The following is a 51,129-nucleotide window of genomic DNA, read 5'->3' as shown; positions in this document are numbered from 1 at the left end:
TGTACTTTTGCTCATGGTTAAACTTTTAGTGTGGTGACTCAAAGATAACCAAAATAGGGCTGACTTCCAAAATCGGAGGACGGCCCTATCATTATAATGATGTATGAACTTTTAGCGGACAGTAATAATATATTATAGTGATATTTTCTATATTTTACATAAATATTGGATTATATCACCATAGAATATAACTTTGCAAACGTAACAATAAAGCTATATAGATTATGACAAATACACAGAAACTACATTTCGAGACATTGCAGCTACACGTAGGACAGGAAAACGCAGATAAGGCAACAGGTGCAAGGGCTGTACCTATATACCAGACTACATCATACGTATTCAACAATTCTGAACATGCAGAAGCCTTGTTCGGGCTTCAGGCGAGCGAAGAAATATACGGACGACTGGGAAATCCAACACAGGGAGTTTTAGAACAAAGGATAGCAGCACTTGAAGGTGGAAAGGCTGCTCTTGCTGTGGCCTCAGGAGCAGCAGCCATTACCTATTCTTTCCTTAATATTGCCAAACAAGGCGACCATATAGTAGCGGCAAAAACTATTTACGGAGGAAGCTACAACCTACTGGCACACACACTTCCTACATACGGAATCAACACAAGCTTTGTAGATCCTGACAATATCGAGAACTTTGAAAAGGCTATCCAAGAAAATACAAAAGCCGTATTTATTGAAACACTTGGTAATCCGAATTCAAATATAATAGACATACAGGCAGTTGCCGACATAGCTCACAGACACAACATACCTCTGATAATAGACAATACGTTCGGAACGCCGTATCTTATTCGCCCGATAGAGCATGGCGCAGATATAGTGGTACATTCTGCAACAAAATTCATAGGTGGACACGGAACGTCTCTTGGCGGAGTTATTGTAGATTCAGGGAAATTCAACTGGAAAGCATCCGGAAAGTTCCCTCAACTTACGGAACCTGATGCATCATATCATGGAATAAGGTTTACAGATTTAGCCCCAAACACTGCTTTTGTTACGAGAATAAGAACAACACTGCTTAGAGATACAGGAGCAGCTATAAGCCCGTTCAATGCCTTTTTGCTCCTGCAAGGTCTTGAAACTCTGTCGCTGAGAGTAGAACGCCACGTAGAGAACGCACTTAAAATAGTTTCGTATCTTGCTTCCCACCCAAAGGTGAAGAAAGTGAACCATCCTTCACTCCCATCCCACCCTAATCATGGACTGTATAATAGATACCTGCCTAAAGGCGGAGGTTCAATCTTTACTTTCGAGATAAACGGTGGTAAGGAAGAGGCACATAAATTTATAGACAGTCTGAAAATATTCTCATTGCTTGCAAACGTAGCAGATGCCAAATCGCTGGTGATACATCCTGCCAGCACTACACATTCGCAGTTGAATGAAAGCGAACTTCTGGAACAGGATATCCATCAGGGAACTATCAGGCTATCTATTGGTCTGGAACACATTGACGATTTAAAGAACGATTTGGAACAAGCTTTAAACAGCATTTAAGTAGTATTTAATCGCTGTTTAAATACTACATAAAACAGCTGCGGCTCAAGTTTAATGAAGCAACTTGAGCCGCAGACATATATTCAGAAAACATAGATTACAGTTTAACCTTCTCCGATACCGCTTTAGATTCATTATTCAGTCTGTCAAGGGCTGTCACCACGTAGCGGTACTTAGTTTTTCCATCCTCATAAGGCAGTTTATAGAAAGTATCTCTTGTTATGGCAACTATCTTCGATGCATCATCAAGATTTACCTTTTCCTTATTCTCAAACCTGTAGACTACGTATTGAACAGCCTCATCCATTTCTGTCTTGGCTTTAGGAGCAGTCCAGAAAAGAATATATCCATACTCGGTCCATACATCCTTCAGTTTTTTAACCTTTCCAGGAGCTTTGTCATCAATAAACGGATATAGAGGCTGCAGAGCAGGATATTTATGATAATTCTTAGCCAATATAGTCCTGTAATTTCCCGGATTCTCTATTACAGCAGCAGAATACCACTGACAACTGCCCTGCACTGCAGGCAACGAACGCTGCAAATCATATTTTGCACCCATTTGATGTACAGAAGGATTATCCAAATCTGCTTTCTTGACAGTTCTGTATACATCCTGACCGATATAAAGAGGACGCGCACTGGATTTCTCGGCCCACCACTTAACCAAAGTTTCATAGTCGGCAGCAGGATGACCAATCTCCCAATATACCTGCGGGATGTTATAATCTATCCAACCCTCGTTCACCCACAACAGAACATCAGCATACAAATCATCATAATTCTGCAATCCGCGAGTTTCACTACCTTCAGGAGAAGTACGTTTGTTGCGATATATTCCGAAAGGAGAAATACCGAATTTCACCCAAGGCTTACATTCACGGATTGTCTCATGAAGTTCCTTGATAAGAACATTCACATTGTTTCTTCTCCATTCGTTCCTATCTGTAAATCCACGACCGTATGCAGCGAAACTTACATCGTCAGGAAAGTTCTCCCCGGGATTAGGATAAGGATAGAAATAGTCGTCCATGTGTATGGCATCTACATCATATCGGCTCACTATATCGCGAACAATCTTACATATATACTTTCTGTTGTCAGGAAATCCAGGATCGAAATAAAGCTGTCCTGCATACTTCACGAACAGTTCCGGATGTTTGTGATAAGGATGCAGAGGAGACAATCTTGTAGTTCCCTTTGTACATGCACGGTATGGATTAATCCATGCATGCAGTTCCATTCCGCGCTTATGACATTCGTCAATCATAAACTGCAACGGGTCCCAAGCCGGCGAAGGCTGGACACCCTGAATACCGGTAAGAAAACGGCTCCACGGTTCGTACGATGACTTATATAAAGCATCAGCCTCGGCCCTGACCTGAAATATAATGGCATTAATACCTGCTCCCTGCAAATTATCAAGCTGTTTCAGAAGAGTTTGCTTCATAGTTTCGGCAGGCATACCCTGAAACTGTCCGTTTACACACTGTATCCATGCCCCACGAAACTCACGTTTTGGAGATGCTGTCTGAGCGCTGAAAGCAAAAACATTCAGCAGCAAAACAGCTAGAACAATCAATTTTTTTATTCTATTCATGATTAATATAGTTTTCGAGGGTACAAAGATAGCGCAAACCGAATGAAGTACAAAGTGAAAACAGGGTTTTCAATTTTTAATTCCGAGGTGCAGCCTATCTTAATTAAGAGATAAACAAAAACAGACACATATTCGTTAAAAATATATAGTTTGAACTATCGGTATAAATATGTACATTTGCAAACAAATTTAAAACAATAAAAACAGAATAATATGTTGAACAATTTTTGTTTTCAGAATCCTACAAAACTGATTATGGGCAAAGGCATGATTGCCCAGTTAAGCAAAGAGATACCTACCGACAAGAAAATCATGATTACTTTCGGCGGAGGAAGTGTAAAGAGAAACGGAGTATACGACCAGGTAAAGGAAGCCCTGAAAAATCATAATACTGTTGAATTCTGGGGTATAGAGCCAAATCCGGCCATAGAAACCCTGCGCGAGGCTATTGCACTTGGAAAAGCCGAAAAAGTAGATTTTCTTCTTGCTGTGGGAGGTGGTTCCGTAATCGATGGAACAAAACTAATCTCTGCCGGTCTGCTTTACGATGGAGATGCATGGGATTTGGTAAAAAAAGGAAAAGCCGACAAAACAATTCCTCTTGGAACAGTTCTGACTATACCAGCCACAGGTTCGGAAATGAACGACGGTGCCGTTATTTCATGCAAGGAAACGAAAGAGAAGTATGCCTTCTTCTCAAACTTCCCTAAATTTTCAATCCTAGACCCTGAAGTTACTTACTCACTGCCTGACTACCAGATTGCATGCGGCATTGCAGATACATTCGTACACGTTATGGAACAGTATCTCACTAAATCGGGCGAATCAAGAGTAATGGACCGCTGGGCAGAAAGCATCCTTCAGACACTGGTAGAGATTGCTCCAAAAATCAAGGAAAACAAGCAAGACTACCAGAATATGGCAGACTTCATGATGTGTGCCACAATGGCTCTTAACGGTTTCATCGCAATGGGTGTATCGCAGGACTGGGCTACACACATGATTGGTCACGAAGTAACAGCACTTACCGGACTTACTCACGGACATACTCTTGCTATAATACTTCCAGGCACAATGGATGTACTCCGCCAGCAGAAAGGTGAAAAAATCATGCAGGTAGGTACTAGAGTATTCGGTGTAAATAACGGAACACATGATTTCCGTATAAACGAGATAATCCGCAAGACTCGCGAGTTCTTCAATTCACTTGGTCTTACTACTTCACTTTCTGAAAACAATATTGGCAGGGAAGTGATAGACGAAATTGAACGTCGTTTCAATGAAAGAGGCGTACACTTCGGCGAGGACGGACTGGTAACAGGTACTGTTGCAAAAGAAATCCTTGAAAAGGTATACTAAACTTTATATAAATGAGCAGACAAAAACTGCTGCTGACGATGGTCGACAGCATTGCCGACAATAGTGAGCAGTGCTGCCGACCATCGTCGGCACCAAGATTTGTATGCACATTTCATTAAAAATCCTCTTATCAGAGAACCATTTCTATGATAAGAGGATTTTTCTATTTAAGAGAATTAACATTCTATTTCAATCGTTCTATAGCCTTCTGATAATCAGGCTCTTCAGAAACATTCTTTACGAGTTGCCTATAAATAATCTTTCCCGTTTCATCAATTACTATCACAGCTCTTGTTGTCAATCCCCTCATAGGACCTTCTGCAATAATCAAGCCATAGCTTTTGTCAAAATCCTCACTTCTAAAAACAGACAGAGGTACAACCCTATCCAAACCTTCGGTAGAACAGAATCTTGTTTGGGCAAAAGGCAAATCCTTTGAAATGCAGAGTACAACTGTATTTTCAAAAGAGGCAGCTTCGGTGTTAAACTTTCTCACAGAAAGGGCACAAGTTGGTGTATCCAAGCTAGGAAAAATATTCAAAACTACTTTTTTACCCTTGAACGATGAAAGAGATATTTCATTCATACCCTTATCTGTAGCAGCGAAATCAGGTGCCTTTACACCAACTTCAGGCATATAACCATTGGTAGACACCTCTACTCCGCGTGTAATAACCTTTTCCTGAGCAAATGCTATATCAAAAAACATAATGCCCAGTAAAAACAAAGATACAGAAACGATTTTTTTCATAACTTAAAATGATATTGGTTCTGCAGCAAATATAATTATTATTTTGTAACAATTACAAATCAGTGAAATTGTTTTCCATATTATTGAGGCTTTTTAGTAAATTCAAATAAGTTTAATGTAACGGATATAAAACCTTACCAATAGGTATACCCACAGTGAAACCTGCTCCCGCATACTTGTCGCCTCTGAATGCTGCAGCTACACCAATACTGATTATATCCATGTAGTTATAACGATACTCTATTTCATTAAACACAGGCAGTCCTTTAACAGCCATAGTCCTAAACCCAATGCTTTCTGTATTTAAAGGCTTGTCTAGAAACGGTATAAAGTTCAATAATATTCTGCCGGCTTTATAACTTGCACCGCCACTCACCCACTTGTCAGGTGTGGAGTATTCATAATTCCCAGGCAACATAAAGCAATCTTTATCGCCATAGAATGATAAATAAAAAGGATTTACCGGAGCATGATGGAAATCAGGGAAATATACATTCTTCGAGTCAATAAACATTCCAGCATTTACCCAGTAGTTTAAACCAGACATTACAAAATTGACTTTATGAGATATGCCAAGTTCAATTCTGTTATACACAGAATTACTGCCAGTCTCATTACCCATTTCAAACCCATGAGCATACGATGCAGTAAAGGTAGGGTATTTCGACTTTATGTAAACTTTTCTACCATCAATATATCTATAATAAGACGCAGGAGTATATTTAATAGTCCCTGAAAAATGCAACATAGAGTTGTCCGGCATACTTCTATAATTTTCTGATACAGGAACATTTGGTTCAAACAGATGTTTTCTAAACTTATGTATTGTATTATTTAAAACAGAACGCATAGAATATTCAGCTTCAACCGTAAAATCAAGGCCATTGGCAATATCAACCGAATTATCGAAACTTATAAATTTATTATCATAGAATTTTGCATAATTATCTCCAAATATGAATGTAGAGAACATATTAAAATATCTTCTATATCCTCGTGTACCATTATAGTCAGCTGTTTCATGCCCACCCGAAACAGACATTTTACCGTTTATAGCAGGAGCATAATCAACGTTAAGCTCAGCACCATAGTTTGCATCCTTTCTATGAGTAAGATAATATCCCCAAGGTCTGAGAGATATTTCTCCACCATTATTTAAATCAAGGCCTAATTCTACATCTGCTCCAATGTTAAATCCGTCAACAGCATTAATGTCATACAATATTCTATCCATTCCAGGACTTTTTATCCATAATTTGCGTGTTTTGTTATAGAATTTATGCCCAGCCAATAATTCAAGAACAGAAAGCCTCTTAACTGAATCCTTCAGCAATTCCTCTTCAGATTTCTTGTAACTCAGGGATTCTTCGTCATTAAGGGGAACCATACGGGCTGAAGCCCAGTAAAGAGAATCGCGTGTCATAGCACCTTCAAGCACATTCTGTTTACGGACAGCCCTCAAATCAAGATTATATCGCTCCGCTCCTTTCAAAGTATCTGTTAATTGCAGCTCGGACAACTTTTCATTCAATTTTACTACCTTAATTGCTTTTTTGGTAGTCAGTTCACCATCGGACATTATTTCGGCTATTTCCTCCCCAATCCGTTCTGCACGTACTTTCTTTTTATTGTCCGTAATTCTATTACTCACCTCTGTTTTAAAGTTACTATAATCAGAGTCCATTTCAGCAATATCTATATCAGAATAGTTAGAAGAAGAGAAAAGTCCAAAAGATAATTCCATGCCCATTACTGAAGCATTAGCCTTTATGCTTGATGTTGCAGGCAAAAATACTCCATTCCGCATTTCTTTAGCATTTACAATAAGATTTATGCTATACATGGAATTAGAAATATAAAGGTCGGCATCCGACAAACACCATAAATCCTCTACTATGTATATATGCCCGGTGAATGCTGCAGAACTTTTTCCTTTTGGTATTAACCTGATCTTGTTAATCATACGCCCTTCATCATTCATATAATAGCCTTCCAGTTTAAAACTATATGCAGATAAAGCATTTCTGCCAAGAGGAGAAATACCACCTCCAACATAATCAGAATAAAAATCCAGATCAGAAGGATTCCAAATCTGAACAGGCATTTCAATAGGGAATGACGATTTGAATGCTGTTATTACAGTATTGTAACTATCCGGATATTTATAGTCAATATCGTACACACCTTCCATTACATAAGCAGAGCCACATATTTCGGCACTGTCGCGTGCAAAATCGTCCGACAACCTGAATATTTCCGGTACTTTCGTTATCTGTCCAGTACCTTTTGCATAATTTGTCACAGAATAAGAGTCTACAAGGCGTTTATTCCTTCCTGCGTTTGCCAGTACATTGCGCATGACACGAAAAGCAGGGTCCTCATTACCTCCCGTTACGGTAACTTCTTTCAAACGGTAAACCTGTTCACGCAACATAATTGTACAGTCGTACCCATCCTCATCAATACTCACGTCTATTGTACGGGCCTCAAAACCAAGTGCTGAGACCTCAAATCTGTATTTACCTGCCGGAATATGTGTAGAGAACAATCCGTTTCCATCGGCAGTTATTCCTATACCAGACTCACGACTGTATATTGTTGAATATGAAACTGCAGTGCTGTCTTCTGCCATTATACGACCACTAAAAACCTGTGCAACCGAAAATTGCATGGTTAATATTATGAACAACAATATAAAAAAAGCTACTTTACGAATCATCATCCAATAAACTTTGATTACAAATATTTTTTCAATATTCGTAAAGATAGCAATAATATATAAAAAAACAAGAAACCAAATACAATTATATGATATAGCACACTTGAATTATAATGTTTCCTATCCGACAAAGACGTAGACAGAGACTCATGATACAACTATAGTTCCGGAATGCCACATTCTAGATTTGCACGTATAAAGATAAGCTACAGTAAATATACATATAAAAAGGCCTGGTTCTATTGTGGCGATATCACACAATATGAAACCAGGCCTTTTTTATTATTTGCTTTCAGGCATCATAACCAATACCCTATAATTATTCTGTTTCATAACTTTGCCGACATATTCCGAAAGGTCTTTTGGAGTGACAGACAAAATTACCTCTTCAGCATTAACAAATACTTCAGACGGTTTTAGTTCGTTGCCTGCTATCATTGAACACCAATAACTATTGGTATGTTCGTTTTCTGCGTACTGCTTAACCATAAATTCCTTCACCTTGTCAAGCTCCTCTGTAGGAGTTTCCTTTGCCAGTTTTTCAAACTCACTGCGGATTATTTCCAGTGCACGGTCTTTCTTTTCAGGCTTAACCTGGAATATAGTCTGATATGTAACTGACATTTCAGACAGCCTGTCCTGTGAGCCTTGAGTATATATACTGTAAACAGCACCTTCCTTTTCGCGAACCTCAGTCAAAAGACGAGTAGAGATTATCTGAGCCGACATTGAAGCCATCAGTCTGTTCTTGAATGAGTAAGGCATCTTTCCGCTGATTACAACTGCCGCACTTCCCTGAGGAACTTCCATCTTCATTGTAAAATCTTTTTCTTCACTTCCAGGCTTGATTTCTACAGCACTGTCATATTTAACCTTTTGTTTCTTTCCTTTCACCGATGGTAATGAAGCTATATACTGTTCTACCAGTGTTTTCAGTTCGGCCTCATCAAAGTTACCGCTAAACACGAATGTAAAGTCTGCTGCATTAGCAAGTTGCTCACGTATGATAGAAAGGATATTTTCGCGATTTGCTTTCTCTATATCACTAACTCCTAGAACCTGCTTGTTTGGCGAAGTATAAAGGAACTCCTGTACTTTCTTCTGGAATATAAAGTTAGGGTTCTGTTCCTGATTATGAATCAAACCCTTATAAAGATTCTGCATAGCGGCAAATTCATCCTCTGTTACAGTAAGTCCTGTGAAAGTCATGTATATCATCTCCATATATGTCTTCAAGTCCTTTGGAGTGGTGTTTCCATAAAGATTACGTACATAATCATCGAAAGAGACATTCAGAGAAACCTGTTTACCAGCCATCAGTTTTGTCAAATCAGAATTGGTAAAGTTACCCAAACCATGCTGCTGAAGCACTAATGGCATAAACATCAAATCAGCAGTCTTGTCGTTTCCATAGACTGAAGTACCGCCTTTTGCCACAGCCATCATATTTATCTCATCAGCCTTGAAGTCAGTTTTCTTCAATATGACCTTAGCACCGTTTGAAAGAATCCACTCTTTGGCTCCGAAATCAGAAAGTATGTTTTCCTTCACCACCTTTCCGGCTGCCGGCAATTCGCTTACCAGAGGTTCATCTTTCACGTTGTCCACATAAGGAGCAATGTTTTCGGCTTCCACCTGAGAAAGCAATGCGAGTATTTCTTCATCCTTAGGACAGGACTCACCCTCACGTGCAGGCATCATACCGAGAACAACCAGGTTCTTGTCCGAAACAATCTGCGAGAACACCTGATTTACGGCTTCTACAGGTATCTGGTTCACAATCATACTCATCATCTGATATTCTGTCTCTATACCAGGTATAGGTTTCTTGTCAATGAAGTTGCGCACATACGATTCAGCAAGAGTCTTGTTTTCCTGCTGGTTGCGGTTGTTGTATGCCTTTTCAAGCTGAGAAAGATATTCTGTGCGGCAACGTGCATACTCAGTGGCAGTAAATCCTCCCCTCTTTGCACGGAGAGCCTCACGATAGACAGCCTTCAATCCTTCGTCAAAACTGTTACCTTTAGGTATCATTGCCAGCTGAAAGGCCTGTTTAGTCTTTGCCATAATAAATTCACCGTAAAATGCGGAAGCTACTGCAAACGGAGCATCTGCCTTCTGTCCCTGTTCGTTCAGTCTTATCTGAAGCATCATCTGGGCCATATCAAGCAGATAAGCGGTTGTAATATCAGCCATTGTACCTTTCAATGAATCAGGCAGGGCATCATACTTGAACATAATCTGAGCCACATACTTATCCTGCTCCTTATCCGAGCCGAAAGCTACAATAGGCTTTTCATTGTCCGCCACCGGGTAGTAAACCCTCTCAGCCGGATTTACAGGTTTCTCAATCTTTGAGAACAGTTCCTTGATCTTGCCTTCTATGCGGTCCACATCAATGTCACCCACCACTACTATACCCTGCAGGTCTGGACGGTACCACTTCTCATAATAATCACGCAAAGCCTGATGTGGAAAATTACCCACCACTTCCATTGTTCCTATAGGAAGACGGTGTCCGTATCTGCTGTCAGGATATATCTCAGGAAGCAGTTTCTCCATTATTCTCATATTTGGAGGTAGCTGGCTTCTCCATTCCTCGTGTATAACCGAACGTTCCTCGTCTATCTCCTTACCTTCGAGCAACAGACCGTCAGCCCAGTCGGACAGAATCATCAAGCATGAATCCTGTACCCCGATACGCTCTGTAGGTACACTGGAGATACGATATACAGTTTCGTCAATGCTGGTATAGGCATTCAGATTATAACCGAACTTCACGCCTACAGACTCCAGCCATTTAATCATCGAGTTTCCCGGGAAGTTCTTTGTTCCGTTGAAACACATATGTTCAAGGAAATGCGCCAAACCGCGCTGGTTATCCTCTTCGAGGATACTACCCACCTTCTGGGCGATATAGAAATCTACCTGATTCTTAGGATATTCATTATGACGGATATAGTATGTAAGTCCGTTATCCAGTTTACCTATTCTCACTTCCTTGTCTACCGGTACCGGAGGCATCTGCTGTGCCATGACATCTACCGGCATGCAAGCAAATCCTGCAATGGCTACAAAAGCCAGTTTAATCATTCTTCTCATAATTTTTATATTGTTTAGTTGTTCTTATGCTGCAAAGGTATACGCAAAAAAAAAGATTAGTTTATGTTATCTTTACGTTAATACATCATTCATCCCTGTATTCCAGAATATCTCCTGGCTGGCAGTCCAGTTCCTTACAGATAGCCTCCAATGTAGAGAAACGTATAGCTTTAGCCTTTCCAGTTTTAAGTATAGAAAGGTTTGCCGGAGTAAGGTCTATGCGTTCGGCCAGTTCACCAAGCGAAATCTTCCGTTTCGCCATCATTACGTCCAAGTTTACTATTATAGGCATATATGTCAGTTTTTAATCTATCAAATGGTCAAATCATTTTCTTCCTTAATTTTCTCTGCTTTGGCAAATATTTCGACAAACAATACCAACAACATTATCAACATCCAAGGGCCTTTCAATCCGAAATCGTCAAAAGAATAACCTGTCGGTAAAGTTATTTCGTTCACCACCTGCACATATTCGAGATATCTTACCAATTCCAAAGATGCAAGAAGTAACATAAAAGAATAGATAAAGAAACGCATACGGCGCACATTCTTTCTGGTAAGGACTTGATTACGACATATATCAACCAGCAGTCTAACCAAGCAATAACAACCATATATAAAGAAAAAAACGAACGGCACTACGAAATTAATAAACTTATAGTAAACGTTATTACTGCGAGAAACATATGTTTCAATACCATTCATCTTATAAGAAACATTTCTCTGCAATTCGATATTATAAATACTGTCCGGCACCAACGTCTTATCAGGAACAACTGACAGGGAAACTGGATTGATATCAGACGAAATATCAGGAACTGCATTCCATCCATCCTTAAATCCCTTAAAACCGTCTGTAGAAGCGAAAAATACGATTATCACTATTACTACAAACCCTAAAATACGTACTGTTTTCATAATCCCAATGTTTATTTGTTGCTATTATTTTAATCGTCTATTACTTGTTTTCAATAATTATTTATCGTTTTTCGATATGCAAATATATATACTATTTTTGATTCACAAAAGAAAAACAAGAAAAATTTATCGAATTTCGATATATTTTTAATTTAATGCGATAAAAGAATGAGTTTTTCAATTATAAAACATACGCAAAAGAAAACGTCCTGTCATTTTAACCAAAACGACAAAGCGTTTTAATCAAAATGACAGGACGTTTTTCAAACAAATTATTTCTATCAGAAACTACCGCCTCCGAGTGCTCTGTAAAGCATCGTGTGAACACGACAGTAGGCAATGTTCAATTCTATTCTTTCCAGTTCACAGTCAAGGTAACGTTCGTCGGCTGAAAGAACATCCAGATAGCCGGCAAAACCTGTCTTGAACAGTTCGTTGGCATTGTAAATAGCGCGATGGTGTATACGGCTTTCTTCCTCCTTAAGAGCCTTACGAAGATTCATCTGTTCGGACGAAGTAATCAGATCTACAACTTCAAGATATGAGCGGAGAACAGTCTCGTGATAGTCAAGCAATGCTATGCGCTGACGTCCGTTCGCCTCTTCCCACAAGGCACGTATTTCATTACGCTTGAATATCGGTGCTGATATTCCTGCTGCCAGATTATAAACCATTGATGCAGGCGAAGCAAACCATTTCTCAAGGCTGAAGGCATTGAATCCTGCCCCTCCCCCAATAACAAGCGAAGGGAAAAAAGCCTTTCGTGCCGCAGATGCATCCGACTTGCATGCCAGGAGTTCCAGTTCGGCAGCAACCACATCAGGACGATTACGCAAAATCTGAGCCGGTATGCCTGTCTCTACAGGAAATGTAAAATCACTGATGGTTTCGAATGACGAACGTTTGATTTCGAAAGGCATACGTCCTAACAGTAATGCAAATGCACGTTCTGTTTCAGCTATCTGCTGTTCGGTATCAAGAAGCATTTCTTCAAGTTTCAGGCGACGGGAACGGAACTGGTCGACAGAGAGTCTGGACTCTTCACCTTCGTTCATCAACTCATTGGCAAGAAGATATGAAGCTCCAGTCTTGCGGATAGCTTCCTCAAGTACATATTGTTTCTTGTCAAGGCCTACAAGTCTGTAATACATATCTGCCACTTCACCTACAAGCATGGTCTGCGCAAGGCGTTGGGCCTCAACAGATTTCATCCAGCGCGACACTGCCGAATGTTTCTTGTCGGTGAGTTTTCCCCATATATCGGCCTCCCACTGGAAGTTCAGACCGAGGTTCAGATTCTTATATGGGTCAGGGATATGCTTGTCCTTGGCCAAATCCGGAGTGTTGGTAGTGCTGTTTCCCACACCGTCCATAGTGTACTCGCCGAAACGCTGTATACCTCCGTCAATGCCCAATGATATCTCTGGGAACAACGCACCCTTCCCGGCTTTCATCTGTGCACGGGCTATGGAAACATTCTCTATAGTCTTAAGGAAAGAATGATTGTTGGCCAGTGCAGAGTCTATATACTCAACAAGATATGCATCAGGGAAAAACTCTTTCCATGAAAGGGAAGCCATTGTGGCTGTATCTGTATCTTCTATAAACGCTTCGGGCAGGTCGAACTTCTCCGTCGGCGTAAGGGAAGGTGCCTTACACCCTCCCATTGCCAGTGCCGAAGCCATAAAAGCTATATATGCAAATTTATTCTTCATCATCTTCTTCTAAATAGCTGACTTTATTGCGGTTAAGATAAACCGACAGTGTTTCAAATACCAAATATAATCCCGGCACAAGGAAGATTCCTACGAATGTACCGATAAACATACCTCCTGCAGCGGCTGTACCGATAGAACGGTTACCCAAAGCTCCGGCTCCTGTAGCAAGCACAAGCGGAATAAGACCGCAGATGAATGCGAACGAAGTCATAAGGATAGGACGCAGACGGCTCACGGCTCCCTTGACAGCAGCTTCGAAAGGTGAAGCACCGGCTGCACGGAACTGGTTTGCCATCTCCACAATAAGGATGGCATTCTTACCCAACAGACCGATAAGCATGACGAGCGCCACCTGGGCGTAGATATTGTTTTCAAGTCCTGCTATCTGGAGGAAGAAGTAAGAACCGAAGATACCAGCAGGCAACGACAGGATAACTGAGAACGGCAGAAGCAAACTCTCATACTGTGCCGCTAGAAGCAGATATACGAACAGAAGACAGATACCGAATATCATGAATGTCTGTCCGCCGGAGTCTTTCTCCTCACGTGTAACACCCGACCATTCAACATCGTAACCGCGAGGAAGAACTTCCTTACAGATTTCTTCTACCACCTTGATTACCTCACCGGTACTTACTCCACCCTCACCTTCACCGGTAATAAGTGCGGAAGTAAACATGTTGTAACGTGTAATCTGGCTAGGACCATAGATACGTTCCATAGTCAGGAAGTTGGAATATGGCACCACATTACCATCGTTATTCTTGGCATAAAGTTTATAAATGTCTTCCGGATTCATACGGTACTCAGGAGAAGCCTGAATCATAACCTTATACATCTGTCCGAAACGGATGAAGTTTGAGGAATAGAAACTTCCGATATATGCCTGAAGAGTTTCCATCGACTTGTCAAGGTCTACACCCAACTTGGCAGCCTTTGCCAAATCCACCTTCAGAAGATACTGAGGGAAGTTAGGGTTAAATCCTGAAGTAACACCCTGTATGCGAGGGTCGGCATTCAATCTCTCTACAAGGGTATTTGCCACTCCGGCAAACTCATGGAAATCGCCCACTGTCTTGTCCTGCAGACGAAGTTCGAAACCGCTGGCATTACCGAAACCAGGAACTGAAGGAGGAAGGAAGAACTGAATGTCAGCATCCTTGATATGCGATACGCGGTCGGCGTATGTACGCATAAGTTCGTCCACTGTCTGCTCTCTTTCATCCCACGGCTTAAGGTTTATCATACCCATACCGTAGCTGGCACCTTCTGTCTCGGTCATAAGACTGTAGCCGGCCAGTGTAGAAATACTCTCAATTTCCTCAAGTGGAAGAAGCGCTGCCTGAACCTGACTCAATGCTTTCTCACTTCGTTCAACAGTTGCCCCCGGAGGTGCATCTACGTTGATATATATCATACCCTGGTCTTCGTTAGGGATAAATCCTGTAGGAAGAACGAGGTTGATACCGTATGTAGCCACGAGGAAAAGCAACAGAGTGAGATATGTGAATGAGCTGCGGCCCAGGTACTTCGAAAGTCCGAGGTTATAACGACGTTCAAAACGTCCATATCCGCGGTTGAACGAAACGAAGAAACGGCGCATGAGAGTGGCTTTCTTCTTTCCGTGAGTGGCCGGACGGAGCAGCATGGCACATAGCGCAGGCGACAGAGTCAAGGCATTGACACCCGAAATAACGATAGCCACAGCAAGTGTAAGCGAGAACTGACGGTAGAAGATACCCACTGTACCTTCCATGAAACCTACAGGCACAAACACGGCCGACATTACAAGAGTAATGGCAACGATAGCACCACCTATTTCCTTCATTGCAGCCACAGAGGCCTTATATGGAGAGAGTTTATCTTCGTGCATCTTCACATGCACTGCCTCTACCACGACTATGGCATTATCCACCACAATACCTATGGCAAGCACAAGGGCAAACAGTGTAAGCATGTTTATAGAGAAGCCCAAAGCCTGCATGAAGAAGAATGTTCCGACAAGTGACACCGGAACGGCTATGGCAGGAATAAGCGTAGAACGGAAGTCCTGAAGGAAGATATATACCACGACGAACACCAAGAGGAAGGCCTCGACAAGTGTTTTCAACACTGATGCAATAGAGGCATCGAGGAAGCGCGACACGTCGTACGCAATGTTATATTCCATACCCGGAGCAAAGCTGCTTTCCTTGATTTCTGCCATACGGGTCTTGATGTTCTTGATGACCTCGCTGGCGTTTGAACCCGGACGCTGCTTAATCATGATAGATGCCGAAGGACGACCGTCTGTCATGGAAATCATATTATAGTCCTCAGAGTCGAATTCAATGGTTGCCACATCCTTGAGTCGAAGGAGCGAACCGTCAGGCATTGCCTTCAATACAATCTCTCCATACTCTTCAGGGGTACTGAACTTACCTGTATACTGCAATACGTACTGCAACTGCTGCGGAAGTTTGTCGGAACTGATACCTGTCTTACCCGGTGCAGCCTCGATGTTCTGACGGCGGATGGCTTCTGTTACATCCTGTGGCACCATGTTATATGCAGCCAGACGGCTAGGGTTAAGCCATACACGCATAGCGTAGTCACGGCTACCCATGATTTCAACAAATCCCACACCATCAATACGTTTCAGCTCGCGGAGGATATTGATATCGGCAAAGTTGTATACGAATTTCTCTGTATGAGTGCTATCAGTACTGAAGATGTTGAGGTACATCAACATACTGTTAACCTCTTTCTCCGTAACCACACCGGCACGGATAACTTCTTCTGGCAACTCATCGAGCACTGTAGTCACACGGTTCTGTACGTTCACCGCAGCCACATCAGGGTCTGTTCCTACCTTGAAATAGATAGTGGTGAGCGACATACCGTCGTTGGTACACACTGTAGTCATATAAGTCATGCCCGGCACACCGTTGATGGCACGTTCAAGCGGAGTTGCTACAGTCTTGGTCATAACATCGGCACTGGCACCCGTGTAGCGGGCAGTTACCGTAACAGAAGGCGGCACGATGTCCGGATACTGAGTGATAGGAAGCGACACGATAGCCAGTACTCCCAGACACACAAATATTACGGAAATAACCGCCGAGAGAATCGGACGACGAATAAATAACTTGAACATAGGCTGAAGAGATTATTCGACGTTTTCCAAATGAAGTTCCTTTCTCACGTCGGCAAACGGAATAGTATCAGTCTTGATATGCATACCGTCGCGAATCATCTGTACACCTTCGTAAACGATAGTTGTGTTCGCACCAAGGTCGTCAGTAATATAGTAGTTATGGTAACGCTCTATAGGATTGAAGCTGCGAACCTTTGCTGTACCTGTGCTGTCTACAAGATATACATATGTAAAATCCTGGATTTCGAAAGTCGATTTCTGAGGAACAAGACAAATATCCTCCATCTTTGTCATAAGACGGATTTTACCGGTAACACCATGTTTAAGAAGTCCTTCGGGATTAGGGAAACGTACACGGAAAGCTATAGAACCCGTACCACGTTCGAAATCACCCTCTACTGTTTCTATGACACCCTTATGCTGATAAACAGTTCCGTCGGCAAGGATAAGTTCCACATTATTAGCCTGCTGTACATCAGCTCCCTGAAGCTGTGCACGACGGATGCGAAGGTATTCACTCTCGTTTACTTTATAATAAGCGAAAATCTCTGAAATGTCGCTCACAGTAGTAAGCAGACTCTCAGGACTTACAAGACTACCAACCTTATAAGGAATACGGTCGGCATAACCGGTGAAAGGTGAAGTGATAGTAGTATATTTCAAATCCATCTGCGCACGCTGCATCTGCGCACGTGCCTGTTCCACCTTCATACGTGCCACTTCGCGTTCCCTCTTTGCCTGCTCCAGGCGGATTGGCGAATAAATCTGCTTGTTTACAAGGCGTTCGATACGTTCCATCTCATAATTAGCCATTTCAAGCTCAGCCTGAGTCTGCTTATAGTTGGCTTCCGATTCTTTCACTGCCTCTGCATAGTTTTCCGAACTCAGACGAAACATAGGCTGTCCTTTTTTTACGAACTCACCTTCGTCTATCAACACCTCTTTGACGTATCCTTCCACCTTTGGTTTTATTTCTACAAACTGTATAGCCTGGATATCAGCCACGTATGTACGCGGCAATTCTACCGTAGTAGGTTGAAGAACTGTTACAGGTATAGAGCCATCGCTTCTCACCTGCTTTGTGCCTGCCTCTTGACAAGCCGGAAGCACCCCTGCCAGTAATGACAGAAGAGCAACCTTCTGAATAGAAATTTTCATAAGATTACGTAATAGAATTTTAAAAAGAAACTATGTGTTTTTTTGAATAAGATTAAATGTAAATCCACAGCCCGACGGTCATGGCATGACAAAGACAGACTCCACTAAATAAGCAAAGCCCTGTACATTATATAAGGATGACAATCCGATATATATAAAGGTAATTTAGATACATAAGGTTGTATATATACACCGTAATGTTCAAAAGAATATACGGGCATAACAAACAAAGAATAAATTAAGTCTGGAAAAAAACGGACTGAAGATGTCCTATAAACCGGATCGGACCACTCTGAATACTGGTTCTGAGAATCATTTATGGAAGATTCGTCATCCATAGAAAGAACTATAGGGGATGCGTCATCACAAACAGTAGCATAAATCATATCATATCCATATACATCGAACTGTATGAGCACTAACATGATCATACAAACAATTCTGGATATATATTTACCTATTGCTTTATGTAAAAACATTACAAAACCCTATCTTTAATCTCTTACAAAATTAATATCTGATAATAATGTATAAAAATATATGTTCAGGTTTTAGTCTGTTTTAACATAAAAAGGATAAAAAGTTAGTTCTTTTTACGTAAAACCTTACAAAAAGACTATATTTTCAGATTTTATAGCTAACTTTGCCTATAAAGAAATAAATAAAAACTAAATTTTATGGAAGAATTAAGCCTGAGCACTCCTGCCCTGCTATTTTCTGCAGTCTCACTCATACTACTGGCATATACCAACAGATTTCTGTCGTACGCACAGCTTGTAAGAACTCTTAAAGAACAATATGTCCAGAAACACTCGGAAGTGACAGCCGCACAGATAGACAATCTGCGCCGCCGGCTTTACCTTACACGGAGCATGCAGGTGCTTGGCATATCCAGCCTGTTTCTCTGCGTAATCACAATGTTTCTGATTTATATAGGATTTCATACAACAGCAGTGTATGTATTCGGCATAGCACTGCTGTTGCTTATAGCATCACTCGGTATTTCTATTTGGGAGATACATATATCCGTAAAGGCACTGGAGATACATCTGAGGGATATGGAAAAATGAAAATTCATTCGCTCACCTCATTTACCACCTCACCGTCGAACAGATTGATTATTCTGTCGGCATAACTTGCATCATGACGTGAATGTGTAACCATCACAATGGTAGTGCCATCCTTATGCAACTCACTCAAAAGAGACATAACCTCTTTACCGTTTTTCGAGTCTAGATTTCCGGTAGGCTCATCGGCAAGGATAAGCTGAGGGTTGGCTACGACTGCACGCGCTATGGCTACACGTTGCTGCTGACCACCGGAAAGCTGCTGCGGGAAATGCTTGGAACGGTGGGATATATCCATACGGTTCATAGCTTCTTCTACCCTCTTTTTTCTTTCCGACGACGGTACTCCCATGTACAAAAGAGGCAATTCTATATTCTCGTACACGTTCAGTTCATCAATAAGGTTAAAGCTCTGGAATACGAAACCTATAACTCCCTTCCTTATATCAGTACGTTGCGATTCCGTGAATTTTGACACTTCCACTCCATTAAGGTAATAAGTTCCGTCAGTAGGGTTATCAAGCAATCCGAGGATGTTGAGCAGTGTAGACTTACCACATCCTGAAGGTCCCATGATAGCCACAAACTCACCTTTCTTTACTTCAATACTTACATTATTCAATGCCCAAGTTTCCACTTCTTCTGTGCGGAATACCTTTTTCAAATTTTCTGTCTTAATCATATTAGTAAAATTTAAAATGTTGTTTTTCTATATTTATTCACTCTTCATTACTTCAGCCGGATTGATATGTGCAGCCTTATTTATCTGATAATATAAAGTCAGCATAGATAAAATCAATACTATCAACAGTGGAATGACAAACAGTCCAAATGTAACAGGTGCCTTTTCTACGAAAGATGCCGTATAATAATAAATGACAATCCATGATACAGGCGCAGCAACAACAAATGCCAACACCAGATTAAGCATATAGCTCTTACCTAATAAAATATACAGGTCTTTAGGCTTGGCACCGTTTACCTTACGGATAGCAATCTCACGATACCTGCGACGAATATCAAACAGAGATATGCCCAACAGTCCCAAACATGATATCACTATAGCGATATATGAGAAAACAGTATATATATGTGCAGTCTCTTTATCTTTCTGATACATTTCTGCCACTATATCGTCAGCCCATTTGTATGTAAAATCCTCAGAGTTATATATTTCTTTCTCAATTTTCGAAGATAGTCTATAACTTCTTTTTCTCTGTCTTTCTTCACTTTTATCATAACATCCCCTTCTGCATCCTTAGCCCCCACAATAAAGATCATAGGTTTGATTCCTTCCGTAAGATGTCCCATATAATAATCCTCAACTACTGCTGAGACCGGGGTCATATCAACTCCGAATTCTATCAATTTATTATCTACAAAAGAAATACTCAAAGGCGACGTGCTCCTTACAAATGCTTCCTTAAGGTCAGTATATCCAAGTAATTTCATCGCAGACCGATTCAATACTATTACATTCTCACCGCCGTAATCTATTCTGTCCGGAAATCCTCCATCAACTATTTCAAGTCCCCAAAAATCAAAAAACTCTATAGAAACAAATTTACTCTGCAACTCAAATGTCTCATCTTTATCATTGACAATAGGTGTAGGACTTCCATCCCATACTGCTGTAGACGAGTTCATCCAACGCTCAATCATAGGACACTCATCCAGCTTTTTACCGACATTCTTTATACGTTCAAAACGTTCTTTCAACTGATTGACTGTAGTACTTTTATAATTAACAATCCTATTGTGATTGTACAACTGTGCAACCATAATCTCATCAGTGTCATATCCATGCGAAGAATTAATCAGATAATCAAAATGACGCTGGAAATATAAGGACAGTATCATAAGAAACAATGTAATAGAATACTGTAAAAACAAGAACACATAACGTGAAAATATCTTTCCGTTTTCTGATATGACCAGACGCATAGATGTTACAGGATTTTTGTAACCATATCTGATATAAAAGAATATAGCCGTAAAGAGAGGCACCAGCAACAATAATCCCAGTGACAAAAACCAGTCAAAACCGGTAACAGGTATTTTCTCTGAAAATAGCCCCTGCCACAATCCGGAAGAAGTTTCTATAATACACCATGAAAGAAATACAGCACACGCGAACAGCAGGAAATTCTCCATCCACATTTCAGTAAAGAGTCCTCTACCGGACAGACCGAAAACTTTCTTTACACCGTATATTTTTCTTCGTTTCTGCATAACGACAGAATAGAGATTGACAAAATTCAATACTCCGACAAGAAATAAAAGAAATACTACACCGGATAACACAAAAACATAGTTTCTGTTTCCAAACCTGAAAAATTTCTCATATTTATCACATATTGAGGTCTCAAAATAAAAATCCTTCCATGAAATGTATCTATACCTCATTTGCATATTACCACTCAGGTTATTCTGTTTCTGCAAATGATATACATTACTTTTCTCATTCTGCTTCTGAATATCGAAACCTGGATTTACACGGATCAGTTCTATATTAAGTTTCCCCCAATCCTGCCTTAACTTTTTAGAGACTAAAGCATCAAAATTGAATGTGGTTTTACATACAGATTGTTCAATAACACCGGACACTGTAAGCATCTTTCCATCAAAATAGATATTTTTGCCTATAGGGGATTCTTTTCCGAACAGTTTCATGGCATAGCCCTCTGTAAGTATAACATCATGAGGACTATCTAAAGAAAGACTTCCTTCCAATACACGATAATTAAAAAAATGGAAGAACGTTGTATCGGCAGCCATCAGATTTGTCTTATAAGCAACGTCATTACTGATTATGGTTGAATTCCTCTCATCTACAAGTTTACATCTGTCTTCTATATACTTTTCATCTACCGAATAATCCTTATTTCCCGGATTTTCTCCAGGATAAATATTACCGTCTATATCCCTTAAAGGAACGATTATGGTGCTTAAATCATTGGCATGAGTATCCACCGTAAGTTCCCTGTGGATATATCGTAACAATATTATACAACAGGCAAGACTCAACGAAAGTCCTATCAGGTTGATAACAGTATATGACTTTGCACGAAGCAAAAAACGAATCGCATATTTAATCTTTATCAATAACATAAATCAAAAAAAGTCATTTCACCTGTAAATATTATATCAATAATCGTGCCAAAGTATTAAATCGCTAACAATCAATAATTTGCCCAAATACGATACATTCTGTTCATGTGCGCTATCGCACGTTTTTGTTACAAATACGCACACATCGCACAATGCAATATATATATCATTTATTCAGTCTTAATAATCTCTGCAGGATTAATATGCATAACCTTATATATCTTATATGCTACAGTAACTAAAACCACAATCAACATTGAAACGAACAAGGCTAAAACCATTCCCCAATCCATATTAATCTGGAAAGTACTATCCATAAAGACAGTTGACGCAAAATAATATACAAAGGGAAATGCAGCAGCAAACGACAAAATATAAATCAACATATATGAACGTCCGAACATAAGAGCTATCTTAACCGGAGAAGCACCGTTTATTTTCCTTATGGCAACCTCCTTCTGTCGTCCGTCCGTATCAAGCGAAATGGCAGAATATATGCTTAGAATCACCAACAGCAGACTGACGAAAGCCAATACATTGACAAGTGTTCCGACTAAACCCACCGTACCAAGCAAGGTCTGTTTTCTGTCGGTTATCGGTTTAATATCCAAAGGTAATGTTTCCGGAACATATTCCCTGCAAATATCTTTCATCTTACCAATCACTTCGTCTGTATCCTTCCCATCAGCAATCTTAAAATAAAAAGTTCCAAAAGGGTTTACCGGGAAGAATGCAGAACCGATTGTACGTGAATCATCTTCATTCTCTCCATACAGGGCCTTATATGTACCAGCTATACGGTATGAAGTACCTTCTATGAAAACCGTTCCGGAAATACTGTCTTTCTCCAATTGTCTCATAAATCTCTCGCTTACATAAACAGCATCTTCCGAATCCATCATTTCACCATGATGAGGAATATTAAAGAACTGAAAGTAATTGGCATTACCCTTTGTAATATTAATAAGAGAATGTGTACCATCAGCCTTAATATATCTTTGTTTTATACGAGAATCCAGCACTCCCCACAAAGTTATCTCATCAACAATCTCCGGCATCTTTCTGAATGCATCAACTACATGCGATATATTCTGCCTCAAACGATATGTACTTGGCTTGAACTCTATAATCCGGGCTTCCTCATCATCAGAAACCGGTCTGTAGACGGAATAGTAAACCTTATTAAAAGCAATGTTTATATACAAAACATTTCCGACAAAGAATATAGCAATACTCAATTGAAGCCACATCATGACAGAACGAAAGACATGCTTATTGTTGTTTATGCGAACATGATAGCCTATACAGGAACGTCGCAAACGCCATACCGGAACATAAACCACAAGTAAACAGATAACAAGAAGGGAAACAAAACACCTTGTCTGCACCCAATATACTTCCGGCAAGTCAATGTATGGCAAATCGTCGGATGAAATATAAGTATGACATGTATCAACTACAATTTCCGTTATAACAAGTGACAGCAGAAATGACACTGTAAGCATGCAGAATACCTCTGAAAACAGAAGCATAAACAATCCCCAGGCATCAGACCCCATACTTTTACGCAAAGCTACTTCCCTCTGTCGGTTATAAAACATCTGTATAGCAAACTTCAGGAAGTTAATCATTCCGGAAAGCAATATGAGCGATGCGACGAACAGTACAATTGAAAAGATTATTGTCATCTGTTTTTTCTTGAAATCATCAGAAAAACTCAAAGCAGACACACTGTAGTCCTTTCCATTATTTACAAATTTAAGATTCTGCAGATTGTCATTAAGCGCAGACAGAGTTGTACCATCACCTAGGAGTGCATACACTTCCATGAATCCCTGAGGAAAAACCATATATGGAAAATAGCAATCTACTCTGGGAAACGCCCAGTTGTCTTCGGCCACATTTACAACCTTGTAATCACGAATCCCCTTGTCGAAATCGTAAACAGATTCCGTCAGATGTATCACAGCCCCAATCGGATTATCTTGACCAAAAGCCTTTTCTGCAAAAGAACGTGATATAACGACTTCATCCTTTTTCTCCGGAATACGGTTACCATACAATAAATCCAATCCATAGAATGAAAAAGTATTTCCGTTTACCACAGAATAGTTTACAATAAAGGGCTTTTCTTCCTGATCCTTATCTATCACATCTATCTCAGCCTGTCTTGACGGAAATTTAACTGTAATATCCGACAATCCATCAATATGAAGATCCTCTATCCGTTCAACATCAACCGGCGTAAACAGACTCCACCGGCCATCTTCATCTTCAAGCTTAAATGTTACAACTTCTTCATCATGCATATTTATCATGCTATTATAAGCATTTATCCAATATGCCACCAATGTATAACATACTATTCCCACAGCAAGACATAATGCTGAAATAAGACTGTGAACCTTATATTTCATCAGGTTCCGAACTGCCACTTTCAAATAATGTAGTATCATAATATTCTTGTTTTATAAATTATTACTCACTCTTGATAACCTCAGCTGGATTTTCGTTGGCAGCCTTCCATATACTCCTCGCTACACAGAGAAGAATAAATGCAGCCATCAGTATAAATAATCCAAAGTATATCCATGCATCCATAGAAGTCTGTTCTACATACTGTTCCAACCATTTCTTCATTACAACAGTCCCTGCCAGGAATGCTATGATACACGACACTGCAAGCATTAAAAGATAATCTTTGAAAAACATCTTCATTATATTGCCTGCCGTTGCACCATTTATTTTCCTTATAGCTATTTCTTTCCTACGTCGCTCACATGACAATGAAACGTGTGAATATACTCCAAACAATGAAATAACAACACATATCATAGATACGAATGACAGCAATTTCATAAGCATCTTTTCTGAAACAAGATATTCTTCGTAAGCTTCATTCGCAGTCTTAATATAACCGAAATTTATACCATTCTTTTCTATATAATCTTTCATACTGTTCCTCAAATCGGAAAGATGCTCCTCATCAAAACTAATCACGTAATCACTACCGTGATCATTACGTCTGTCAAGCGTTATCATATAAGGTTTGACCGGCTGTGTAGGTGGTGAGATATGAAAATCTTTTATCACACCAACCACGGTATAATTATATATCTTCTTTCCTATCGGCTCTGACCAACCGAACATTCTCACCGCAGCCTCATTTATCAATACTGATTTGATATCCTCTTTACCCGTAAGATAATTTCCACGCAACAGTTTGATACCGTAGAAATCAAGGAAGTCACGTCCTTCACGTATTACCTGCAATGTAACCGGTTTCTGTTCTTCGGACTTTCCGTCCCATTCACCTATAGTACTACTGGTAGATGCTCTCTGTGGTAATAATGAATACATTTCCTTTATTTCATGAACGTATGGCAGTTTTCTTAAATAATGTATTATATGTATATCTTTTGGTTGACAATAAAGACAAGCTTTCCATCTCGCTCAAATCTTACTTCATCAGTACTTTTAAGATAATATAATTGCTTGAATAATACTGCCAGACAAAACAATACGGTAACCGATATCATAAACTGTATCACTATGCTACCATTCTGAAACGATAAACCAGACTTTCTCGTGATATTTCCTATTATCTCTTCTGATACAGTTTTCCTGCTAGTATATCTAATCAAAATGACAGCAACCACAACAGATATAATGAGAATGACAAAGAAATACCAGAGTGAAGACAAATAGAAGTTATCTTCTATATCCGCCAGTCTGACAAATTCAGATTTGAGAAGTTCCATCATAGACATACCTATCAGACCACTGAAGAGCATCATTACAACCAGTTCAGTTACAAACATCAATATCAATTCTTTTGTACCGGAACCGCATGATATCCTGAGTGCAATCTCTCTTCGACGAATGTTCATACGAGTAATAAGTATAGAAAAGAAATTAACCAAAGACACAAGTATCACAGTTATTCCTACTACCGAAAACATCTTTATATACGACAAGGAAATGTCATCATATTTATAGAATACCGTATAACGGGACGATGAAAGTTTCTCCAGTAAAAGATTTCTTATAGTATATCCTCCACCATCAGGTACTTCAAGGGGTTTATTCTTCAGCTTTTGAGCAAATACAGAGGCATTAACACCATCTTTCAAACGTAAGCACACATAAAAACCACTTGCCCTATAATCATCTCTGAACTTTTCATCGACACCGATCATAATATCATATCTGAAATTAGAGTGCTTTCCCCAACCTGAAACTACTGCAGAAATCTTTTTCGGTGACTTCCAGAAAAACAAATCTTTTCCAAGTACATTTCTGGTTCCATAAACACGTTCTGCAAACTCTTCTGTTACGGCAACTTCTTCTTGATTATTAAGAAAACTCCAGCTACCGGACAATAGTTTTATATCAAACATATTTATAAAAGCTGAATCAACTATAATCCTCATTGAAAAATCTCCGTTTTGTGGACTTCTTCCAACTACAGCCGGTCCATTCATAAAAGCAGCAGCATCCTCAACCTCAGGAAAATTATTCTTAATATCTCTTGCTACAGGATAATGCGTAACGTCTGAAATATTAGTGAATCCATGATCTGACTTTTTATATACCACATACATCCTATCCGAGTCACGATGAAATGTATCATAACTCAACTCATACCTTATCCATATCATGGAAAAGGCAAAACACACGAAACCTACAGCGATACCTAATATGCTGATTATATTCTGTACCTTATAACGTATCAGGCTGCGTAAAGCCATCTTTAAATAATGCAGTATCATTGAAATTCTTGATTTACATGAAACAGTCGTTTTTATAATTCTTTATAATCAAAAACCGTGCCATACGCATAACACACTGAATATGTGAATTATACACAAAAATAAGACATACGAAAAGCGTGCGTATCCGCACATTATCATTGCGAATTCGCACGCTTCACACGGTAAATATATCGTTTTTCACTTTATTCTGCTACTATCCAACGGTCGATATTTCTTGTCTCAGCACTGAAATTAACCCCTATCTTATAAACCTTACGGCCATCAGATATGAAAGGAAGAGCATAGTTTCGGGATTCAATTTGAGCTATGGCATCCTCGGCACTGCCTTCAAACTTGAATTCCATTACATAGATATACTGTGGAGTTTTAACTACCATATCTATCCTGCCTTGAGAAGTGTGATACTCGGCATGAGTATAAAAGCCCATAAGACGGAAAACTATGAAAAGAACATTCTGGTAATGAAGCTCTGTGTCGCGGATCAACTCGTATGGAGTGTCAGAAAAGAGACTTTGAAGACGTTCCATGAAACTGTCGATCTTTCCTTTTTCCAGTTCCTTGATGAAATTCATTATATGGAAGCTGGTATTCCTGCCATGCATATTCATATAGCTGGGCATAAGGAAGTTAAGGAATCCCTGTTCAACCTCCTCGTTAGGAAAACCAAGTATATAATTCTTAAAACGTTCGTCATACTCCTTTATCGTCAGATATCCGCTCTGGAAGAACAAAGGAATAGGATTGGTGTTTATTGTCTCAAGCCCTGTAAGCTCATCTGCTGTTGCTTCTGCATTGCCTGTCAGGTCACTCAGAAGGTAATTGTTCTTCTGAAGGAGTTTTACGAGTATGGTCGGGGTACCGGTTGAAAACCAGTAGTTTTCTATTTTCATTGAAGCGAATGTATTCAACACACTGAAGGGATTGTACATTCCTTCGCTATTGCCGGTAAAATGATAACCGTCATATTTTTTCTGAAGAAGACCACACGTTTCTTCGTAACTTAAATTCATATTTACCGACAATTCGCGTATGTCTGATTCAAAATAAGTTATCAATTCTGTTTCGCTGATACCACACAATGATGCAAACTCATTCTCCATCGTTATATCACGGAGATTATTCAAATCACTGAAAATGCTTACCCTGCTGAACCTGGTCACTCCCGTAAGGAGAGCAAAGCGGATATACTTGTCACACGACTTCAGATTACCGTAAAAGGATTTCAGAATACTTCGGTACTCGGACTGAAGTTCCTCATTATCCAATGATTGAATAAGAGGTTTGTCATACTCGTCAATAAGAATTACTACACCGCGACCGGTCTGCTCCGATGCACGTCTGATAAGTCCGGCAAATCTCAACGAAAGGGATTCCTCCGAAGGCTCACTTCCGTATATCCTTTCCCATCTCACAAGATAATTATTAAGTACACCTTCAAGCCGTTTGCGGGAATTATACTCTTCATTATTCAAATCTATATGAAAGATGGGATATTCATCCCAGTCCTTTTCAAGGCTCTCTATTGCAAGTCCATGGAATAAATCTTTCCTACCCTCAAAATAAGATTCAAGAGTGGAAATCATCAGACTCTTACCGAAACGGCGCGGACGACCAAAAAAGTAATATCCTCCTGTAGAGACAAGACGATATATAAGCGCAGTCTTGTCGACATAAACAAAACCACCCTTACGAAGTTTCTCGAAGTTCTGGATTCCTATGGGATATAATCTGTTCATATAAAGTCTGTTTTTTTGAATGAGGCATCGCACTTGTTTCTACAAAGATAGTATAAAGTGAGAAAATGTGCAATCTATTCACTCTTTATAATCTCAGCAGGATTAATTCTCGCTATATTTTTTATTCGGACATAAACTGTCATAGTAATGAGCAACACCACAAACAACAATATTCCTCCGTAAAACAATATACCTGTATCTATAAAAGAATAATACATATTGCTGAACATTCGTAACAGGAATTCCACTATAGGAAATGCTATAGCCACAGTAACGATAACCAACACTATATAAAGCCTTGCAAAAATCAATACTATCTGACGAGCTCCTGCTCCGTTTATCTTCCTTATAGCCATTTCCTTACGGCGGTATTCGGTGTCGAGAGTTATAGCTGAATAGATACCCAGCACAGAGATGATAAGTGCTATTATTGACATAAAGAGTACAATACCTCTCAGTTTGAATTCAACAGCATGTTCCTCATATATATCATCCATCATTGTAGACACGGAGACTTCAATACTTTCCGGCAAAGCATCCTTCATTACAGATTTTATTGACGAAACCGCTTCTTCCAAACGATTGGTAGAACATTTAACATAACAATGTCCTATGTAATCAGAAAAATCGGAGGGTACAAACATAAAACCGTTTAATTCCCTACCAGAATAATTAGACGATACAAAAGGAGCTGATATACCTACAAGTGTATATCCTTTATTATAGTCATACAAAACTTTCCCTAATTGAATATCCTTGTTTATACGTTTGGCAAGTACCTCGTCTATTATCATCTCGTCCAATGTTTTCTGCTCATTACCGGATATTATGCCTATATTCATAAATCGGAAAAAGCTCGGTGATACACGCATTACATTTGCATCGACAGAATTTTCTCTTTCCTCTGTCAGATAAAGGCCTGTTCCTGAAACTCCCTGCAGGTAATTAATATCTGAAATAATGATATCTTCCACACCCGGACATAGTTTGAACTTGTCTATCAATACCTTTTTGGTGTTATTATCCATAAAAGAATAATCGAGTGAAACACTAAGGATTCGTTCTTTATCGGCTTTTGACAACGTTCCGAAAACAGAATTGTTTGTATTTGCAGATTGCATGTACAATGCCGTTGCAAGCGAAATAAATATCAGACTGATAAACAGCTGCATTCCCAATGATAAATTTCTCAACCTGTGCCTGCCATATCTTCTGGTGACTGTGTTAAGTTTCTGAGTGACAAACGACCGTCTCACTTTTACTATTACAAACAACGATATAACCATACACAACACCATGATGCCAATAAGATAAGTAAAAGTCTGCCACATCAGTAAATACGGATCTATGACAATGCTGAAACGTACCAGTGTAAGACTAAGGAACGGAGAAAGCAGCTCTATGATAAGATAAGTAACGAATGCCGACAAAAATATAGAAACACTTATCTGTACGAAAAACATCAGAAACATATCTTTAAATCCTGCACCGTTCACCCTACGAATGTTACATTCTTTCGCACGTATAAGGAAAGAGCCAATTATGAAATGAAAGAAATTGAGCAGACCAACAACCAATACCAATATTCCGGCTACAAGAGTAATATTTGCAAAATATCGTGCAATACCTTTGCTACTCCAAAAATAAGTTCCGAAAACACCGCCAGATACTCCCCTTTTCTCATTAAAGATTTCAAAATCAAGCTTCCTTTCATCTAATTCTTTAATAAAACTTTGTACCGAACCGGCATCTTCTACCAATGCGAATGTATGAACAGCCATAAGAGGAAAGTTCGTTTCTTTAACTTGTCCTTCTGTATCATTAATAACCAAAGCATCCGTTTTACGCAAAAAGTTCAAACTGTTATTTAATGGTAAATCTTTGGCTACCGCCTGTATCACATAACTTATTCCTCCCTCACGGGGTGTACTGAATGGTGAAGTATATAAACGTCTGTTTAAAACCATACGTTTACCTATTGATTTTTCGGCAGAACCAAAAATGCGTCTGGCTGTACTTTCAAAAAGAATTACTGAATTAGGGCTTTGTATTGCATTTTTCCAACTGCCATGCAATATTTCCGGAGTAAAGACTTCTTTAAAACAAGAATCAGTCTCCATAAACATCAAATTATAAGGCAATAATTTACCTCCAGAAACCTCAATGTCATACGAACGTTCATTCGCTCTTGCAACTCCACAAAATGCTTTTGCATTCAAGTTTTGGTTTCTCAAAAACGAAGGTAAACTTCCTGAAGTCATACTACTGAAATTATTCTCTGAACGTTCCAAGTATAATTCAACTATCCTGTCCTTATTCCTGAAACAATCATCAGTACTGAATATATACCTGCTACAATAAAGGCAGACACTAAAGCAAAACAACGACATAGCCAGTCCGAATATGGCTATAATGTTCTGCATCTTGAATTTCATCAAGCTGCGTACAGCTACTTTCAAATAATGTAATATCATATCCAAAGTCATTTAATTTAAATAACACACCAGTACAAAACTGACGTATTCCTAAAATTCATAATATGTTCTCATAGTAAATATAATCAAAAATCATGCCAAACGCATAATCTCCTATTAATCAAGACAATGCACTTAACCGTCAATATAAAACAACGTGCGTATCCGCACATTCATGTTGCAAATACGCACGTTTGATACTAAGTGTATTCATTATATCGCTCAATCGGATACTATCCACTTCTCTATATTTCTGGTTTCAGAACTGAAATTAATCCCTACCTTATAAACTTTACGGCCATCAGACATGAAAGGAAGGGCATAGTTTCGGGATTCTATTTGAACTATGGCATCCTCGGCACTGCCTTCAAACTTGAATTCCATTACATAGATATACTGTGGAGTTTTCACGACCATGTCTATCCTGCCCTGCGATATATGATACTCGGCATGAGTATAGAAACCCATCAAACGGGAGACTATGAAAAGAACATTCTGGTAATGAAGCTCTGTGTCGCGAATCAACTCGTATGGAGTGTCAGAAAAGAGACTTTGAAGACGCTCCATGAAACTGTCTATCTTTCCTGCTCGGATATCCTTTATAAAGTTCATTATATGAAAACTGGCATTCTTGCCGTTCATATTCATATAGCAAGGCATAAGGAAGTTAAGGAATCCCTGTTCAACCTCCTCATTAGGAAAACCAAGTATATAATTCTTAAAACGTTCATCATACTCCTTTATCGTAAGATATCCGCTCTGGAAGAACAAAGGAATAGGATTGGTACTTATTGTCTCAAGCCCGGTAAGCTCATCGGCTGTTGCTTCTGCATTACCTGTCAGGTCACTCAGAAGGTAATTGTTCTTCTGAAGGAGTTTTACGAGTATAGTCGGAGTACCGGTGGAGAACCAGTAGTTTTCTATTTTCATCGAAGCGAATGTATTCAATACACTGAAGGGATTGTACATTCCTTCGCTATTGCCGGTAAAGTGATAACCGTCATATTTTTTCTGAAGAAGACTACACGTTTCTTCGTAACTCAAATTCATATTTACCGACAATTCGCGTATATCTGATTCAAAATGAGTTATCAACTCTGTTTCGCTGATACCACACAATGATGCAAACTCATTCTCCATCGTTATATCACGGAGATTATTCAAATCACTGAAAATGCTTACCCTGCTGAATCTGGTCACTCCCGTAAGGAGAGCAAAGCGGATATACTTGTCGCATGATTTCAAGTTACCGTAAAAGGATTTCAGAATACTCCGGTACTCGGACTGAAGTTCCTCATCATCCAATGATTGGATTAAAGGTTTGTCGTACTCGTCAATCAGGATTACTACACCGCGACCGGTCTGTTTTGCAGCCTTTTCTATCAAGTATGCAAAACGCTCTTCAGGAGCACGGTCCTTCTTCTCATCACCATAAACTTCTTCCCATTTTTCAAGATGCTGATTGAAAATACCATAAAGCGCATCAACATCTTTATAATTGCGGCTGTTCAAATCCATGTGAAACACCGGATGAACATTCCACTCTTTCTCCAGTCCTTCTATGGCAAGACCTTCGAACAAATCTTTCCTACCCTCAAAATAAGACTCAAGAGTAGAAATCATCAGACTCTTACCGAAACGGCGCGGACGAGCGAAAAAATAATATACGCCTGTAGAGACAAGACGATGTATAAGCGCAGTCTTGTCGACATAAACAAAACCACCCCTACGCAGTTTCTCGAAGTTCTGGATTCCTATGGGATATAATCTGTTCATATAAATTCTGTTTTTGTATAAAGCACTTACTTTTACAAAGATACACAATGGAACGTGGAGCGACAAATGAATATAAGACAAATTAAAGCAAAAGAAGCGTTAGAAACTTTAAAATAAACATGGGCAAATTTTAATCAAAACGTGGGCAAATTTAAGGTAAAACTTGCCCACACTTTTTTCCAGACTTGAGTAAAGGTATTATTTTTTCCGCTACTCACTTTTCATCACATCACTTGGATTGATGCGTACTGCCTTATTAAGCTGGAACACAATCGTAGCTAATGATACGAAAGCCACCAAGAGAAATGAGAATAAGAAGACTGAAATACCAACCGGTGCTTTTACCACAAAATTAGCCGAGTACACGCTTATGATATACCACGAAACCGGTGTAGCAATTATAAATGCCAGTAAAAACGTAGCTATATATTTACGTCCCAAAAGAAGATATAAATCCTTCATTCTTGCTCCGTTCACCTTTCTTATGGCTATTTCACGATAACGGCGACGTATATCGTACAATGAAATTCCGAAAAGTCCGAGACATACTATGAAGACTGCAATTCCAGAGAACAGAAGATATACATTTGCCAGTCGCTCATCGTTTCTGTACAGATCTTTTACCTTATCCGAGAGCATGGAATACTTGAATGATTCTACTCCATATACATCTTTCTGGACCTGTCGAAGATACTCTATCACTTCGTAAGACATATTACTTTGCCTTACTCATTGAAAACAAGGGACTTACAAAGATTGTCAGCTTAACAGGTAACGATTTGGAAACCAGCGGGCTTCTCTATTCTGCAATGTTCTGCATCAATCAAAAGAACGCTTTTCTCATTTGCAAAAGTAGTGTTTTCTTCCTTATAACCAAAGCTATTCCTCTGAAAAATAGAGAAAATCAAACATCTTATCATTATTGTATATTTGTTGCACATCTTGCTGATGAAAATCAGTCGCACTGTCCTGCTTTTAATTCCATACCGTTTCCACATCATATTTGAGCCTGCCCATTTGCGAATAGCCTGTCGGCAGGTTCGCCTGTCTGTGTGCCGGCAGGCAGGCACGCCGGCAGACCGGTCGGCAGGCAAGCTGGACGGCAGGCCGGTTGGCAGGCAAGCTGGACGGCAGACCGGTTGGAGCGCAGGCAGGCTTGCAGGCCAGCGTGTGTATACCTATACGCTTTTGTTTATTGCACCATTCCTTTGTTGCTTCATTACTACGTTGATAGACGGATGTATTGTACCACCGATTTATATCATCCAAACTCCACCTCTCTAAAGCCACAATCCATTGCTGATACCTTTATTTGAAGTTTCGCTGTTGTAAACCTGCACAACAACACGACAGCAAACCAGCATATCATTGAAACCATGTTGCTTCCTATCTGCATTGAATTACTTTCTTGGTTGTCGGGTTCTGTTCTTCATTGTTTTAGCAAACCATTGGTTCGAGGGTGTGTCAAAATGATGCATCCTCTATTGATTTCTATGCCGCTTTTTACAGTTTCCATCCTGAGATTTGTTCCTGAATGTTCCATAGTTGGGCATACAACCCTTTAGCCTGCATCAATGTTTCATGCGTACCTTTTTCCGTTATCCGTCCGTTATCCAACACGATAATTTGGTCTGCGCCCTTAATAGTTTTAAGTCTGTGGGCAATGGCGATGACAGTACGCCCTTTGATGAGTGTGTCTATGGCTTTCTGTACTTCCACTTCATTTTCGGGGTCAAGTGAGGCGGTCGCTTCGTCAAGCAGGATGATTTGTGCGTCTTTCAGCATGGCACGGGCTATGGATATGCGTTGCTTTTCTCCGCCCGAAAGGGTACACCCTCCTTCGCCTACCAAGGTGTCATATCCTTTGGGCAACCGCATGATGAAATCATGGCAACAGGCTTTTTTAGCTGCAGCTATAATTTCTTCTTCCGTCGCGTCAGTTTTACCAAAGCGGATATTATTGCGTATGGTGTCCTGAAACAGATAGACATCCTGAAATACCATAGAGATGTGGCTCATCAGACTTTCTGGATTTATCTCATTCATCGGAACACCATTGAAAAAGATACATCCTTTCTGTGGGTCGTAGAAACGGGCGCAAAGCTTCATCACCGTACTTTTCCCGCTTCCCGAAGGTCCGACAAGAGCCGTCAAGGAGTTTTTCGGGAGCGTAATGTTTATATCATGCAACACTTCCTTGTCTTGATAGGCAAACGATACGTGTTCAAACCGGATATCGCCTGCTGCCGGGGATTGCCGTTCTCCTTTCATCTCCGGCTCGTTCATCAAGGAAAGGATGCGTCCACCGGCAATGGAAAAATAGCGGAACTCGGTAAAGTTTGTCAGGGCGGAAGTCAGCGGGTCGAACACACGAGAACCGACTACAAGGAATAGCACGAATACAAGGATTGAAAGTTGCCCTCCCAACAGAAGGTAAGTTCCACATAGCACCATCATTGTCAGCCCGGCACGTACTAAAGTGATGCTCAACAAGACGAATGGGCCTAACAAGGCCTCCTGACGGATGCAAGCACGGCGAAGTTCCGCAAAAGCATCGCGCAACCTAACAAAGCGGTCACCTATCAGATTGTACGCTTTCATTACACGAATACCCTGCAAGTATTCTTCCAACCGATTTCCAGCATTTATTTTTGCTTGAATTTGCCTGCCGCTTAACTTCCGCTGTGCCTTTGTGCTTGCCCACAGGACGAGCAAGGCAAACGGCAAGGCCGCAAACATACTGACCGCCATCCTCCAATCTATCCATACAAGCGAAGCAAAAGCCAGTACGGGCATGACTATGGCACCCATAAGTTGGGGCAGGTGGTGCGAAATTCCGGTTTCTGCCATCATGAAGTCCGTAACAAGCATAGACGACAAATCACCCGGATCACGTTTCGACAAAAAGCCCAACGATAGTTTCCGTAAGTGCTCCGCCAGCGACAAACGCCCGGAAGCACTCATTTCGTATGCTCCTCTAAAATTGGCTCGGTAGGATGCCCGTTCTGCCAAAGCCATGACCAGCATATAAACAGCCATAATGCCGAATATCCACCACAGGCGGGTCGTGTCAAGCGGCTGTCCGCTCCCGTCAAATGCACTGAAAATGATACGTATCGCTTCTATAGAAAGACAAAACGGTACTATATTCACTAAGTTGGCAAGCATGGTGTAACCCACCGGCTTGTAAAGTCTTTCCGTGTGACCTATTGTAATATTCTTTATTGCATTCATATCTTATTTTATTTATATGCTATAATATGTATTTCTTCCTTTTTACGGATTGTTCTGATGGATGAAAATCCGGCTTCATGCAACCGCTCTTCCAATTCTGCCGGAGTATAGACAACCATACCGTCTATCCGTTCCGTCCACATTTTTCCAAGTTCGGGGTCGCTCGCTTCCAGACTAATAAGGAAACAACCTCCTTCTCGGAGAACACGCGCCACTTCAGACAACGCAATGTTTACAGGCGACCAAAAATAGACCGTTTCAAAAGCCGTGATAGCATTAAAGAATCCATCCTCATAAGGTAATGAACAAACATTCCCTTGTTGTATGAAACATCTTTTATTCAAGTCTTTTTCGTTGTACTTTTGGGCGAATGAAACACTTTCTTCTGACAGGTCTATGCCGTAGATATTTCCTTTCGGACATAAATTCAATAAACGTTTCAAATTCGCACCACCGCCACAGCCTATATCAAGTACATTCCAATTCGGCTGCCATTCCACTTGCTTCATGCCACGATTAGCTAAGGATGCATGAAAACAATTCATTCCTCGCAAAATCATCCGTCCCCAAAATCCTTGCGGACAACTTGTGTTTTGCAAGACCTTGTTTAAGAAATTCTTCTTTCTCATATTGCTTTTAGTTTTTGTTCAATGTCCAATGGTATGCGCTCGTATAGGCATCCCACATATTTTTATATACACCCTCCGTCACGGACAGCTGTTCATGTTTTCCGCATTGCACAATGCTTCCTTCTTTCATGACGACAATCTGATGCGCAGAAATGATGGAAGAAAGGCGATGGGCAATCACAATGACCGTCTTGTCCTTTATCAGCGACTGCAAAGCCATCTGCATTTTATGCTCGTTTTCAGGGTCAGCGAAAGCAGTCGCTTCGTCCAACACCAGTATCGGAGCATTCTTCAATATGGCACGAGCCACACATATCCGTTGGGCTTCACCGCCGGACAGGAATACACCTTTATCGCCTATCCTTGTTTCGTAGCCTTGCGGCAAACGCTCTATGAAATCGTGGCATTGGGCAGCTTTCGCAGCGGCTATCACCTTTTCTTTCGTGGCATCAGGAGAGCCTACGGCGATGTTCTCATAAAGAGTGTCGTAAAAAAGGAAAGTGTCTTGAAAGACGAATGAAACCATATCCATCAGTTTTGCGGTAGCTATTTGGCGTATATCCGCACCGCCTATACATATTTTCCCTTGCACCACATCCCAGAACCGGGGTATCAGGTTGGCAACCGTTGATTTGCCGCTTCCTGACGGACCGACAAGGGCGGTTATCTTTCCTTGTGGTGCAATGAAGCTGACATCACGCAGGGCTTCCGTCCGTGTTCCCTGTTCTGTGTTCTCGTAGGAGAATAACACATGGCGAAATTCCACATCGTAAGCGGCAGGCACTTGCGGATGTACCGGCTCCGGCACAGGTTTCTTTTCAAGTATGCGGTCGATACGGTTTACACCTTCATCTATGTCGCGCGTATTACCTCCCAAGAATGTCAGTTTATAAACGGGGGAAGCCATACCCGGCCCCATGATAATGAAGAACAGCCATACTACCGCCAATGACAAGGATTGCGGACTGGCTTGCATCAGCAGGATGCCCACAGGAAGAATAAACGTCACCATCGAATTGAGCAAGACGGTAAAGGCAATCATTCCGTTCTGGTAGGTGTCACAGCATTTCAAGGCGAATGTCTTGTACGCCTGAATCTCGGCATTGAACTGACGGAACGAACGGACGCTCTGCCCGAAAATCTTGACGACGGGCATTCCCCGTACATACTGCACGGCGGACGCGCTCATCTTTTCCTGCGCATCGTAATAGATGGCCATGAACTCCCTTGCCCTTTTTCCCATGAAATTGGAAAATTGCAGGAATAAGCTAAGCACCACAACGGCCAGGCACACGACTGTCAGCCACACATCCAGCGAGAAAAAGATGACCAGCATGACCGCCACCGTAGCCACTACATTGACCAAATCCGGAATGGTATGGGCGATGAAGCCCTCTATTTTCTCGATATTCTGGTCCATTGTTTTCTTGATGGCTCCCGTAGAGGTATTGTTCAAATATCCCAAAGACAGTTTGCCGATATGTTCAGACAGACGGACACGCAACCCATACAAGATACGGAATGCAGCCACATGTGAGGACATTAGGGCGGCATAGAGCAATATCAATCCGCCAACAAGCCCTCCAAATGCAATCCATCCCCAACGCATCATGTCCGTTCCGTCCAAAGCGGAAAGATTGGAGCCATTCGACAGCAACTCTTTCAAAATTTCATAAACGGCCCAATAAGGCACAAGCATACACACCGCGCTGCCAGCCGACAGCAGACCTGCTAATATAAGCAGACCTTTCCTTTGTCCCGCTATCTCGAACAGACGGGACAAGCCTTCTTTCTTTTTTGATTTCTCCATTGTTATTACGCTATTTTGAAATGATTTTATATCCGAGCAATGAACTGAATTTGTAGCAAAGCCAAGGGATGCGCCCCAATATCTGCCCAAAGAAAAATCCCCAGCGTGAACGGAAGAACTTCATGTAGTTAGCCTGTTCAATGAGCTTTAAAGACGGTTCCCATTGTTCCACCACATGCCCGTTGCTTATGCCGGAACGGATTTGAGCCTCGTGCTTGCGGAGCGAATCGGGCTTCACACCATGTCGGCTCATTATCGTGCCGCACACGTCAAACCACAATTCACCTCCCCCGAAACGGCTTGCCACGTGATGCAGGAAGGCTTTTACTTGCTTCTCGTAGAAGTACATCAGTACCCCCTCCACGATGAAGATAAATTCTGCATCGGGATGCTTCCGACGCAAGTCATCCATCCAGTCGGTCTCCAACAAAGACGCTTCAATATAGACATTGTCCGGCTGTTCGGGTATCAATTCCCGGCGTAGAGCAATGACCTCAGGCAAATCCAAATCATAAAAGACTGCTTTCTGACTTCCGATACGCTGGAAACGGGTATCCAGTCCACATCCCACATTGACCACGACCGGATGCGAATGTGTCTTAATAAATCGGCGCACGGCGCAATCAAAATACCATCCACGCACCACACATCCCACTTCGCTCAACTTTGCCCCGTCGAACTGGGAATAATCGTATTCCAAACTGTCCGCCAGCCATTCCGCAGTCTTGTCATATAGGATGGGATTATTCCGGCTGCTTTCTTTGGCTCTCATGTATAGCGGAATAAGCAATGTTTCCGCTACAATGCTCTTAAACTCGTATTTCTGTTTCATATTTTGGGATATTTAATAGTGAACGATATTCAGAATTGTTCATAAAAAAAGGAGGAAACCTCCGTGAAGATTTCCTCCTTGCCAACCGTTCTGATGCGGTTGAATGTTCGTATGTACGTTGTCTGTTCATATCTTAATAATAGCCCTCCAACCTTGGATTTCAAACAGGATATAATCGTGCAAAATAGCCTCCATTTCTTGCCGGGGTACGGAATGCATCAATAGTTCCTCGAACATCGTGAACATCCATACCGTATGCAAATGAATGATAAAATCGGACACAGCCGTATTGATTTCGGGATGTTTCCGCTGCATGGACGCGAACCACGCCTTAACCAATTCCGTGGAACGGTCGGTATAATTCTCACGGAAGCGTTCCAATGAAGAACCTTGCGCACGGAACAACAGTATTTCCATTAGCGAACGGTGTTTGTCTATAAGCGAAACATATTCGTCAATGCAGGATTTCAGGTATTTTTCCGACCGCATCATCATAATATCTTCGCCCCGTATGCCGTGGTGTTCTTGCAGCATGGCTTCCAAAGCGCACAAAACAGGACGGACCACTTCACGGAATAATTCATCTTTGCTTGTGAAGTAGTTATAGATATTCCCAACACCAACACTCGACAATTCCGCTATTTCGCGCATGGAAGTCTTGGAATAGCCTTTCTTCTCGAATTGCTGTCTGGCAATCGTCAATATCCGACCCCTTATGTCCTCTTTCAGCACTTGCATTTATAACGAACAATGTCTGTTTTTAATTTTTTGCAAAGGTATAAGGCTTGAAATTGTCGTGCAATACCTATTTTTAGGTATTTTACGTCTTCCAAAACATGGGGAGCAAACCGTTTCGGTATGCCCGAAACACAAACTTGCTCCCCATCAAAACTTCTCCTTGATGGGTTAGCTTTTATGTTTCTTCAAATCAATCCTATTCCATAAAATAAAGTCTTACTTCATTCTACATCAAGCTCAGGTTTATTAGCAGGCTTATTTGAACCTGAAGAACGCCACAGGCTACCACACCGATGCCAAATGCTGCCACGCAGGTGCGAAGCGGTTGGATTGTGCCGGACTTCGCTTTTCTTTGCATCACGGACGCTTGGAACAGCCGTCACGGGTTCGGCGGATAACGCCACTCCCTGCCACAAGCTGCCACGATTGTGCCAACCTATTGTTTGATGCACGATACCCATTTATTTTGCGTCCAAAACCGAGTATCAACATTAAAAACAGTATCGACAATGGAAGTATTGATTTTTCAGAAAGAGGCGTTTGAGGAAATGGCGGCGAAGTTCAGCCGCTTCTCAGACCGTGTGAACGAACTCCTTGCCAAGCAAGGCAGCAAGTCATTAAACCACTGGATGGACAACCAAGAGGTCTGCCAACAGTTAAACATCAGTCCGCGCACCTTGCAGACCCTGCGTGACAACGGCACACTGGCCTATTCGCAGATAAACCACAAGGTGTTTTACCGACCGGAGGATGTGTCGCGCATTGTCAAGCCCGTTGAACGTAAGCTGGCAGACAAAGCCGTTTGATTATTATTGTACCACTAAATCCAATGTAACAATGAGTGAAATGATTACCAAGAACCATGCGCTTGTCGCCGAGTTCGGCGACAGCCTTGACCGTCTGCTGGACGGTATCGAGAACTTTATGGCAAACAGCCGTCCGACATTGGGCGGTGAACGCTTCCTGACGGACAAGGAGGTGTCGGCACGGCTGAAAGTGAGCCGACGCACCTTGCAGGACTACCGCAACAACGGCATAATCGCCTATTACCAGTTGGGCGGCAAGATTCTGTACAAGGAATCGGACATAGAACGGATGCTTGCCGCCAATTATCGGGAGGCGTTCAGATAGGCTGACGGAAATCCCCTGTAAAACGGTGTTACCCTCAAACGGCGTAAGAGATAGCCTTACACGCCGTTTGAGGGTATCTCATACGCCGTCTGAGGTCTGCTCAATTTCCCGCTCTCTTTCCACGTGACGGGGAGAGCGAAAAGAAAAGGTTGACGGGCTGTCTGTTGTTCATGGTCAGCCTGCCCATGATGAACCGCCTGAAAGCCATGCTCTCCCTACTTCTCAACTTGAAGGAAACGGCTATCACCATTTCAAGGCTGTAAACATCGTAGTTTATCCCGTTGTCCTGTTTGATGTACCGCTTTGTTTCGCTTTCCAACAATTCCATGTTTTTGTAGATAGTGTGTATAGTCTTGCGGATGTCGCAGCCGAACACATTGAACGCATCGGACATTTCCTGTTGTGTCATCCAAACGGGAGCGGTCGGCATCGTGACCGCCCCGTTTTCTGTGATTGTGATTATTCCACGTTCCATTGTCATGCCTCATATTATTTATTATTTAAGTTTCGCAAGTAGCTTTATTCCGTTTTCTTCTCTGGACATAGCTTTTTGATGATAGCAATTTTTTGGTTATCATTAGCAATCATCCGGATGATTTCTTCTTCATCTGCCGAAAACAAGTCCGCGATGGCAGACACAATCTGCAAGATCAAATCCCAAATCCTTTCGGTTACGGACAGTTCCATTGTTCCATTAATGGTTTGGTTGAACAATCCTCCTATGGTTTCATAGGCTTCAAACCGCTTGATGAAAGAAAGGATATTGTACTGCATCACGGTCAGGCTGATGCTTGCTATCTGCGAAGAGAAGTTCAGGCATTGGCACTTCCCGAGTTTGAGTAGTCCTTTCATCTCAGAGAAGCAGACTTCAATGGCCCAACGCATGGAATAGATGCGGTATGCTTCAAAAAAGTTCAGTCCGGTATTGGTGGAAAGGAATGCGTTCCATGTTCCTTTCCGTCCTCTTTTACAGAAGAAGATGCGGATTTTCCGGTTGGCATATTCAGCATCTATATAAGCGTAATGACAATTCAGCTTGCGGCTGTACCTGACAGACTTTTCTTTTTTCAGTCTGTCAATGATGGCGGATGCGTTCAAGTTGCCAAACCTGGTCTTGTATCGGGTCTTGCCCATTTTAATCATGCCTATCAGATGGCATTTCAGATGTCTTGAGCAGATGAAATTCAACAAGTCGGCACAAGTAAACCAACTGTCAACCAGCAGATAATCAAAGCGTATGCCTCTCCTGATGGATTCTCTGACCATTTCAATGGAACGGTCGATCTTGTTTTGTCTGTATTCCTTTATACGGGTGTTGACTGCGGAATACCCGTCACGTTTCTTGCTGAAGCGTGCTTTCCGCTGCTTGTCGGTCAATCCTTGCTTCTTTTCAGGGTTCTTGCCTTCCTCCCCGTGAAGCGAGAAGTCAAGCAAGGTATGTGTCTTCCCGTCCGTATGGCACAGGAACAGCCCTTTGAAACCCAAGACGCTCTTGTGAAGAACGTGTGAATAGATGCGGCCTATCATTTCCGTCTTGAAACCTGTTTTCGGCAGGTCGGTATCGTCGATTATCAGACATTGGAGGGATTCTTTCGAGTCCTTCCTCGATGAAATCCGATTCAACAGGCGAATACTCACCAAATAGACAAGTTTGCGCCAGTCAATGTTGTCCTGCTCCATGAAACGATAGAACATATCCTTTTGACAGGAGAAAAACTTGGAAAGTCCCGAATGGTGATATTGGAAAGAGTTCTTGACCATGAAGAACGGGAAGACAAGCAGCAGTTCCAATACTTGAAGACAACTCAACTTGCAATTATGCCGTTTCTCAACACCAATGCAAGACGAACGCAGATTGAAATGACGGATTGTTGTCATAATACAGTTTATTGCCTTGTTGCAATCATTTTTGTGGAAGAACGTATTGAGTTCTGAAATAATATGTGTATTTTTGTTCATAGCTTTTAGTATGAGTTCTTTGAAGGTGGTACTTAAAGATACTCATTTTCTGTGACATACAGAACTAAAAGCTATATTTTTTTACTTGCGAAACTTAAATTTATTATCAATGTTTGTTTCTTTTGGCAGTTCTGGTCTTTTGTACCATTAGCCCGTTCCGTACATCATTCTGACCGCCATCAGGTTGTCCATGTCCTTTGAAATCTTCTTGTCAGTAACCTCCGCGTACCGCTGGGTAGTCCTTATACCTGAGTGACCCATCATCTTGGCAATGCTCTCGATGGGTACCCTCCGAAATCAGGAAAGTTCCGAACGAATGGCGGCTTTTATGGTAGGACAAGTTTTCTTTCCGTCCTATCGCCACGCCCAGCTCGTGTATCTCGAACCACATCTCGTCACGGCTTGGAAGCGGAAACACGGACTTCGTGTCGTCGGTCGTGTTGTAGAGGTCGAGTATCTGTTCCGCTATCGGGTGCAGGGGGATGAACGCCTCCACGTTGGTCTTCTTGCGGTTGATGCGGATGTAACGCCTGCCGTCCGCCGTCGTGCCGATATGGTGCGGATGGAGCAGCATGATGTCCACATACGCCAATCCCGTAAACGTTGAAAACAAAAATGCCCTGCGCCCAAGTTCCTGCAACGGGGCGAGCATGGGTGTTTCAAGGATGGCTTTCAGTTCCGCACGGCTGATGTGCCTGTGCCTCGGCGCGGGCTTCTTCTCGTATTCCATGTCCTCCAACGGGCTGGCACGGAGTATCTCGTAGTCCACGGCGAGGTACACCAGCTTGCTCAGCCAGCACAGGCACTTGTTGATTTGTTGTGCGCTGAAATTCTTGTTGCGCTTCATGAAAGCCTTGTAGGAACTGCCGAACTCCTCCGTGATGTCGGTAAAGTCGATGTCCTCCTTACCCGTTGATGTGAGGTAATCTTTCAGGTACTTCTGATAATACTTTGAGTTCCTGTATGTCGATGTGGAATTTATCTCCTTTGAGCTGGCAAGCAGCCGTTCAAGCTCCCTTTCGCCCATCTGCAACAGCCTGGTGGGGATGACGGCTTTCCTTGCCAACGTATTCTTCAGTATATCCGCACTCACCACGTTCTGTTTCTTTAACGAATCCTCATAAGCAAGTTAAACGGACTTCTTGAACTCCTGCAAGCGGTTGTTCTCGCGGACGGTGCGGATGGTTCCCTTGCTGCTGTTCCAGTCCTCCGGTCTGCAATAGATACCGGTGGTAATTGTGGAACTCTTGCCGTCTATGGTGATGCGGCAGAGGACGGCGGTCGTGCCGTCAGCCTTTACTTTGCTACGGTTGATGTACGGTAATATGGAAAATGTACTGCGCATAATGAAATTCTGATTTTAATTGGTTACAAAACAAGTTTCAAGTCTTTGGTCGCCTCAATGTATTTGTCCATGTCCTCAAACAGCTTTTTCGGAGTGACACGGGCATAGACTTGGGTCGTGGTTATATCGGAGTGACCAAGCATCCGGCTGATGGTTTCAATCGGCACTCCGGCTTCCAGCGTAATCAGCGAGGCGAAGGAGTGGCGTGCCTGATGGTAGCACAAGGTGCTGCTTACCCCTGCGAGGACGGCAAGGGATTTCATGTGCCGGCAGAGGTTCGGATGGTATACCATCGGGAACAGCGTCGGGCGGTTGTCATCATGGTACTTCTCAATCAGGGCGAGTGCTTCCGGCAGCAGTTTCACGCTTGCCCGGAGCTCGTTCTTCTTGCGGCGGTATTTAAGCCACAGGTTGCCCTCATCGTCCGTGTAGAGGTTATCACGGGTGACGCTCACCGCATCCGCATAGGCGGTTCCGGTATAGCAGGCAAACAGGAAAAGGTCACGTACAAGGATATGCGTGGTGCGCCATGCGGGTATCTCCACGTCACGGATTTTCTCGAAGTCCTCACGGCTCAACGCCCTCGGTGTACGCTCTGTCTTTTGCGGTAAGGTGAAATTTGCAAAGAAGCATCTTTCCGCATACCCCTCCTTGTAGGCGATGCGGCATACCTTTTTCAAGATAGCAAGATAGTGGCGCACGGTATCCACCGCCAAGCCTTTCACGTCCATGACATAATTCTGGTAATCGTGGATGAACTGTTCGGAAAGCTGCCCGAAAGCGATGTCCTTCGTCTTGAACTGCCACTCAATGAACTAGCCCAATGTCCTTCTCATGTAGTAATAGCCGGGATAGATTCCTTTGGCACGGTCGATGCCGATACGCGACTTCAAGTCCTCGCAGATGCGGTCGGTCATTCTCAGCAGGGTCATCTGCGTGTCCATGCTTCCCTGAAACAAGTCCTTGACCGCCGTTGCGTCAAAGTCCTGCCCACGTTCCACCAGCGTGTCAAACGCCGCATTGACCGCAAGCAGCAGCTTGTCCAGTTTAGCGTTGGTTTCCACCGCTTCGCGGCTCTTGCCGTCCAGACGGCTTTCCCGTGCGTTCCACAACTCCGGCTTGCATGACAGCTTGCATCCGAACTGCGCCATCGTGCGGTTCACCGTTATCCTTCCCATTATCGGGGCTTTGCCCGACTTGTCCGTTCCGCTCTTTTTCAGGTAGAGCAGCACCTTGAATTTTTCTACTTTCATACGCTTACTGTTTTTGTCGCAAAATTAACTTATGAGTAAGCGTCCATTGATTTGCAGAACGGTGCGTATCGGCGCAATCGGCACGGGCTTGCAACAATTTCATTTTCTGTGCGTTACCTGTCCTTGCTTCGGTAACTGACGGCTAACGGCTTGGTAACTGAAATGGCTCAATATTCCGCACTCCGTTGCGTTTCCGGCATTTGGCAGAATAGTGAAAAACCGATCATTTCAAACGGGTTAGGTTTTATCTTTACTTGTTTGCTGACGGCTGCTTTGTGGGTTCTGTTCCACCTGGCTCGCCCTACCCTCACGACAAGCTATCTCGTATCTGTCACCACGATCCTTATCTGAGATTATGAACACCGTAGGAGCAGGCCCGCCACTTATATGCCCCGGATAATAATCATTTACCACACCGACAACAGGTATAGGAGTGTCATTGATGAGATTACAGAATACAGTGGCTCCATCTGTCGAAGTATATCCGAAAGCTTTCATTGCCGACTGTGTAAGCAGACATACCTGCCCGTCAATATTTTCGGGCAATCCTCCCTCGATAAATTTCAGCCTGTATATATCAAAGAACTGAGGTGTCACCATATAGGGCACAGCCGATACTGTCCGGTTCTTGTTATCAGTAAATGTCATATAATATGTAAATCCTACGATATAGTATGGCGACGCAGTCCACGAGCGTATATCAGGACATTCATTCAAGGCTTTGTCTATCGCCTTAACGTGCTGCAGACGTAACTGAATATTCTCCGGTGAATAAGAACTATAGTCTCTCGACTCGTAAACAAGTTTGGCATGTATTATGTCTTTTGTTTCGAATCCGGGAGGAGTATTCAGCATAAAGCGGAGCTGGCTGTTGAAATAGAATGCCAACATTATCAGTATGAATGTGAGAAGATACTGTACAAAAAGGAATGTCATACGCGAATTCATCGAACCGGTAAATGTATTTCCCAATGTACGCAACGAAAGTGCGGGCATCATCTTCCGGCATCGGTAATAGAAATATGACGTCACAGACAGAGGCAAAAGTATGAGGAAAGCTAAAGATATCCATAAATCGAACCAGCTATACGACAAAGCTGTCCCGAAAATGCCGTTTACAAAGCTTTGTGTCACCTCTATCAGAAGCCATGCCACAAACATAGAAAGAATAATGAGTAAGGCATTTTCTACATATATCTGCATAAAAAGTGTTTTCGCAGATGCTCCGAACACTTTACGCAGTGTATGCAGACGCCCGCGCTTCACCATCACCACCATATAGAGATTTACAAAGTTTATCACTCCTGCTAAGAATATCATAACGCACATTCCGATGAATACGTACAGCTGCATCCGGTTACCGCTGTTTCCCGAATAGGGCGCGGAGTTATACATCAAAGCCTGCGACCAGTAAATTTCCTTTACAGGAATGAGTGAGAATGTATATTTGCGTGTGTCATACTGCAAGGCGTGCGGATTGATATAGCGCGAAACACGTCCCATCGCATTTGCCGTCTCGACAGCCGCCTCCGACTCTATATGGACGAACTCCATTGGCATATGCTCCCACGCGTTGGACATGGCATACGACAACACGATGTCGAAATCAAGAGTCCTCTTGCAATCGGGCAGCCTCAATACACCGGAAACCACCACATCCTTACCATTGGCATATCTAAGCTTTCGGCCTATAGGGTTCTCATTGCCAAATATCCTTGCCGCAAACTCTTCCGTAAGCAATGCGGCATCGGGTGCATCAAGTGAGAGGTATCCTTGGGCAGGCTCGTATCTGAAGATTTTAAAGAATTCATTATCCGCCACAATTCCGTTCATGATATAGCGCTCGCCCCCATACTCTACATAGTCCTGTTCGAGAAGGGTGAGCCGGGCACGTGCGATAATATATCTACTGTCAATGTACATACTGTCACGCTGATCCATCTCTGCAATGGATAATACCGGGTTATCGCCATCCCACATAACTGAGACTCCATATACGGAGCTTCTGTCCACACAGTTACTGTCAACAGAAAGCTCGCTGTTAATATACCGCAATAGTATAATACAGCATGCCAGACTTAACGACAGACCTATAAGATTTATTATTGTGTAAGATTTCAGGCGTACCAGAAAACGCCAAGCATAAATTATAGTTTTCATACTTCAAATTCCTTTTAAAAATAAATAATACCGAGACGCTTTGTAGTTTTAACTAAAACACCAATTCCTCCGCGTCGCCAAAGTTATCATATCCTGATGTAATCACACAATCTCCGGGCTGCAAACCTTCGGTTATTTCATATTGCCGCGGATTCTGACGGCCAATGGTTATTGGTACTTTATATGCCCGTGTCTTGTCTTCACTAAGCTTGTAAATCCATCGGCCACCTGTATGCTGGTAGAAATTACCGCGCGAAATTACAACTGCCTGCTCCGGCTGTCCCAACTCTATCTGTACTCTGAAACTTTTACCCAAACGGACATTGTCCGGCATATCTCCGGTAAAGGCCAAATCGACATCAAACGTGCGATCCTTAACTTCAGGAACTACCTTGGTTACCTTTAAAGAATATTTCTCTCCCTGATTTGATACCGTAGCCGGTAGTCCGGTTGTTATCCTGTCGATGTAATACTCGCTTAGCGAAGTGTGTACCTTAAACTGGTCAAGAACTTTTACTTCTGCAATGTTCTCGCCTGCTCCCACCTGCTGACCCAAAGTTACCCTGACAAAACTCAATTGTCCGTCCACCGGTGCCCGTACCACCAGGTCATTCATCCTTTCCAGACCACGCTGCAGTTTCTTCAGTTCCCTGTCGTGATCGTTCTTCAGAAGCTCTTTTCGGATAACTGTCATGGCAGAATCGCTGCGAAGACTGCGCAATTTCAGGCGTGTGGATTCCGTCTTATACTCATACTCGTCGCGCGACACTTCAAGCTGTGCCTTACTGCGTATTCCCATTTCGTATTCTTCTTTTTCGAGGGCGAAACTTTTTCTGATTTTGTTAAGTTCATATTCAGCTTCCAGTGTCTGCTGTTTCAGGACAAGAGTTTTCTGCTCCATCTCAAGCTCCTTCTCACGATAAGACATCATCTGTTTTTCCCAATCATCTCGCTGGTCGTCGATATCTCTCATCAGATTCGGATTGGAAAGTATCAGTATCGTATCTCCTTTCTTCATCAGTCTACCCTCTTCGGCTACGATGCTGCTCACATTCCCGGCCTCACGGGTGTTAACCAGTATTGTCATAATAGGCTGTACTATGCCTTCTACATCAACGTACTCCATAAAATCCGAATCAGTGACTTCCGACGTCTGTATCTTGTCGATGTCTATCCGCAACCGGCGGGGACCGGACGCAAGAACTATCACATAAACTATCCCGGCAAGGATTACTGCCCCGCCTGCAATCCTGTACTTGTAGCGTATGTACCAGGGTTTCTTCTTTAGCTTTATATCCATAAGTGTAATGTTTTTTTACCGTCAGAATTCAAGATTATGCCATATCGGGCATTTATTCATAAAATCATACTGTGTTATACTGCGCAGCCCGTAGTATAGAGTCCAGTATGTCTGCATGGCTGATATGTAGTTCCGAAGTGCAGAGTCCTTTTCTGTTGTCGCAGCATTTAGGTCCAAGACTGAGGATTTACCCATAAGATAAAGTTTGAGAGCTACTTCGTAGCGTTTAGTGGCAGTCCGTTCTGTCTTTCGTGCCACAGTCACCTGCTGCGACTGAAGATTGAACTGGCGTACCATCTTCCTGACATTCAGTTCGAAGTCCGTCATGGCCTGAGCCACCTGTGTCTCCACCAGTTCTACATTCGATTTTGCCACTTTCACTTTTCCCTTTCCTCGTCCCCAGTCCAATATCGGTATTGCAATGGAAAGACTCACATACTGCTGGTCGAGCGGGTTACTATAAGAATCCTTAAAAATATCTGCCGTCTGCGACAGACCGAACTGCAGATACAAATCTGCCTTTAATCCTCTTGACGCCTTTGCAGATGCAAGCTGACTGCGGCTTTCAAGTTTCTGCCTTTTATACAAGTCTATGTCCGGACTGTTCTCGTATGCCTGTCTGAGAGCCTCATCAAGCGGTACATCAAAATAGTATATGCTGTCGGCAGGAACTACTTCTATTTCCGCATCATCATTTATACCAAGAAAAGAACGCAACGTAAGCATGGCATTTTCAACCTCTATTCCGGCATTCATCATGTTTGTTTCCTCATTCAGTTTGTTCACTTCCAGTTGAAGCATCTCATTTTCGGTGATACTGCCTATGTTATATCTCCCGCGCGCATATCTGTACAATGTATCGGCAGAAGCATAATTGGAACGTGCTATATTAAGATTGGTCTGTGCCGAAGCAAGGGCATAGAAAAGCTGACAGGTTCTTGATGCGATAAGTTCCATAGTCTCTGCATAAGTCTTGCATGCCTCACGATATCTTACCGGCTCGATGCGCTTGTCCCATTTCAGATAGTTATATCCGAAGAGCGACTGGCTGTAACCGATGGAAAACGGTTGGGTGTTATATGCCCTACCATTGCTTCCAAACTCGTCAATCCTCTGTGTAGAAGTCTGTACGAAAAAATTTCCACCAGTGAAAGATACATTCTGGCTAATCTGCAATCCCAGGTCGGTACTCAATTTATTCTGACGGATGAACTGCTCTGTACCGTCCGGCTGGGTAATCTTGTTAATCTGCCTGTTAAGGTATGGATTGGAAATCAGACTGACCGATGGCAGATAGTTGGCACGGAATGAACGGTAATTCCAATAGGCGGCACGGTATGTATGCCTTGCAGCCTGCACCTCCGGAGAATTATCGTGTGCCAGCGATATGGCATCCTCAAGAGTGAGCGTAAGTTTCCTGTTTGCATCACCTGCATAAACAATGACTGCGGTACAAACTGTTAAAACCAAAATCAGAAATATTCTTATTCGTTTCACAGCAACTGTAAGTCAATGAAGTTAAATGAAAATAATTTATCCGCTATATTAAAATCAAAAACTATGCCATTATGCTATATCATTATTATTCAGATATTTAAAAGAAATAGACCGTTAACAATATCGTGCGTATACGCACAAAAAACGTGCGATAACGCACATACAACACATTGTTTAAAGTATTATATTTGCAAAAACACGGTGCGACAAGAAGTCGTACAAGTAATTGTTCAGCATGATGTCTGAACCTGTTGTTCCGTCAACAGTAGCCTAAAGAGGCGTGCTTTACGAGTAATTGTTTGGTGCGAAGCCCTCTTGACAATATGG

At 41.9% G+C, this 51,129-nt stretch carries 35 protein-coding genes and 2 pseudogenes; 5 read left to right on the top strand and 32 right to left on the bottom strand.

Annotated features, from left to right (window positions below; translation table 11 throughout):
- Window positions 1-224 precede the first annotated feature (224 nt).
- Window positions 225-1,514, top strand: coding sequence for an O-acetylhomoserine aminocarboxypropyltransferase/cysteine synthase family protein (locus I6E11_RS07050; RefSeq protein ID WP_235337311.1), 1,290 nt, complete (start codon window positions 225-227; stop codon window positions 1,512-1,514).
- Window positions 1,515-1,611: 97 nt separating this feature from the next.
- On the opposite strand, the gene I6E11_RS07045 is transcribed toward I6E11_RS07050, so the two are convergent.
- On the bottom strand, window positions 1,612-3,114 hold the full coding sequence (locus I6E11_RS07045; RefSeq protein ID WP_235337309.1) for a glycoside hydrolase family 10-like protein: 1,503 nt from the start codon (window positions 3,112-3,114) through the stop codon (window positions 1,612-1,614).
- A gap of 216 nt (window positions 3,115-3,330) precedes the next feature.
- Here I6E11_RS07045 and I6E11_RS07040 point away from each other — a divergent pair, with 216 nt between their 5' ends.
- Complete coding sequence (locus I6E11_RS07040) at window positions 3,331-4,473, top strand: iron-containing alcohol dehydrogenase (protein WP_235337319.1); 1,143 nt, start codon at window positions 3,331-3,333, stop codon at window positions 4,471-4,473.
- A 184-nt stretch (window positions 4,474-4,657) separates the two neighbouring features.
- Here the strand turns inward: I6E11_RS07040 and tpx are convergent, their stop codons facing one another.
- The 8 genes from tpx to I6E11_RS07000 all read right to left on the bottom strand — a co-directional run bounded on the left by tpx (window position 4,658) and on the right by I6E11_RS07000 (window position 17,975).
- The gene (gene tpx, locus I6E11_RS07035) at window positions 4,658-5,182 is read right to left on the bottom strand and encodes a thiol peroxidase (protein ID WP_235337317.1); all 525 of its coding nucleotides are present in this window, start codon (window positions 5,180-5,182) and stop codon (window positions 4,658-4,660) included.
- 154 nt (window positions 5,183-5,336) lie between these two features.
- A complete protein-coding gene (locus I6E11_RS07030; RefSeq protein WP_235337306.1) occupies window positions 5,337-7,856 on the bottom strand; it encodes a DUF5686 family protein in 2,520 nt (839 codons plus the stop codon).
- 369 nt (window positions 7,857-8,225) lie between these two features.
- Window positions 8,226-11,045, bottom strand: coding sequence for a M16 family metallopeptidase (locus tag I6E11_RS07025; protein WP_235337305.1), 2,820 nt, complete (start codon window positions 11,043-11,045; stop codon window positions 8,226-8,228).
- A gap of 85 nt (window positions 11,046-11,130) precedes the next feature.
- The gene (locus tag I6E11_RS07020) at window positions 11,131-11,337 is read right to left on the bottom strand and encodes a helix-turn-helix domain-containing protein (protein ID WP_204390448.1); all 207 of its coding nucleotides are present in this window, start codon (window positions 11,335-11,337) and stop codon (window positions 11,131-11,133) included.
- A 20-nt stretch (window positions 11,338-11,357) separates the two neighbouring features.
- Window positions 11,358-11,963, bottom strand: coding sequence for a DUF2975 domain-containing protein (locus I6E11_RS07015; RefSeq protein ID WP_235337303.1), 606 nt, complete (start codon window positions 11,961-11,963; stop codon window positions 11,358-11,360).
- A gap of 281 nt (window positions 11,964-12,244) precedes the next feature.
- Window positions 12,245-13,681 carry an efflux transporter outer membrane subunit gene (locus I6E11_RS07010; protein ID WP_235337301.1) on the bottom strand — a complete coding sequence of 479 codons (1,437 nt, stop codon included), beginning with the start codon at window positions 13,679-13,681 and terminating at the stop codon, window positions 12,245-12,247.
- Entirely contained in the window at window positions 13,668-16,817 is a 3,150-nt protein-coding gene (locus I6E11_RS07005; RefSeq protein ID WP_235337299.1) for an efflux RND transporter permease subunit, read from the bottom strand. The genes I6E11_RS07010 and I6E11_RS07005 overlap by 14 nt, the downstream gene beginning before the upstream one ends.
- A gap of 12 nt (window positions 16,818-16,829) precedes the next feature.
- Window positions 16,830-17,975 carry an efflux RND transporter periplasmic adaptor subunit gene (locus tag I6E11_RS07000; RefSeq protein ID WP_235337298.1) on the bottom strand — a complete coding sequence of 382 codons (1,146 nt, stop codon included), beginning with the start codon at window positions 17,973-17,975 and terminating at the stop codon, window positions 16,830-16,832.
- A gap of 677 nt (window positions 17,976-18,652) precedes the next feature.
- Between I6E11_RS07000 and I6E11_RS06995 the strand changes: the two genes are divergently transcribed.
- Window positions 18,653-19,045 carry a DUF2721 domain-containing protein gene (locus I6E11_RS06995; protein WP_235337296.1) on the top strand — a complete coding sequence of 131 codons (393 nt, stop codon included), beginning with the start codon at window positions 18,653-18,655 and terminating at the stop codon, window positions 19,043-19,045.
- Window positions 19,046-19,049: 4 nt separating this feature from the next.
- On the opposite strand, the gene I6E11_RS06990 is transcribed toward I6E11_RS06995, so the two are convergent.
- From I6E11_RS06990 to I6E11_RS06920, 16 genes are all read right to left on the bottom strand, one after another.
- Complete coding sequence (locus I6E11_RS06990; protein ID WP_204402279.1) at window positions 19,050-19,724, bottom strand: ABC transporter ATP-binding protein; 675 nt, start codon at window positions 19,722-19,724, stop codon at window positions 19,050-19,052.
- A gap of 33 nt (window positions 19,725-19,757) precedes the next feature.
- Window positions 19,758-20,162: an ABC transporter permease gene (locus I6E11_RS06985; RefSeq protein ID WP_235337295.1), complete on the bottom strand. Its 405-nt coding sequence runs from the start codon at window positions 20,160-20,162 to the stop codon at window positions 19,758-19,760.
- An 8-nt stretch (window positions 20,163-20,170) separates the two neighbouring features.
- Complete coding sequence (locus I6E11_RS06980) at window positions 20,171-22,153, bottom strand: ABC transporter permease (RefSeq protein ID WP_235337293.1); 1,983 nt, start codon at window positions 22,151-22,153, stop codon at window positions 20,171-20,173.
- 170 nt (window positions 22,154-22,323) lie between these two features.
- Window positions 22,324-24,609: an ABC transporter permease gene (locus tag I6E11_RS06975; protein WP_235337291.1), complete on the bottom strand. Its 2,286-nt coding sequence runs from the start codon at window positions 24,607-24,609 to the stop codon at window positions 22,324-22,326.
- Window positions 24,610-24,631: 22 nt separating this feature from the next.
- Window positions 24,632-25,513, bottom strand: a complete 882-nt coding sequence (locus I6E11_RS06970; RefSeq protein ID WP_235337289.1) for an ABC transporter permease — start codon at window positions 25,511-25,513, stop codon at window positions 24,632-24,634.
- A gap of 44 nt (window positions 25,514-25,557) precedes the next feature.
- Window positions 25,558-26,925 carry an ABC transporter permease gene (locus tag I6E11_RS06965; RefSeq protein ID WP_235337287.1) on the bottom strand — a complete coding sequence of 456 codons (1,368 nt, stop codon included), beginning with the start codon at window positions 26,923-26,925 and terminating at the stop codon, window positions 25,558-25,560.
- Between the two features lie 185 nt (window positions 26,926-27,110).
- Window positions 27,111-28,664 (bottom strand): ATP-binding protein, encoded by a 1,554-nt coding sequence (locus tag I6E11_RS06960; protein WP_235337285.1) that lies wholly within the window; start codon window positions 28,662-28,664, stop codon window positions 27,111-27,113.
- A gap of 74 nt (window positions 28,665-28,738) precedes the next feature.
- A complete protein-coding gene (locus I6E11_RS06955; RefSeq protein ID WP_235337284.1) occupies window positions 28,739-31,138 on the bottom strand; it encodes an ABC transporter permease in 2,400 nt (799 codons plus the stop codon).
- Between the two features lie 222 nt (window positions 31,139-31,360).
- A complete protein-coding gene (locus I6E11_RS06950; protein WP_235337282.1) occupies window positions 31,361-32,914 on the bottom strand; it encodes an ATP-binding protein in 1,554 nt (517 codons plus the stop codon).
- Between the two features lie 210 nt (window positions 32,915-33,124).
- The gene (locus tag I6E11_RS06945) at window positions 33,125-33,628 is read right to left on the bottom strand and encodes an ABC transporter permease (protein ID WP_235337281.1); all 504 of its coding nucleotides are present in this window, start codon (window positions 33,626-33,628) and stop codon (window positions 33,125-33,127) included.
- Between the two features lie 547 nt (window positions 33,629-34,175).
- Complete coding sequence (locus tag I6E11_RS15055) at window positions 34,176-34,310, bottom strand: hypothetical protein (RefSeq protein WP_262911683.1); 135 nt, start codon at window positions 34,308-34,310, stop codon at window positions 34,176-34,178.
- A gap of 107 nt (window positions 34,311-34,417) precedes the next feature.
- A complete protein-coding gene (locus I6E11_RS06940; RefSeq protein WP_235337279.1) occupies window positions 34,418-36,148 on the bottom strand; it encodes an ABC transporter ATP-binding protein in 1,731 nt (576 codons plus the stop codon).
- A gap of 8 nt (window positions 36,149-36,156) precedes the next feature.
- A complete protein-coding gene (locus tag I6E11_RS06935; protein WP_204404243.1) occupies window positions 36,157-36,777 on the bottom strand; it encodes a class I SAM-dependent methyltransferase in 621 nt (206 codons plus the stop codon).
- 7 nt (window positions 36,778-36,784) lie between these two features.
- Window positions 36,785-38,587, bottom strand: coding sequence for an ABC transporter ATP-binding protein (locus tag I6E11_RS06930; protein WP_235337315.1), 1,803 nt, complete (start codon window positions 38,585-38,587; stop codon window positions 36,785-36,787).
- Between the two features lie 10 nt (window positions 38,588-38,597).
- Window positions 38,598-39,419, bottom strand: coding sequence for a class I SAM-dependent methyltransferase (locus I6E11_RS06925; protein ID WP_235337277.1), 822 nt, complete (start codon window positions 39,417-39,419; stop codon window positions 38,598-38,600).
- Between the two features lie 126 nt (window positions 39,420-39,545).
- Complete coding sequence (locus I6E11_RS06920) at window positions 39,546-40,157, bottom strand: TetR/AcrR family transcriptional regulator (RefSeq protein WP_141427651.1); 612 nt, start codon at window positions 40,155-40,157, stop codon at window positions 39,546-39,548.
- Between the two features lie 509 nt (window positions 40,158-40,666).
- Here I6E11_RS06920 and I6E11_RS06915 point away from each other — a divergent pair.
- Together I6E11_RS06915 and I6E11_RS06910 are read left to right on the top strand one after the other, a co-directional pair.
- Entirely contained in the window at window positions 40,667-40,963 is a 297-nt protein-coding gene (locus I6E11_RS06915) for a helix-turn-helix domain-containing protein (RefSeq protein ID WP_235337276.1), read from the top strand.
- 31 nt (window positions 40,964-40,994) lie between these two features.
- On the top strand, window positions 40,995-41,288 hold the full coding sequence (locus I6E11_RS06910; protein ID WP_204434818.1) for a helix-turn-helix domain-containing protein: 294 nt from the start codon (window positions 40,995-40,997) through the stop codon (window positions 41,286-41,288).
- A 100-nt stretch (window positions 41,289-41,388) separates the two neighbouring features.
- On the opposite strand, the gene I6E11_RS06905 is transcribed toward I6E11_RS06910, so the two are convergent.
- The 7 genes and pseudogenes from I6E11_RS06905 to I6E11_RS06875 form a co-directional block, all read right to left on the bottom strand.
- Entirely contained in the window at window positions 41,389-41,763 is a 375-nt protein-coding gene (locus I6E11_RS06905) for a virulence RhuM family protein (protein ID WP_235337275.1), read from the bottom strand.
- Window positions 41,764-41,807: 44 nt separating this feature from the next.
- Window positions 41,808-43,247: an IS4 family transposase gene (locus I6E11_RS06900; RefSeq protein ID WP_235337274.1), complete on the bottom strand. Its 1,440-nt coding sequence runs from the start codon at window positions 43,245-43,247 to the stop codon at window positions 41,808-41,810.
- Window positions 43,248-43,394: 147 nt separating this feature from the next.
- A pseudogene (locus I6E11_RS06895) lies at window positions 43,395-44,592 on the bottom strand (site-specific integrase).
- Window positions 44,593-44,615: 23 nt separating this feature from the next.
- Window positions 44,616-45,845, bottom strand: a pseudogene (locus tag I6E11_RS06890) (tyrosine-type recombinase/integrase).
- Between the two features lie 237 nt (window positions 45,846-46,082).
- Window positions 46,083-48,005 (bottom strand): ABC transporter permease, encoded by a 1,923-nt coding sequence (locus I6E11_RS06885; RefSeq protein ID WP_235337273.1) that lies wholly within the window; start codon window positions 48,003-48,005, stop codon window positions 46,083-46,085.
- A 52-nt stretch (window positions 48,006-48,057) separates the two neighbouring features.
- Window positions 48,058-49,305, bottom strand: a complete 1,248-nt coding sequence (locus I6E11_RS06880) for an efflux RND transporter periplasmic adaptor subunit (protein ID WP_235337272.1) — start codon at window positions 49,303-49,305, stop codon at window positions 48,058-48,060.
- 21 nt (window positions 49,306-49,326) lie between these two features.
- Window positions 49,327-50,775, bottom strand: a complete 1,449-nt coding sequence (locus I6E11_RS06875; protein ID WP_262911684.1) for a TolC family protein — start codon at window positions 50,773-50,775, stop codon at window positions 49,327-49,329.
- Window positions 50,776-51,129 lie beyond the last annotated feature (354 nt).

Origin of the sequence: Bacteroides caecigallinarum (genome assembly GCF_021531075.1) — a bacterium.
GTDB lineage: Bacteria > Bacteroidota > Bacteroidia > Bacteroidales > Bacteroidaceae > Phocaeicola > Phocaeicola caecigallinarum_B.
The sequence above is the reverse complement of the archived record's forward strand: the minus strand, read 5'-3'. Positions and strand labels throughout refer to the sequence as shown.

Excerpts from the sequence above, each read along its gene's own strand:
- I6E11_RS07050 (WP_235337311.1), top strand. The coding sequence starts at position 225 with ATGACAAATACACAGAAACTACATTTCGAGACATTGCAGCTACACGTA.
- I6E11_RS07045 (WP_235337309.1), bottom strand. The coding sequence starts at position 3,114 with ATGAATAGAATAAAAAAATTGATTGTTCTAGCTGTTTTGCTGCTGAAT.
- tpx (WP_235337317.1), bottom strand. The coding sequence starts at position 5,182 with ATGTTTTTTGATATAGCATTTGCTCAGGAAAAGGTTATTACACGCGGA.
- I6E11_RS07030 (WP_235337306.1), bottom strand. The coding sequence starts at position 7,856 with ATGGCAGAAGACAGCACTGCAGTTTCATATTCAACAATATACAGTCGT.
- I6E11_RS07025 (WP_235337305.1), bottom strand. The coding sequence starts at position 11,045 with ATGAGAAGAATGATTAAACTGGCTTTTGTAGCCATTGCAGGATTTGCT.
- I6E11_RS07020 (WP_204390448.1), bottom strand. The coding sequence starts at position 11,337 with ATGCCTATAATAGTAAACTTGGACGTAATGATGGCGAAACGGAAGATT.
- I6E11_RS07015 (WP_235337303.1), bottom strand. The coding sequence starts at position 11,963 with ATGAAAACAGTACGTATTTTAGGGTTTGTAGTAATAGTGATAATCGTA.
- I6E11_RS07010 (WP_235337301.1), bottom strand. The coding sequence starts at position 13,681 with ATGATGAAGAATAAATTTGCATATATAGCTTTTATGGCTTCGGCACTG.
- I6E11_RS07005 (WP_235337299.1), bottom strand. The coding sequence starts at position 16,817 with ATGTTCAAGTTATTTATTCGTCGTCCGATTCTCTCGGCGGTTATTTCC.
- I6E11_RS07000 (WP_235337298.1), bottom strand. The coding sequence starts at position 17,975 with ATGAAAATTTCTATTCAGAAGGTTGCTCTTCTGTCATTACTGGCAGGG.
- I6E11_RS06995 (WP_235337296.1), top strand. The coding sequence starts at position 18,653 with ATGGAAGAATTAAGCCTGAGCACTCCTGCCCTGCTATTTTCTGCAGTC.
- I6E11_RS06990 (WP_204402279.1), bottom strand. The coding sequence starts at position 19,724 with ATGATTAAGACAGAAAATTTGAAAAAGGTATTCCGCACAGAAGAAGTG.
- I6E11_RS06985 (WP_235337295.1), bottom strand. The coding sequence starts at position 20,162 with ATGTATCAGAAAGATAAAGAGACTGCACATATATATACTGTTTTCTCA.
- I6E11_RS06980 (WP_235337293.1), bottom strand. The coding sequence starts at position 22,153 with ATGTTATTGATAAAGATTAAATATGCGATTCGTTTTTTGCTTCGTGCA.
- I6E11_RS06975 (WP_235337291.1), bottom strand. The coding sequence starts at position 24,609 with ATGATACTACATTATTTGAAAGTGGCAGTTCGGAACCTGATGAAATAT.
- I6E11_RS06970 (WP_235337289.1), bottom strand. The coding sequence starts at position 25,513 with ATGTATTCATTATTACCACAGAGAGCATCTACCAGTAGTACTATAGGT.
- I6E11_RS06965 (WP_235337287.1), bottom strand. The coding sequence starts at position 26,925 with ATGATACTGCATTATTTAAAGATGGCTTTACGCAGCCTGATACGTTAT.
- I6E11_RS06960 (WP_235337285.1), bottom strand. The coding sequence starts at position 28,664 with ATGAACAGATTATATCCCATAGGAATCCAGAACTTCGAGAAACTTCGT.
- I6E11_RS06955 (WP_235337284.1), bottom strand. The coding sequence starts at position 31,138 with ATGATATTACATTATTTGAAAGTAGCTGTACGCAGCTTGATGAAATTC.
- I6E11_RS06950 (WP_235337282.1), bottom strand. The coding sequence starts at position 32,914 with ATGAACAGATTATATCCCATAGGAATCCAGAACTTCGAGAAACTGCGT.
- I6E11_RS06945 (WP_235337281.1), bottom strand. The coding sequence starts at position 33,628 with ATGTCTTACGAAGTGATAGAGTATCTTCGACAGGTCCAGAAAGATGTA.
- I6E11_RS15055 (WP_262911683.1), bottom strand. The coding sequence starts at position 34,310 with ATGCAGATAGGAAGCAACATGGTTTCAATGATATGCTGGTTTGCTGTC.
- I6E11_RS06940 (WP_235337279.1), bottom strand. The coding sequence starts at position 36,148 with ATGAATGCAATAAAGAATATTACAATAGGTCACACGGAAAGACTTTAC.
- I6E11_RS06935 (WP_204404243.1), bottom strand. The coding sequence starts at position 36,777 with ATGAGAAAGAAGAATTTCTTAAACAAGGTCTTGCAAAACACAAGTTGT.
- I6E11_RS06930 (WP_235337315.1), bottom strand. The coding sequence starts at position 38,587 with ATGGAGAAATCAAAAAAGAAAGAAGGCTTGTCCCGTCTGTTCGAGATA.
- I6E11_RS06925 (WP_235337277.1), bottom strand. The coding sequence starts at position 39,419 with ATGAAACAGAAATACGAGTTTAAGAGCATTGTAGCGGAAACATTGCTT.
- I6E11_RS06920 (WP_141427651.1), bottom strand. The coding sequence starts at position 40,157 with ATGCAAGTGCTGAAAGAGGACATAAGGGGTCGGATATTGACGATTGCC.
- I6E11_RS06915 (WP_235337276.1), top strand. The coding sequence starts at position 40,667 with ATGGAAGTATTGATTTTTCAGAAAGAGGCGTTTGAGGAAATGGCGGCG.
- I6E11_RS06910 (WP_204434818.1), top strand. The coding sequence starts at position 40,995 with ATGAGTGAAATGATTACCAAGAACCATGCGCTTGTCGCCGAGTTCGGC.
- I6E11_RS06905 (WP_235337275.1), bottom strand. The coding sequence starts at position 41,763 with ATGGAACGTGGAATAATCACAATCACAGAAAACGGGGCGGTCACGATG.
- I6E11_RS06900 (WP_235337274.1), bottom strand. The coding sequence starts at position 43,247 with ATGAACAAAAATACACATATTATTTCAGAACTCAATACGTTCTTCCAC.
- I6E11_RS06885 (WP_235337273.1), bottom strand. The coding sequence starts at position 48,005 with ATGAAAACTATAATTTATGCTTGGCGTTTTCTGGTACGCCTGAAATCT.
- I6E11_RS06880 (WP_235337272.1), bottom strand. The coding sequence starts at position 49,305 with ATGGATATAAAGCTAAAGAAGAAACCCTGGTACATACGCTACAAGTAC.